Here is a 51679-nt window from a genome sequence, read left to right as displayed (position 1 = left end):
TTGGTTACAAGCTAAAAACTTTTTAAGAAAGTATTGGTATTTATGTAGGTCTTTTAAGGTTATCAAATTTTTGTTTGAGTTCTTCACTAAGGAACATAAATTTGATTTCCCCAAAATTCATCAGTACACTTATACATAGAAAATCATTTAGGATTGCTATAAGTGAGTTGTTCGCTTGGGCTTGGGAGTTTAAACTAAAAGTTAAGTCCTCTCTTGATAAGTGGATTGCACTGGCAGGGGGAGAAGCCAGTAAGCTTTTGCGTTCGCCGAAGAGGCAAAACCGATCAATGGTGGTATTTTTTAGACCATCCAGAGATACCTCCAGACAATAACTTAGCAGAGCGAACACTCCGGCTAGGAGTAACAAAAAGAAAGGTTAGTGGCGGTTCCCGTTCAATGGAGCGGTTTAAACATACTGCTAATTTATTAACGGTTGTACAAACTTGTCGTCGTCAAGGACGTTCCGTAATTGATTTTTTTGACCAAGCTATCAAAGCGATGGTTAATCCAAATATGCAAGAACCATCTTTGATTCCTCAAATTTAGACCTGAATCCTTACGTTTTTTTTCAGCTTTTCGTTTCACATATCCATGCTTTTTTAAAATTTTTGCAACTAAGGGAAACTAATGGTAAAACCTGCCGCTCGTAGTCCAGAAGCTATTTCTTTATGCGTCAAATTAGTTTATTTGATTAACTCATTCATTCATTGGGTCTCCGGCTGTGTGATTTTTTAAAACTTCTAAAAATGCTGCATCAATGCCGATTTTAGTAGACAGAATACTTTTTATTCCGCCTCCTTTCTTTCTGCTCCTGGAACTATTTAGTGTCTGTTCGTCCATTTTTTCTAAGTCTTCCAATCCCTTAATAAGGGTATTTCGACTGCATCCCAAAAGTTGCATTCCATAGCTAATTCCACCCCATCCTAATTTTTGAGATTCTCTAGCTCCATACCTTCTTTTATCCTTTTCTGATAAGGATTTATAAAGTTTTTTCATTGCTGATTCAATTGAATTATGATAAAACATGGGTTTAAACGCCAATTAGAGTAGTTTAGTAGAAAAATCCGTGGTAACTTAATCTCTGTAGGAGTTAAAATTGCAATCTAGCAATTTTTTCGGTATAACCGATAATTCATCAACTTATAGCCTTTCTCAGAAAGATGAGGTACAATAACAACAGTGTGTAAACCAGTTAAAAATATTTGATGATGTAACCTGACTGAACGCCAACTCTCTGGCTTTGGCTAATTCTTGATAATTAGTAGTCTTGATAGAACGGAGAATATTTTTAAGCTTTGACCAGAGATTCTCAATTGGGGAAAAATCTGGTGAATAAGGAGATAAGTATATTAATTTTGCCCCTTTTTTTCGATAGCTTTTTCCACTTCTTCTCCCAAGTGAATGGGACAATTATCCATGACTACACAAGCCCCTTTCCAGAGTTTTGGCACAAGTTTTCTGATAATAAAAGCTTCAAATGTAATTGCATCAGTTCCGCCTATTAGATTAACCGATGTCAAAATTTCCTTGACTGACATGGCTCCAATTATTGAGACATTTTTGCCACGTTTAGTTGGTTTTGGACCCTGGGCTCTTTGACCTTTCAAAGCTCTAGCATACAACCTAACCATTGCCAAATTTACTCCCGATTCGTCAATGAATATTAAGTCTTTCAAACTAATCTCTTTAATTTTTTGCCAGAACTCACATCGCAGGAGTTGAACTCGGTCGGTGCCTTTGCCCGAAGGGAAGAGAGTTTTTTTTGACAGTAATATTTAATAGTTTTATCATTCTTGCTATTGTCGATATACTAACGGAAAATCCAATTTTCCCATAAAGTAAATAACGAAGTTCTTCAAGAGTTGCATCATTGTTTAATTCAATCAATTCCCCCAATATGAGTAGTTGCTCTGCATTCAGTTTGCTTTTGACTCCACATCGGTCAGTTCGGGGAGTAATGTTTTTTGTTTCACGATATTGTTTAAGCAATTTTTGTACAAAGCTCCGAGGCTCCAGAAAAACGCTTAGCTATTGATTTTTGTGAAATCGGTTCAGTATGATAAGTATCAAGGATTTTTTGCCTAAAATCAATCGAATAAGTTTTCATTTTTAACAATGTATGAAGTTTGGTAGTTGACTTTTTGTGAGTCAACCAGATCGTGCTGTCAGAAAAATGCTATTATGTGTGCTATCGCTTTGGCGTGGCTTTACTGAACCATGTAATTATAGTTCATTCGATCGTGTCTTCTCTGTTTGACCCTCATGAGTGAGTGTCAGTAACATGATACCTCATCTTTTCGAGAAAGGCTATATTCATTTTTCATTCCTTATTATTAACGCGTACAGAAAAATTAAAAATACAGGTAATGCTGTTTGTATGGTTTAGCTGCGTGGCAGCTTAACAATTTTGACCCATCTTTTGAGAGCTGCGAGTTCGGTAAATCCGCCACGGGTGGGGCTTCTGACGGGGTTGTCACCCCGTCAGTGGATTTTTTATAGCAAGCCTAAAAAAATCATAGCTTAATACAGCATTTTTTTAACTCCCATTAAAGTTAATTTCGCCATTAACCATTTGATCGAAACAAAATTTCAAATGTTGGGATAATTTTTGTATATGAGGTTCAGTAAACATGGAGAAATGATTGCCCGGAACTTCAATAACTTCGATCGCTTGCTGGGAACATTTGCCCCAACCTAACAATAAGTCATCGCTATGAAACTCTGTACTCTCAAAATCATGAGCAATTTTATCGCTAGCTCGAAACAGTGTAATTTTGTGGGGATAAACCTGGGGAACGTAATCTCGCATGGCTTGAACGTGAGATTTAAAAACCTTGTAATCGCGAATATACTGCGCCATCTCCGTGTCGCTGACGATGAAGTTTGCCTTTCTATTCAATAGCTGAAATTGCTCATCCAACGATAGCGATCGCATTTCGTCGTAGGAGACTGAAAAATCGATGCCGAACCAGTTTTTAATTGACTCAGCTAACCGGATTAAAAATTTAGCGTCATCATCTTTTGTTGATTTAATAACTGTTTCTGGCAATATAGCGTCAATTACCACTAGCAAGTCTATTTTTTGACCTTGTTTTTGTAGTTGTTGTGCCATTTCAAAAGCAACCACACCACCAAAACACCAACCTCCTAAAAGATATGGCCCTTCCGGTTGCAGTGAACGAATTTCTTGGAGGTAATAAGCTGCTGTTTCTTCTACTGATTTAGCTTGAACTTCGAGCGAGGTGGGGGACTGTTCTAAAGCGTAAAATGGTTGCTCTCCACCGATTTGGTCTGCCAAGTTCAGGTAAGCAAGGATGTCTCCTCCGGCGGCGTGTACGCAAAAGAAAGGAGTCCTCGAACCGGAAGAATTAAGGGCTACCAGCGGGGAACCAGAACTCAAATTTGTTGGCTGGCTGACAATTTTAGCGAGTTTTTCAATTGTTGGGTTTTCAAACAAAATAGATAGGGGAAGGTTGTGTCCAAACCGCTCGTAAATTTGAGCCATTAAGCGTACAGCTAAAAAGGAGTGACCTCCCAACTCGAAGAAGTTATCTGTAACTCCAATTGAGTTAATAGCTAGAAGATTTTCCCAAATTTTTACCAAACCTAATTCGGAAATATTTCGGGGCGAAACGAAGGATTTTGTGGAGTTCGATCGGATCAGATTATCAGTTGGAAGCGATTGCTTATCTATTTTGCCATTTGGTGTTAGCGGTATCGCATCTAGCACCACAAAAGCAGATGGTATCATGTAATCCGGTAGTTTTTCTTGCAAGTAGCTGCTTATTTGTGGGACTAAGTCTGGTTCATCTGTTACTATGTAAGCAATCAAATGTTTATCGCCTTGTGTATCGTCGCGGATAATGACAACAGATTCTCGAATATCTGGATGTTGCAATATCGCACTTTCAATTTCTGCCAATTCAACTCGGAAACCTCGGATTTTTACTTGTTCGTCACGGCGACCTAAATATTCGAGATTGCCATCGTGCAAATAACGCGCTAGATCGCCAGTTTTATATAGTTTTGAGTTGGGAGTTAAAATAAACCGTTCCTCGGTTAGTTCGGGACGATTCAAATAACCTTTCGCCAATCCATCGCCACCGACGTACAATTCACCGCAGACTCCTACTGGAGTGGGTTGTAAATGACGATCGAATATGTAAACTTGAGTGTTATCAATTGGACACCCTATGGGAATGCTAGTTGCTTTTTCTGGTAATAAACTCGTATCGTAGTAAGTAGCGTTGGCAGAAACTTCAGATGAACCGTAAAGGTTAATCAATTTGGCAGATGGGAGCAATTTTTGGAACGATCGCGCTAAGTTGAGAGGTAGTACTTCTCCACTGGTTATCCAAAGTTTCAAGTTCGACAATTTCTTGGTTAAATTACCGTAAGTATCTAGAATTAAGCGCAGCAAGGAAGGAACAAGTATGATTCGCGTAACGTGATGGCGATCGAGGGTTTCTAGGAATACTTTAGTGTCTTTGACAACTGGATCGGGAATGATTACGGTCGGAATTCCTTGGAGTAAGGGAGCAAAAACTTCCCAGACTGAATCTACAAAACTAATAGCTGTTTTCTGACAACAAATCTCTTCACTTTCAAACGGATAAGTTTTCCACAACCAGTTTAACCCATTAACTGTACCTCGGTGAGTACCGATAACGCCTTTGGGAGTTCCAGTCGAACCAGAAGTGTAGATTACATAAGCAAGATTGTCACTTCTCAATGTGCTGGCAGGATTTTCTTGACTTTCTCGATCGATAATTTCCCACTCTTTATCTAGACAAATAACCTGTATTTGTTGAAAGCGATCGCGTAATGATGAATGACTGATGACTAATGAAACTTGGGAATCAGAAACCATGAAAGAAAGACGATCGGTTGGATAATTTGGGTCGAGAGGAATGTAAGCACCGCCAGCTTTCAGGATGGCCAGAATTCCAACTATCATTTCCACCGATCTGTCCAGACAAATGCCGACGCAAGTTTCGGTTGTTACTCCCAATTTTTGTAAATAATGGGCAAGTTGATTGACCTTTTGGTTGAGTTTTCGATAGGTTACTTTTTCCGAGCGATCGATTAATGCTAAACTATCGGGAAAATGCTCTACTTGCCGTTCAAATAATTGATGGATAGAGGCATCTTGCGGATAAGTCGTTCGAGTGTTATTCCACTCCAATAACAGTTGTTCTCGCTGTTTTGCCGTTAGGATTGGTAATTCAGAAATTTGGCGATCGGGATTAGCAACGATGCTTTCCAGTAAGGTTTGAAAATTGTCGATTAGTCCTGTAATTGTTGCCGCATCAAATAAGTCGGTACTGTACTCTAAAAATCCCGTTAATCCTTCTTTAGATTCGCCGAGCGACAGGAAAATGTCAAACTGAGACGTGCCACTATCGAACTCTAAACTACGCAAAGTTAACCCAGCAATCTCTTGCTCGGACTTCGGCGTATTTTGCAGCACAAACATGACCTGAAACAAAGGATTTCGGCTTAAATCTCGATCGGGTTGCAATTCCTCTACTAGCTTCTCAAAAGGCAAATCCTGATGTGCGTAAGCGTCGAGAGTCACCCCGCGTACCCGACTCAAAAGCGTGCGAAAACTTGGGTTGCCGCTGAGGTCATTTCGCATTACCAATGTATTGACAAATAAACCAAGTATTCCTTCTAGTTCGGCTTGATTGCGATTAGCAATTGAAGAACCTATTAGGATATCTTCTTGCTCTGTATAGCGGTAAAGTAAAGTATTAAAGCCCGCTAGCAAAGTCATAAATAAAGTGACTTCTTCTTGCTGACTTAATTTACTTAGTGCCTCTGTTAGAGTTTTGGAAAAAGTAAAGTATTGCTTTGTACCATTAAACGTGGTAATAGTAGGTCTGGAACGATCGACAGGCAATTGCAATACAGGTAAATCACCGCCTAGTTGTTGCTTCCAGTAATTGAGTTGGGTAGCGAGTATTTCACCTTGCAAGCGATCGCGCTGCCAAATTGCAAAATCTGCATACTGGATAGGGAGTTCAGGTAATGACGGAGATTGACCTGTTGAGAACGCCGCGTACAGTGCTGCCAATTCCCCCGCGAAAACTGATATCGACCATCCATCGGAGACGATGTGGTGCATCGTCAAAAGGAAAATATGTTCTGTTTCGCCTAGACGCAGCAAAGTTGCCCGTACCAGAGGCGCTTGGGATAAATTAAAGGGTTTTTTAGCTTCCTCGACAGCTATTTTTTGAACTTCTACATCCCAATTTTTGCCCGATAAATGTTCGAGGTTGAGGATAGGTAATTCCCAGGTTGATTCAGATGCGATCGTCTGAAATGGTTGCTTGTCTACTATTACAAAACTCGTCCTCCAAGCTTCGTGACGCTTCATAATTTCGTTAAGACTTTGCTTAAGCGCCGTCACATCAAGCATTCCCTTTAAATGAATAGCTGTCGGAATATTATAGAAGGAACTTCCTTGATAAAGTCGATCGATAAACCAGAGTCTTTGCTGGGAAAAAGATAAGGGAATACAATTAGAGTCCGATCGCTTAGGAATAGCAGAACTTCTAGATTTTCCTGTCTTCCACTTTTCCAGAAGGGCTTTTTTGGTTGCTGATAGATTAGAGGTTTGGTTTTCCATGATTTTTATTTAAGCGTAGATGAAGAATAGATGAACGCAGATGTTTAGAAAAGTACGTAGTTGGGCTTTAGCCCTCTTATCGTGCTCATGTAGTAAATGAGGTAAGCGCTTCACAACTCCAATTACCAATTTACCAGTCATACCTTATATACCTGAGAAGGGCTGTATAGACTTTTATCAATTAGCCAGAAGAGCTTCAACTTCTTCGTCAGATAATTCGGCAATTTTTTCTAGAAGAAGTTGGTCGATCGTTTCTGCTTGTTTGGCGACAGTGGATGCTTGAAGTAAAAGGTCGCGCAGTGGTAGTTCGACTGGGAAGTTCGATCGCAATCGCGAAACTAATTGGGTGGCGATGAGTGAATCTCCTCCTAACTCGAAGAAATTATCGTGAATACCGACTTGTTTAATACCGAGAACTTCTTGCCACATTTCGGCAATTTGTTGTTCTAAGTCGTTAGTAGGAGGAACATACGAATTACCAAGGCTGGGTCTTAAATAGCGTGGGGAGGAGTCTGTTTGTTGAGATGGTTTTGTATCGGGTATTAGTTCTGCAAGTAAAGCATCAATATCGTCTTGCTTTTGGGGATTAATGGTATAAATTCCTTCGCTGAGTTTAGCAAATTGTTCTCCTAACTTTAACGTAATTACATTTTGACCTTTTTCTTCCAATTTATTAAGTAATTGGGAACCTGCACCAGATTCATCAACAAACACTAACCATCGATTTTTTTTGTCGGATGTTGTTGAGTTGTTACTCCCAGATAAGGATGGCGATTTGGCATCTATCCAGTAACGTTGGCGCTCGAAAGGATAGGTCGGTAGGGGGAGACGATGACGCGATTCCTGGGTAGAAAAACCCGACCAATCTATCTTTACACCTGCCATCCAAAGCCGACCTAATGCGTTTAATAATAGGGCAATATCGGATTGTTGTTCTTGAGGATGGCGTAAGGAAGTTAGCACCAGATGTTTGGCATCAGGTTCTAAATGCCGCTTAGTTAACGAGTTTAATGTCCGTCCCGGGCCAACTTCCAAAAATATTGCTTCCGGCTGTTTCAACAACTCGGAAATTCCGGCAGAAAATCTTACTGTTTGGCGCAGATGTTTGCTCCAATAGCTGGGATTTGTGGCTTCATTTTCTTTAATCCAGGTCCCAGTCAAGTTGGAAATAAAGGGAATTTGGGGCTGATTCAGCTTCACTTTTTTAATAGCAAGTGCAAACTGTTCCACAATCGGTTGCATCATCTCAGAATGAAAGGCATGAGATGTATGTAGGCGGCGACAGTCTATAGCTTGGGAATTTAACTGTTTTTGCAATATTTCGATCGCTTCTGTCGAGCCTGAAACGACGCACGAGGATGGCGCGTTAATTGCTGCTAAAGAAAGTTCTTTGCCCAAAAATGGCTTAACTTCTTGTTCTGGAAGTGGCACGGCGAGCATACTTCCCGATGGCAATTGCTGCATCAATTGACCTCTAATTGCTACTAGAAATAAGGCATCTTCTAGGGAGAAAACACCTGCTAAAGTAGCAGCTACATATTCACCAATACTGTGTCCAATTAGCGCTACGGGATTCACTCCCCATTGTATCCACAACTTGGCGATCGCGTATTCAACAACAAACATAGCGGGTTGGGTAATTGCAGTTTGTTGTAATTGCTGAGAAGCTTCTGCGATTTGTGCTTCGCTGGGATATAGAATTGAACGCAGATCGATACCTAAATGAGGTTTGAGAATTTCCGAACAGATATCTATTTGTTCTTTAAATGTCGGCTCAACTTCGTAAAGTTCTCGCCCCATATTTACATATTGTGCGCCTTGTCCAGAAAACATGAATACGATCGGACGGTGAGAGGGCTTTTGGTAGTGCGTGAAAACTCGTTGCGTATCTACATTAGTTAGCGCATTCAGGGCATCTTCAATATCGTGACAAACTACCATTCGGCGATGTTCAAAAGTCCGACGACCGACTTGCAATGTGTAGGCAACATCAGCAATATTTAAGTCGGGATGGTGTTGTAAATGTTTGGCTAAATTCGCAGTTGCAGTCTCTAATGCTGTATTGGTTTTTGCTGATAGTAGCAATAACTGCCAAGGACGTGAGGAACTAGAAGCTTCAAGGGCAGGAGTTTCTTCTAAAATTATATGAGCATTTGTTCCACCAATTCCGAAAGAACTGACTCCAGCACGACGCGGATTGCCGTTAGTTTTCCATTCCGACAACGTAGTATTAACGTAAAAGGGACTGTTGGCAAAATCTATCTGAGGATTGGGTTCTTGGAAATGCAAACTGGCAGGTATTTGTTTGTGTTTAAGTGCTTGGATACTTTTGATTAAACCTGTTATACCAGCAGCGGTATTCAAATGCCCGACATTAGTTTTAACCGAACCGATCGCACAAAAACTATTCCGATCAGTGTTGGTATGAAAAGCTTGGGTGAGAGCTGCAATTTCGATCGGATCTCCCAAGGCTGTTCCCGTTCCATGCGCCTCAATATAACTAATAGTTTCGGGATCCACTCCAGCTAAAGCAAGTGCTTCTAAAATCACCTCCCTTTGACCTTCTACACTGGGGGCTGTGTAACCAACTTTTAAAGAACCGTCATTATTAATGGCGGAACCTTTAATGACCGCGTGAATACAATCCCCGTCGGCTACAGCAGCTTCTAATTGTTTCAATACTACAATACCCAAACCGCTACCAAAAATAGTTCCTCCAGCATTTGCATCGAAGGCTCGGCAATGTCCATCAGGAGAATTAATTCCTCCTTCTTGATAGCGATAACCTGTTTTTTGTGGGACTTGAATTGAAACACCACCAGCCAACGCGATATCGCTTTCGCCATTCAGCAAACTTTGGCAAGCTAAATGAACAGCAACTAATGAGGTGGAACAGGTGGTTTGAATATTAATGCTCGGCCCTTTAAGGTTTAATTTGTAAGAAGTTTGCGTGGCTATGTGATCTTTATCATTTCCTATCAATACTTGGAATAAATCCACCGAGCCTATTAAATCTCGATGGGGATATAGATTGGAAAATAAGTAACTACTCAGAGTTACACCCGCAAACAAACCGATTTGACCGGGGTAAGTGTCTGAATTGTAGCCAGAATTTTCTAGTGCTTCCCAAGCACATTCTAGGAACAGACGTTGTTGGGGATCTGCTATTTCAGCTTCTCTAGGTGTAAAGCCGAAAAATGCCGCGTCAAATAGTTCTATATCTTCCAGTACGGTTCCTGCTTTGACATATTTAGAATCATTAAATACGGCTGGGTTTGTACCTGTAGATATGAGTTCTTCATCTGTGAAAAAAGAAATTGATTCCACGCCGTCACGCAGGTTTTGCCAAAAAATCTCGACATCTTTTGCACCAGGAAAACGACCTGCCATGCCGACAATTGCGATTTCATCTTTGCCATCAAAACGATTGATTTCATTTAATTTATTCATTGATATTACTGCTCCTCATTATCCCAGGTAAATTGAAAAAGACGTTCTGAAACTAGGGCTTGCGAAAAACGTATATTATCCTTGAGTCTTCGACTACATTTATTGGAAAGTCTTTGGTTAGATCGTAGATTGTAACTTTCTCAAACCCTACCTTTTCTAGAGCAGATTGAACTTCAGATCGGGAATAGCCTTGTTGTGCAAAATTGACCTCTGAACGTTGCCAGCTTCCATTCAGTAATTGGAATGTTACGTGCTTGACTTGGCATGATTTACCATCTGGAGAATGACTGGAATGCTGAAGCCAAACATAATCATCTGCTATGTCACCAAAAAATTTATCTTCATTAGCTTCAATTAAATTGCTAGAATCTGAAGCTTGTTCTCCCTCACTCAAATCGAACCCGAACCAACCGTTTTTTCCAAGTGCCGAATAAACGTTTTGGAAAGCCTTTGTCAAATCCTCCAAACTCAATATATAGCTGAAGACATTATTTGATGAAAGAACTGCATCAAAGTTAGGAGGCAATTTACAGAAGCGGATGTCATCTCGGATAAATTTACCATTAGGTACATTCTCGCTAGCATAACGTAACATTTCCTCGGAGATATCTAATCCGGTTACTTGATAACCTTTTTCAATCAGACTTTTTACTATTTCTCCCTTTCCACAGCCAATGTCTAAAATGTGCGCTTCCTTTGGAAGATGCTTGAGGATATGTTCCTGCATAAAATCTAGCCAAAGTTCTATCCCCTCTTTGCTTACTGGGTAAGCAAAAGCCCAATTATTATAAAGAGAGCGAGAATTTTCTGCCAAAGGTGAATTTGCTGATTGCATAAGTTGATTGGTGTTCTATTTGGAATGAATTTTCAAACAATTTCTAGGCTACATTTTCTGTAGTTTCTAGAGAATTAGACATCGAAATCTCTAAAGCAATCTCGATCTGGTCGTTTAAAACAGCATCGATATCATCTTCAGTGGTAAGTGGATTAGCAATCACCGCCCTCAATGCGATCATCGGAATTTCTTTTCCCGAACAGATGGTAGTTTTAGTTGTCCGCGAAATAAAAGTACGACCTGCTTGGCGCTGGGCTTTTTGAAGTCGTTCGTTAAATCGATTGATTAGCTGATTTTCACTTTCAGTTAACTGATTTTTAGCCGCACTCTCTCGCAATGACTCCGGTATATAACGGTAAATTAACAGGTTAATATCCGGTGCTGCTAACAACTCAAATTCAGCTAGACTGCGGATGCGATCTGCCATATATTGAGTCTTGCGAATTCCTTCATCAATCAAAAATTCATATCCTTTTACCCCAATTAAGTTTAGCCCAGCATGAAGAAATAATGCCATTGCCGGTCGAGAACCTTCCAAAGCGCGTTTACCTAAATCGAATGAACCTTTACGCATGGTATAACTGGCATTTTTTTCGATCGCTTGTGCCACGATCGGATCGCGCAAAAAGACCATCCCAATACCCATTGGCAAGTACATTTGTTTATGTCCATCAATCGTCACCGAATCAGCCCGTTCGATCCCAACAAGTTTATGCCGATGCTGTTGGGAAAAAATCACTGGCCCACCCCAAGCGGCATCTACGTGGAAGTGAACTTTCGCTTCTCGCGCAATCTCCGCCATATCGGAAAGAGAATCGACTCCACCTGAGTCTGTAGTGCCGGCAATGCCCACGATCGCGATAATATGCTTGTTTTGGTTGCGACAATCTGCGACGGCTTGACGAAGCGCTTCGATGTCAATCCGATTGTTGCGATCGCTCTTAATTTTAATCAAACCTCGCGTACCGATACCTAACAAGTCGGTGGCTTTTTCAAACGAGTAGTGCATTAAATCCGAACCGATTACTACCGCACCTTTGTAGCCATAATAATCTAAGGCGGCTGTTAAACCTTCCTTTTCTATACCGGGAAAGTCATCTTTTGGCCCTAAAGAAGTATTTCTGGCGCACCAAAGTGCGGTGATATTCGCTGTAGTACCTCCAGAAAGCAAAATTCCTAATGTACTCTCGCTGTTTTGAATATGCTGGGCGTAAAAGCGATCGCCAAAGTTGTAAATCAGTTGATGAATCATCGCCAAAGCTTGACGTTCATAAGGACTAAAAGCTTTAGCAGTTTCTATTTTTACGGCGTTTTGATTCATCGCCGTCATCAGTTTAGCTAGAGGCTGCACGAAATAGGGAAGTGCGGCAGTCATGTGACCGATAAATCGCGGCGATGATGTGTGAATTGAATGGCTAATTACGTTGCTGGATAAATATTCCAGGTAGCTTTCAAAATTAGCTGGCTCAATGGGAATTTGAGGATCGCAAAAGTTTTGTGTTAACGCTTGCAAATCAATATCGCTGTTGGTTTTGATGTCGGCTAAGAAATCGCGAGTTACAGCGTTAATTTGCATCTCGCTCATTTCTTCTAGAGAGGCAGTAAGCGTGGATGGACCAAATAGTTCTAGCGTTTTTTGTTTGATACTGTATTGGCTCGTGTTTTCGGTGTCAAAGGAGGTTTGGATTTTCAGCCTTTTTTGTTGGTTTAACATCACTTTTTCCTACTTTATTTGGGTTGAAAGATATTGGAAATTCGACATCTAAAATTAGCTTCTAAGACTGCTCTCTGCTTTGTCTTGCTGCTCGATGTTCTTGTCTGACTTGTCGGCGGCGGTTGATGGAATCTGTTGGGGTTATAGATGGTTGAGAATTATTTGCATGCGATCGCTGTTTGTTTTCCTCCTGAATTAAATATTCAGCTAAGTAGCCGATGGTTGGATATTGAAACATCCCAACTAAAGAAAACTCTCGCTGAAATATTTTTTGCATTTGGCTGTGAACGCGAACTAAGAGCAATGAATCACCGCCCAAATCGAAGAAGTTATCGTGAATACCTACTTCCTCCAAATGAAGGAATTCTTGCCAAATAGCAGCAATGCTTTGTTCTATTTCCGTTCGGGGTGATTGATAGGCTGCTTCCAATTTAGGACGTGCTTGTTCTGGTGCTGGTAGCGCTCGACGGTCTACTTTACCATTGGGTAGTAATGGCAGATTTTCTAACATCACAAAAGCAGATGGTATCATATAGTTAGGCAGCTTTTCTTGCAGCAGACGATGAAGTTCGCTGACTGCGATCGGCTGTTCTGGATCGGATATGATATAAGCCACCAATTGCTGATTATCGGTTTCATTTTCCCTAGCCAAAACGATTACCTGTCGCACAGATGGATGTTGAGCTAGTACCGCTTCAATTTCTCCTAATTCTATCCGGAAACCGCGAATTTTGACTTGGTTATCGATGCGTCCGAGAAATTCCAAATTGCCATCTGGTAAATAGCGAACCAGATCGCCAGTTTTGTATAGTTTTGTCGAGCGATCGCGATCGACGATGGCTAATGGATTAGGAATGAATCTCTCCGATGTTAATTCGGGACGATTGAGATAACCTCGCGCCAATCCTGCGCCACCGACATACAGTTCACCAGGTACGCCAATGGGAACAGGTTGTAAGTTTCGGTCGAGGACGTAGATTTCGGTGTTCGCGATCGCACGGCCGATAGAAACGTGCGAATTAGGTCGATCTTGCGGACTGCTACTGTAGCAAGTGACATCAGCAGAAACTTCCGAGGAACCGTAAAGATTTAACAGCGTACTCTCAGGTAAAATCTGCCGAAACTTTTGCAATAATTCTACCGAAAGTGCCTCTCCACTTGTTACCCAAAAATTCAATTTTGGTAGCCGTTTTTGCAAGTCAGCAAACGTATCTAAAAGTAACCGCAGTAAAGAAGGAACCAAGACAAGTCGCGTCACTTTATTGTTAGCGAGAGTTTCTACGAACTGGTGAGGGTCTTTGAGAATGCGATCGCTTACAATAATCGTTGGTATTCCTTGCAGTAACGGCCCGAAAATCTCCCAAACAGAATCTACAAAGTTTAACGATGTTTTCTGACAGCAAACATCTTCTCCTTTAAAAGGATAAGTTTGCCACATCCAATGAAAACGATTGACAGCGCCTCTATGCAAACCTAAAACTCCTTTAGGTTTCCCCGTCGAACCAGAGGTATAAATGACATAAGCCACATTATCAATTGTAGAACGACTGACAGGATTTTCTCGGCTTTCTTGCTGGATAATTTCCCAGTCAGTATTCAAGCAGATGACAGTCATTTTGGCAAAGTTTTTAACTAATGACGAATGAGTAATCACCGCCGACAAGTGAGTATCCGACAACATGAAAGCCAGTCGTTCTTGGGGATAATTCGGCTCGAGAGGTAGGTAGGCGCCACCTGCTTTGAGAATACCCAGAATTCCGACAATTTGATCGAGGGATCTATCTAAACAAATCCCCACCATTACTTCTGAATTTACCCCCAATTTTTGCAGGTGATGTGCTAGTTGATTAGCCTTAGCATTCAATTCACCATAGGTCAAACTTTGGTTTCCAAACATTACCGCCACAGCATCAGGCGTGCGTTCCACTTGCGCTTCAAAAAGTTCGTGAATGCACTGGTGCTGAGGATAGTCAGTTTGCGTATTATTCCATTCCACCAACAACTGTTTTAGTTCGTCTGACTTCAGTAAAGGTAAATCCCAAACTCGCTGTTCTGGATTAGCAACAATGCTTTCTAACAAAGTTTGCCAATGTTTCATCCACCGTTCAATAGTTTGCGAGTCAAATAAGTCGGTGTTGTATTCACAATCGACTACAAGTTCGTCATTTTGTTGGTGAATATCCAGAAAAATATCCGAGATGGAAGAATTGGTAGGATTTCTGACAAACTCGAATTTTCGGCTAAAAGACTCTGAGGTAGCCAGAGGTCTGTCTAAATTAAACAGTATTGTCACTAAAGGTGGACGACTTGTATCTCTTGAGAGATTTAGTTTTTTAACCAACCTAATAAACGGATAAATTTGATGATCATAAGCATCGGATAACACCTCTTTTAATGAACTTAAATATTCCGTGAATGTCTGGTTTTCCACAACTTGACTGCGGATTGGCAATAAATTTACGTAGTGACCGACAAGATATTCACCTTCAACAGATAATTGTCCGGCTGAAGGGATACCAATAACGATATCGTCTTGACCTGTCAATCGGTGAAGTAACGCCAAAAATCCAGCCAAAACTGTTGTAAATAAGGTGCTTTTAAACTTGATACTTTCGTGTTTCAAAGCGCCATAAAAATTTTTATCCAGCGTGAAAGTTTGTCGAGTACCGACGTAGCGATTAACTGATGGTCGAGGGCGATCGGTTGGCAATTCTAATACGGGAACTGAACTGGAAAATTGCTGCAACCAATAAGCTTCAGCTTTTGCCATTTCTGGACTTTCCTGCTGGCTTGCTTCCCATTCAACGTATTCGCTTAACTGCATTGGTTGTGGGAGTTGATGCTCGATCGCTTGACATTCTGCTGTATAAATTGCAGTTAGTTCTTGTTGCAAAACTCCCAACGACCAACCATCAGCAATAATATGATGAACTGTAAAAACTAAAAGATGATGTTGTTCTTCTAATGTGACGATTTGGGTGCGGACTAAAGGCCCAGTTTCAAGATTGAAAGTTTGTCGTGCTTCTGTTGCTAAAAATTCCTCTAAATGTGTTCCGCGATCGCTGTTATCTAAAGTCGAGAAATCCACTACCGGAATGTTGACAGTCAGAGTCGAATTAATTTGTTGATAATCTCCTGACGGATTAAAGGTTGCTCGCAATGCTTCGTGGCGATCGACTACTTCTTGAATTGCTTTACGCGCTGCTGCCAAATTGAACGAACCGCGCAGATGAATTGTCGTTGATTGGTTATAAGCACGGGAGACAGTTTCTCCCATTTTTGCCATTACCCAAAGTTCTTTTTGCGCTTCTGTTAAGGGGATTGAATACTGGCGATTGGCGATCGGCGATCGGAAAGATTTTTTCCCAGTCCCCACTCCCGATTCCCCTGGTAAAAATCCACCCTCTTGCATTTCGCTTATACTTTCCTTGACTGCTTGAATCATCCGATCGATATCTGCATCAGTATGAGCGGTAGATAAGAAAAGTCTCCTGTTTTCTAAAGCAAAGATTCCCTTTTCTAGCAGGTGATAGAAAAATAAATCCATCCAATTGAGGGTGGGAGAATAAGCAAAACGGAATAGAGAGCCAAAATAAACTACCTGAATCGGTAACTGTTTTTGCTCGAAGTAAGTATTGAGCGTATTGGCTAATTTTGTAGTTTTAACCGTTAACTCTTCTTGCAGTTTCTGGCCGCTATTTTTAAGGTGGGTGAGTGCACCCAAAGTAGTAGCCATCACAAGAGGATGCTTGAAAAAAGTACCTGCAAAGTGAGTAACTTCGACTTCAGGATAAGACGCATCTCCATAACTCCAAAATCCACCATCTAATGCGTCCATAAAAGCAGCCTTACCAGCAATTACTCCGATCGGCATCCCACCACCAATTGCTTTACCATAGGTTGTGATATCGGCTCGAATATTCCACAACGCTTGCATCCCGCCTGGGTGCATCCGAAATCCGGTAATCACTTCATCAAAAATTAAAACAATTCCCGTTTCTTGAGTTAATTGTCTCAATTCATGCAAAAATTCTTTAGGTTGCAAATCCGGTTTGGCGCTTTGGATTGGCTCTACCAAAACAGCAGCTAATTCACTGGCGTGATCTCTGATAATATCTAGCGATTTGGGATTTCCGTAATCTAGAACTATTACTTGTTCGACTTTATGTTGCGGAATACCAGGAGCGATCGCGATAGAACGCGAATTTCCCTCTTCACTCGGTACTCCGGCGACCAAAACTTCATCCAAAGTTCCGTGATAGGAACCTCCAAAAAAAGCAATCTTTTCGCGCCCTGTAATGGCGCGAGCGATGCGAATTGCTCCCATTACCGCTTCGCTGCCGTCATTACAAAAACAAGCTCTTTCTTGACCTGTTAATTCGCAAACTAACTGAGCAGCTTTACCGGCCATTGCTGATTGTGGGCCATGTTGTATTCCTTGGTGAACATAATCTTGAATTGCATTAATAATAAAAGATGGAGAATGACCGAATAAAAGTGCGCCAAATCCCATTGACATATCTATATATTCATTCCCATCAATATCCCAAATTCTCGCACCCGAACTTCTTTGGGGATAGATGGGATATACCATTTCTTTGATAGAAGGACGAAACCCCAATATCGATCTGGAATTAGCATGATGAACGCGATCGTTTTGCGTCAAGTTTTTCGATGCTTGAGTGCGTTCGATTACCCGTGCGATTAATGCGTCTAAATGTTCTTGTTGGCGAGGAGTTAAATTGGCGGAACTGGGGGATTTTTGGTTTTTGGATTTTGGATTTTGGATTGGAATTTCTCTCTGGCGTTCCTGTGCGATAGTTTCGGTAGGTATGCGTGTAGGTTGTTTCTGCTTTGGTGAAATGTTTTCGCGCAGAAATTCCAGTTGTTTGGACATTACCTCAAGTTGCTGCGCCATCAAACGTTTGATAGCTGTATTATCGGTTTGTCGATCGAGATGCTTTTCTGGCAATAGCGATTCTTTTTTCTTTGGTTTTGAGTTATTTGTTTCGGGCCGATCGGGCGTTAATGTTGGCTCGATCGACGGGATTTGCTGAGATATGTAGACGGCTAATTCGTTAATCGTAGAGCTATTTTCAATTAATAATTTTAAAGAAATATTGACACCAAATGCTTTTTTAATTGCGCCATTTATTTGGAGTAATTGCACGGACTCAAAACCGAGTTCGAGAAAATTAGTCCGCTCGTCAATTTCAGAGGAGCTTACTCCCATTGCTTTACCGACAATTTCTTTTAATACTGACAGGATTTTGTCAGTTTGCGAGGGATGTATTGATAAATTTAGTTTTTGGTTGAGTTGGGAGTCAGACATTGGAATTTCCTTAATTATTAGTCATTAGTCAGATGAACCATGAAGCATGAATGCTAGCCATACATTCTCAGTATCTCCAGTTGTTGAGACATGATCTCAACTTGTTGAGCCATTATTTCTTCAATCTCGCGATCGCCTACATTTTCCTCCTCGATTGTACGATCTACTTCTGTGAATTTATGGTCATGAACTGCTGGATTAGAAGGTTCAATCCAATATCTTTTTCGCTCAAAAGGATAAGTGGGTAAAGGAATGCGATCGCGTCGCTCGTGGCGATAAAATTCCGACCAATTGACCGACACGCCAGCTAACCAAAGTCTTCCCAATGCGTTCAGCAAGAATGCTATATCTGACTGTCGATCTTTCGGATGACGCAGCGAAGAAAGTACAATTGTTTGAGTATTTTCTTCCAAACAATCTCTAGCAAAGGTACTCAAAGTGCGTCCAGGGCCAACTTCCAACAGGATTCGCTTTGGTTCTTTTAGCAACTCAGCAATCCCGTCAGCAAAACGCACCGTTTGGCGTAGATGTTTCCCCCAATAATTCGGATCAGTTGCTTCGATTTCAGTAATCCAAGTGCCAGTTACATTGGATATGAAAGGTATTTGAGGAGCCTTTAGTTTTACTTTTATAACTTCGGCGATGAAATGCTCAATAATGGGTTCCATCATATCAGAATGAAAAGCATGAGAAGTATGCAAACGACGACAATCTAAACCGAGCTCAATAAAACGATTTTGCAGCTCGTCAACAGCTTTTATAGAACCCGAAACTACACACAAAGATGGTGCATTAATTACAGCCAGAGAAAGTTCTTCACTTAGTTCAATTTCCTTTTCCGATAGAGGTACAGCCAGCATTGCACCAGCAGGAAGTTGCTGCATCAATCTCCCGCGAGTAGCAACTAATATCAACGCATCTTCCAGGGAAAACACACCAGCAAGAGTTGCTGCAACGTACTCTCCAATACTGTGACCGATCGCAGCTTCAGGAAGCACGCCCCACGACATCCACAACTGAGCTAAAGCGTACTCAATTATAAATAACACTGGCTGAGTAATATAAGTTTGTTTCAGTTGTTGTGCGGCTTCTTCTTCCCCTAATTCACTTGGATACAAAACGGTACGCAAGTCTATTCCCAAGTGCGGTATTAGGAGTTCGCAACAATCATCAATAGCACGAGTAAAAGTAGATTCAGTCTGGTAAAGTTCCCGCGCCATGTTCGCGTACTGCACCCCTTGACCGGAAAACATAAACACGACAGGACGATTACCAGACTCCTCGTGGTGGGAGTGGGAAATATCGGGAATTAATATTTTTTTATTTTCTTTTTGCTCACTTTCTAGAGTCAGCGCTTGTACAGCATCGTCAATATTTTGACATACCAACATTCGGCGATAATCGAACACTTTACGACCAACTTGCAGGGTGTAAGCCACATCAGCTAAATTGAGGTCGGGATGCTGTTTTAAATGCGCCGCTAAATTTGCCGTTGCTGTTTCCAAAGCCGAACTTGTTTTAGCAGAAAGTATCAACAATTGATACTTTCTCCCTTTCTCCCCTGCTACCTTTCTCCCACGCTCTTGATTTGGAGCTTCTTCCAAAACGACATGAGCATTAGTACCGCCAATTCCGAAAGAACTGACTCCCGCACGACGAGGCATTCCGTCTGTTTTCCATTCACGGAGGGTGGTATTGACATAAAACGGACTCTTGGCAAAATCAATTTCGGGATTTGGTTTTTCAAAGTGCAAACTGGCTGGTATTTTCTGATGTTTAAGCGCCAAAACTGTTTTGATTAATCCCGTTATTCCGGCGGCTGTATTCAAATGACTGACATTAGTTTTTACAGAGCCGATCGCGCAGAAACCTTTCTTCTTAGTTTGCGATTCAAACACTTCTTGCAGCGCTCTAATTTCGATCGGATCTCCCAAAGAAGTACCAGTTCCGTGAGTTTCTATATAAGTGATAGTTTCAGGAGCGAAACGAGCGATCGCTTGCGCCTGAGCAATTACCTTAGCTTGACCCGAAACACTGGGCGCTGTATAACTAACTTTCGCAGAACCATCATTATTAATAGCTGAACCTTTAATTAACGCATAAATGCGATCGCCATCCGCCAAAGCATCTTCTAATCTTTTAAGTACAACAATACCCACCCCATTGCCAAAAGTAGTTCCTCCTGCTTTTGCATCAAAAGCGCGAGTGCGAGCGTCGGTAGAAAATATCCCACTTTCTTGATAAAAATAACCTTGTTTTTGGGGAACTTGAATTGAAACACCGCCAGCTAGAGCTAAATCGCATTCGTAACTCAACAATCCCCGACAAGCCGAATGAACGGCAACTAATGATGTAGAACAAGCCGTATTAACATTAATACTCGGCCCTTTCAAATTCAACTTATAAGAAATTCTAGTAGCTAAAAAGTCTTGATTATTGCCAATTCCCAGCGGCAAATAACCCATTGATTGCAATAAATCGCGATTTGAAATAATATTATTCAGCAGGTATGTACTCTGGTTAGCACCTGCATAAACACCAGCCAAACCTTCGTATTGTTCCGGGTCATACCCCGCATTTTCCAAAGCTTCCCAAGCACACTCTAAAAAAAGACGATGTTGCGGATCTGTAATTTCAGCTTCTTTTGCCAGCATACCAAAAAACGAAGCATCAAACATTTCGATATCATCCAACACAAACCCAGCTTTCACATAATTCGAGTCATTCAGCCAACTCTTTTCTACCCCCCCATCCCTCAACTCTTCATCACTAAACAATGAAATCGATTCCACTCCATCACACAAATTTAGCCAAAATTCATCGACATTTTTAGCGCCAGGAAAACGACCCGCCATCCCAATAATAGCAATTGGTTCCAACATACCCTCTCCTTCCCACTTATCCATTTCGACCTCTCCTAAAAAATATCTTAATTTTATTACCGATTCCTAGCTTGTTTAAACAGTTCTTTTTGTCTGGCTGCCGCTTGTTCTTGCTTCCTGACATAGCTATTAACTTCTTCAAACATTGGTTGCTCCCCATCCTGTTTTAGACTCAAATATTCCGCAAACATCTTTATAGTAGGATACTTAAATAAGTCGATCGCAGAAATATTTCTATCTAAAACCTTATGCAATTTTGCTTGAACTTTGACCAAAAGTAAAGAATGCCCGCCAATTTCAAAAAAATTATCATTAATCCCCACTTTTTCCAATTGCAATATCTCTTGCCAAACCTCAGCAATCAGTCGCTCTGCTTCAGTTTTAGGCATCGCATCATCCCGTTTCAAATCCCGGCGATTTTCCGGTACTGGTAGGGCGAGATAGTCTACTTTACCGTTAGGTGTTAAAGGTAATGCCTCCAACTGTACGACAACGGATGGCACCATATAATCCGGTAACTTTTCTGCTAAAAAGCTGCGCAGTTCTAGGCTAATATTATCTGAGACAATATAAGCAACTAAGCGCTTGTTATCTACTTTATCTTCTCTGAGAAGAACCACAGCTTGTTTTACTGCTGGATGTTGGGAAAGTACATTTTCAACCTCCCCTAATTCAATGCGAAAACCGCGAAGTTTGATTTGGCGATCGCTACGTCCCAAATACTCGATTTCCCCATTAAATCGATAACGACCGATGTCTCCACTTCGATAAAGATAAGCGCCATCTTCACTGCTAAAAGGATTAGGGATAAACTTTTCTGCTGTTAGTTCTGGGCGATTGAGATAACCTCGCGCTAAACCATCGCCGCCAATACACAGTTCACCCGGAACGCCGATCGGAACGGGTTGCAGGTTCGCGTCCAGCACGTATACTTGTATATTGGAAATGGGACGACCGATCGGAATTGAAGAAAGAGATTGGTTTTTGCTCGTGTCGTACCAAGTCACATCTGCGGATACTTCGGAGGAGCCATAAAGGTTAATTAAAATACTTTGAGCCATCCTTTCTTGGAAGCGCTGACATAGTTCCACGGATAAAGTTTCTCCACTGCTAACCCAATACTTGAGTTTGGGAAGTCGGCTTTGTAAATCTGGAAAAGTTTCTAATAAGACGCGCAACAATGATGGCACTAAAACAAGGCGGGTAACCTGTTGCTGAGATAAAGTTTGAACCAACCGATAAGGGTCTTTTACTATTTCATCGGAAATGATGACAGTTTTTAGTCCGTGCAGCAATGGGGCAAAAATTTCCCAAACAGAATCTATAAAATTTAATGATGTTTTCTGACAGCAAATCTCTCCTTGTTCAAAAGGATAAGGATTCCAATTCAAGCGATTGACCGCGCTGCGATGGCGACCGAGTACGCCTTTGGGTGTCCCGGTCGAACCTGAAGTGTAGAGGACGTAGGCGAGCTGGTCAGACAATTTGGGATTTGGGATTTGGGATTTGGGATTAGAGCTCGTGTCCCATTCGCGATCGAAATAAACAACTACTGGAGTTACGTTTACACTCAAAGCTGGTAGTTCTTTAATTAAAGTTTCGCGAGTTAATAATACTGACACTTGAGCATCGGATAATATGAAAGCCAGACGCTCTTGAGGATAGGCGGGATCTAACGGTACATAAGCTCCACCAGCCTTGAGAATGCCTAAAAGTCCGACTACCATTTCGATCGATCGCTCTACACAAATCCCTACCAAAACTTCCGATCGCACTCCTAATTTTCTCAGATAATCCGCCAAGCGATCGGCTTGTTGATTTAATTCTTGATACGTTAGCTGTCGATCTTCAAATACGATCGCAACTGCATCTGGCGTTTTTTGTACTTGCGCTTCAAATAGCTGGTGAATACAAGCATCTTTGGGGTAATCAGTTTGAGTACAATTCCAATCTAACAACTGCTGTTTTTCAGATGATGTTAATATTGGTAATTCATTCAAACGACTATCGGGATTGGCGACAATTCCTGCGAGTAACTGCTGAAAATGCTCGCTCGTTCGGGCGATCGTAGCTGCCTCGAATATGTCGGTATTGTATTCTATAGTTGCCATGAATTCCTCCCCTCTTTCTTCGATATACAAACTCAAATCGAATTTCGCAGTACCTCTATCGCTATCGAGACTACTTACCGTCAACCCCGATAACTCTAACGCTGGCATGGGAGTATTTTGAAGTGCGAACATCACCTGAAATAAAGGCGTATAACTCAAAGAGCGTTGCGGTTGCAGTGTCTCTACCAACTTTTCAAATGGCACATCGCAATGAGCGTATGCTCGTACGCACGCTTGACGTACTCGACTTAACAACTCCCGAAAAGTAGGATTGCCAGATAAGTCAGTTCGCAACACTAAAGTATTGACAAAACAGCCAATTAATTGCTCTATTTCGCTCATGTTCCGGTTAGCAATGGGGGAACCGATCGCGACATCTTCAATTCCCGTGTAGCGATACAGCAAGATTTTGAAAGCGGCTAACAAGGTCATGAAAAAAGTCGCATCTTCGTTCTGACTTAGCGCCTTGAGTGCTTTAGTTAATTCCGCCGTCAGAGAGAAGGTTTTTCTCGCACCTCGGAAGGTTTGTACGGCTGGTCGAGGATAATCTGTTGGTAATTGTAGCACGGGAGGAGTTTTACCCAACTGCTGCTTCCAATAAGCGATTTGTGTTTCCAGCGCCTCTCCTTTTAGGGACTGTTGCTGCCATAAAGCAAAGTCTGCATACTGGATGGGTAGTTCGCTAAGAGGGGATGATTTGCTATTAAAAAATGCTTCGTAAAGTGCTGCTAATTCGCGCATCAGTACGCCATAAGACCAGCCATCATAAATAATGTGGTGCATGGTAACTAGCAGCACGTAATCTTGTTCGCCGATTTGTAACAGCATCCAACGCAATAATGGCCCTCGATCTAAGTCAAAAGGGGATTGGCTTTGTTCGATTGCAAGTTGCTGAATTTGTTTTGTTTGTTCTGCTCTTGATAAATCTGATAAATTGATTATTGGCAACTTTATAGTTAGAGATGGGGAAATGATTTGGACTGGTTGTCCTTCCATCATTTTGAAAGTAGTTCGCAGGGATTCGTGGCGTTCTATAATTTCGTTGAGACTGCGCTCTAGTGCTGGTATATTGAGCGAACCTTTGAGTTGGATTGCTCCGTGTTCGTTGTAGGAAGAATTGGTGCGATCGATTTGTTGGAGTAACCACAGTCTTTGTTGAGCAAAGGATAGCGGCGCAGGGTCAGTACGATCGCGTTTGGGAATAAGGTTTATGGGGAAATCAGACTTAATTTCACCCCGCAAGCGTTTGGCGAGGAGTGCTTGTTTGCTGGGGGAAAGTTGATGGCGTCTTGCTAGTATTTGTTGTTTGTTTATGTCCATTTTTTTATAAAATCCTGGTAAGTTTTTTCGATCGCAGATGATTGTTGATTTTTCTAATTGATGATTTCGATGTTCATATATTTGGGGTAAGGTTGAATTGTTTTTAGATCGTTTTCGAGAATTACCAGAGCGCCGTTGTTGTCAATTTCTTTGAATCTAGAAAATTTATAAGCGATGTACATCATCCGATTTCGATTGTTTGAAAGGAATTCTGCACGCAATCGAACGTTATTGTCTTTAGCGAGTTCGAGCAGATAATTTAGCATAACTGTGCCGACACCTCTAGACATGACGCGACAGGACATCAGGAAGAGTTTTACAGTCCAGAAGCTCTCGGAATATTCGAGGAGAGCTAAGCCGATTTTCCCATAATTTCCATACTTATCATTTAAACTGGCGATCAGCAATTTGTGGTTATCCGATCGACTAAACATATTCAGTTCGTCATAGGAATATGTGTAACCTGTTGTGTTTAGTTGATTGGTGCGTACTGTTAGTTCTTCGGCTCGCTGTAAATCTTCTTCTTTAGCGGCAGAAATTATCAAGTGCATATTTAGGGTAGCTAAGAATTCTTCTTGCGAACCGATGAATTCTGATTCAGCTTGATTTCGCTGGATATCGCTGATATACATCTGCCTTCTTTTTTGGGAATCCTCTGTGATAAAACGAGGATTCATTTCTGGCATTTCTAGTAGATATTCTAGGCGATCGACATTAATACAAAGGACTTCAGGGAGGGAAAATTTTACTTCTTCGAGTTCAAAAATTTGGTCGTCAACGAAAGCGATCGCATCCGTACCGATATTAATTAATTTAGCAATTTCTTTAATCGAAGAAACCTTAGAATTCCAATGGATCTGAGGATAGATAAAATACTCGTGCAATCCTAGTTCTTCAAGTTTATCGATCGCACTACTATATTCATTCTTGCTAGCGATGGATTGTAAGATTCCTCGACTATCCAAAGTTTTGATGATGTCGAGTATATCGGGTCGCAAGCAAACTCGATCGCCTTCTAACAATATGCCGTTCCAGATGGTGTTATCCAAATCCCAAACGACGCATTTGATGGAGCGTGTTTTTTCTTGTTTGTTGTCTGTTGGCGCAGAATTTAAACTAATCATTTTTTCACGTCCTTGCTACTAATTCTTGAGCTATCGAACTGCGATTTTGTGAGAATTTATATTCTTGATAACCGTACTCAGCGATGGTAATCTCTTGAATTTGGGTACTACCTTCGATGATTTCCATGATTTTTGCATCCCGTAAATACCGTTGAACTGGGTATTCGCTGCTGCAACCATTTCCCCCGTGAATTTGAACGGCATCATTGGCTACTTTGGTTGCGATCGTAGAAGCAAAATATTTGGCGATCGAGGTTTCCATAATTGAGTTGGGGTCGCCAATATCTTTGAGATAACCTGCTTGATAACATAGTAATCGGGCGGCTTTGATATTCGCGAGCGCCTCAGTAATCATTTGTCGAATTAGTTGATGCTCTTTGAGATAAACATCAAATTGCTTGCGTTTACTTGTATATTCAATGCAGGCTTCTAAGCAAGCTTGAGCGATTCCTACACAACCGCACGCGACACTGTATCGTCCCAAATCAAGTGCAGAAGATGCTACGTGGGAGAAACCAAAACCTTGTCTGCACACGAGATTTTCTTGGGGAATTCGACAATTATTTAGGTGCAGTTCTGCTAACATCGAACCTCTGACACCTAACATTCCAAAAATTGGTTTAATGGAGAGTCCCGGACTGTTTTTTTCCACTAAAAAAGCAGAGGGTTTACCTTCCCACTTGGCAAAAACTAAGAAAACATCGGCAATTTGTCCGTAAGTAATCCATTTTTTTTGCCCGTTTAAGATATAAGAGTCGCCAGAAAGTGTTGCTGTCGTCTCTACGGCTTTGGCATCGCTACCTACGTTAGGTTCGCTCAATGCGAAAGCTGCGATCGCATCGCCGGATGCTAATTTAGTCAGCCAATGCTCTTTTTGAAATTTACTTCCCCATTTTAGAATAGCATGAGCGACCATAGAATGAACTGTTAGCAAACACCTGAGCGAAGAACATCCCCGTCCGATTTCCTCGTTTAGGAGACCGTAGGCGATCGCATCCATGCCAATGCCGCCCCAGTCTTCGGGTAATATGGCTCCTAAATATCCTTTTTGAGCTAACTTTTGGATGATTTCGGGCGGCGTTCTTTCTTCGCGATCGATGCGATCGGCATGAGGAACTATTTCTTCATCTACGAAAGCTCTAAAAGTGGAGTGCTTGTCTTTTTGCTGAAAACTTAATTCTATTTTCATTGTATCACTTAATTCCTCCAAAGGTCAACATTAAATCACATTTTTTACTCTCTCGCCAGTACGGTAGTTTTCCGTTCTAGTAACGCCGCCATCGAGTTGATACTCCTGAAGTTGGCAAATTCCAGGTCTTCGTTTTCGATCGTCACTTCAAACTCTTTTTCTATAAACAACACCAATTGCATGGCAAACATGGAATTGACGAATCCCAAAGCAAAGATGTCTTCATCATCCTGCAAGTCATGGTTGCCGAAAAACTGAGAAAGGAATTTTTTGATTTTGTCTTTAGCTGCTTTCATGTTCTGTAATTTCTAATGACTAATGATTGTAGGTATAGAAACCTTTTCCGCTTTTTCGCCCGTGCAATCCAGCATCTACCATTTTTTTGAGTAAAGGACAGGGGCGATATTTACTGTCATTGAAGCTTTCGTACAATACTTCGATCGAGAAAAGAATTGTATCTAACCCGATTAAATCTGCTGTTTCTAATGGTCCCATTTTGTGACCGAAACAAGATTTAAAAATTTTATCAACCTGTTCGGCTGAAGCTACTTCCTCTTGCAACAGAAAAATTGCTTCATTAACGGTTAACATTAGCACCCGATTGGAAACAAAACCAGGCGAATCATTAACTAAGATAGATTCTTTTCCCATCTTCGCTAATAATTTTGTGGCGGTTTCGATCGTCTGCTCAGAAGTATGATATCCGCGAATCATTTCCACCATCGGCTTCATCGGTACGGGGTTCATGAAATGAATTCCAATCACTCGATCTGCCCTCTTGGTAGCGGAAGCGATCCGAGTAATGGAAATGGCCGATGTGTTGGCGGCAAAAATAGTTCCTTCCGGGCAAATTGCGTCTATTTTACTGTATACCTCCTTTTTAATATCCCATTTTTCAGTAACATTTTCAACTACGAATTCCGCTTTTTCTAGAAACTGATAGTTACTGGAAAAAGTAATTTTATCCAAAATGTCATTTGGACTATCGGCTTTCTCATTTTTGTTGAAAAACCCTTGAAAACGGATATTATTTTTGATTTCCTGCTTCGCTCGTTCCAGAATATCATCCGAAATATCTAAAAGCACCGCATGATGTCCGGTTTGGGCTAGATTTTGCGCTACCCCAACTCCCATAACACCTGCTCCGATTACACCGACTGTTTGAATGTTCATACTTAATCCTTTGGTCATTGGTCATTGGTCATATCATGGAATTAACTGGTACAAGTTCGCGAACTTCATCTTCAGTTAATTTTTCTAATTCGTTGATGATGATTTCCTCAATAACAAAAGCTAATTCAGCTACAGATGGTGACTGAAAAAGCGAAGGAATAGATATTTCTATCTGGAAGTCTTGTCGAAGCCGAGAAATTAACTGAATCCCGATTAAAGAGTTACCGCCTAAGTCGAAAAAGCTGTCATTTATGCCGACGCGATCGATTCCCAGCAACTCTTGATAAATGCCAGCAATTCTGTACTCAGTATCATTGCTAGGTGAAACATAGGCAGTTTTTAAGTTAGGTCGTGAGTGAATTGATTCGGGGCGAGACTTCTGTGATTTTTCCAGTAAAGTGGTTAAATCAAAATCCTCGTGCTGCTCAATTACAGCCTGGAGATTTCGCGTTGATACCACTACTTGAGGGAGCTGACAAGACAGAATGTGACTTAACGCCTCTATACCTTCTTGAAACGTTATGCCGTATTTCTCTCGCATTTGCTTAAAGCTAGCTTGCATCTGTGGCTCAAATGACAGCAGTGCATCTTGCCAGCTATCCCATTGCCACCAATCCCAATTAATTGAGACAGTAAGCACTTGATGGCGAGAAAAATTGTAATGGGCAAAGGCATCAAGAAAAGCATTAGCGGCGCAGTAATCTACTTGACCAAATCCACCATAAATTGAAGTGAATGAAGAAAATAAAACCAAAAAATCTAGCTTTAGATCCTTCAATACAGCATCTAATACCAGTGTTCCCTTCATCTTAGGCTCAAGAACACTGTTTGCCAATTCGGTCGTTTTCAGTTGAACAAGACCTGCACCTGGGACTCCGGCTGCGTGAATTGCTCCATGAATGTCCCCGAAGCGATCGCATACTTGCTTGACCATCGCTTGCATTTGTTCGAGGTTGGCAACATCTGCTTTGATAACAAGAACTTCTGCGCCCAATTCCTCTAGAAGCTGAACTTTCTTGATTTTTGTACTCAGTAGATGTTGCTCATCATGGTTTGATAACCATTCCTCCCACTCAGCTTTCGGCGGTAATCCCGAACGTCCAATTAGCACTAACTTGGCTTGAGTTGTCTTTGCCAAATGTTCGGCGATCGCGAGTCCAATTCCACCCAATCCACCTGTGATAATATAAACTCCTCCTTGCCGTAACTTGGCTGTGCGTAAGGTTTTATCTTTCACTGGTAGCGGCTCAAAACACTGCACCCATCGACGATTCCCGCGATAAGCAATGACCGGATAAGATAGCTCAACAGCTAATTCTGCCAACAGTCGATCTATCAGTTGTTCCCATTGCTTAGTACCCGATCGGGGCACAGTAATATCAATGCTACGACAGGTGATATTTGAATATTCCTGGGGAATAACTTTACATGGGCCTAAAAGAGTTGCCTTTTCTGGGTACAACTCGTCTTCGTCAGTTAACTCCTGTAGATTATTGGATATGACAGCGATTTGGAGAGAGTCAGTAAGATTTTGTTCTCCCAGTGCCTGCGCCAGAAAAAGCAGACTGTAGAAGCCAAAAACTTGAGTCTCTTCTAACTCCTCAAGTGCTGAATGTATGCGATCGTTCGATGTTATGTTCCACAGATGAGCGATGGTTTTGGGAATTTTATTTAAAGCACCAAGGGCTTTTATTAGGGCGTTATAGTCATCTCTATTTTGAGGAGCGATCGTGTATTCCCGCTCTCTGAGTTGGCTAAATTTCTCTCCGACCCGCACAACTATTACATCTTGATTCTCTCTTTCTAGTCGTTCTACAATTTGCGCTCCTACACCGCAAGCATCAATAAATACAAGCCAGCATTGCTTTTGAGCTATTAATTTACTCGGTTCAAAAGATCCCGGTGGTGCAACTTGTTTCCATGAAGGAATGTAAAACCAGTCGGCAATCTTAAGCTTTTGTTCTAGCGCTCCTTGGTTCAGATTAACATTTTGGGTATTTTTTGGAGGTTCGATCCAATAACGTTGACGCTCGAACGGATAAGTCGGTAATGGAATTCGAGAACGGCGATCGCTAGTATAAAATCCCGACCAATCTATCTTGACTCCTGAAAGCCAAAGCTGACCCAAAGTATTGAACAAGAAAGCCAAATCTGACTGTTGATTGTAAGCATCTCGCAGCGAGGGTAACGCGACTTTATCCGCGATCGCAACATTTTCTAAACACTGTAACGCCAAGCTGCACAGCGTCTGTCCCGGCCCGACTTCTAATAGAATCGGTTTGTGTTTTTTCCACAACTCTTGCATCCCATCAGCAAATAACACGGGTTGACACAAATGCTGAGTCCAATAATTAGGATCTGTAACAAGTTCTGCGGTAATCCAAGTTCCCGTAACGTTAGATATATAAGGAATTTTTGGTGCTTGCAGATTAACGGTTTTCACTAATTCGGTGAATGGTTGAGCGATCGCTTCCATCATCTGAGAATGGAAAGCATGGGAACTTTGCAAGCGCCGACAAGCTAAACCTTTTTCAGTTAGTTGAGCAGCCAATTCATCTATAGCGTTTGTAGTTCCCGCTACTACGCAAAAAGCAGAACCATTAATTGCCGATAAAGAAAGGTTTTTATTCAGCAAAGGACGTACCTTTTCCTCACCCAAAGGAACCGCCAACATCGCTCCACTTGGTAACTCTTGAATCATCTGCGCTCTTTTGGCGACGAGAGTAAGAGCATCTTCTAGAGATAACACTTCTGCTAGCGTTGCGGCGACATATTCGCCGATGCTGTAACCGATCGTCGCCACAGGATGAATTCCCCAGGAAATCCACAACTGAGCTAAAGCATATTCGACAACAAAAATAGCGGGTTGAGTGAGACGAGTTTCATTTAGTTTTTGAGTAGTTTCATCTACCTTTTGTTCGCCGCGACCGAGCATTTTTCGCAGATCTAAACCTGATGGAGAGGTAGTTTTCGGCTCGTTGCGCTCGCGATACATTACATCTCGTAAATCCCAACCAAGCAGAGGTATGAGAAATTCGCAACAGCGATCGACTGTCTCTTGAAATGTCGGTTCAACTTGGTATAATTCCCAACCCATGTTGACATATTGAGTTCCCAGTCCTGTAAATATAAAAGCGACTGGACGTTCGATTCCATCCTGAATATTATTGAGAACTCGTTTGGGATTTTGAAGTGCTGCGATCGCATCTTGAATATCTTTGCAAACCACCGTTCGCCGATGCTCAAAAGATCTACGACCTACTTGCAAGGTGTAAGCGACATCAGCTAAGTTGATGTTGGGATGCTGTTTTAAGTGTTCGGCTAAATTTGCCGTCGCCGTTTCCAAAGCTGAGTTAGTTTTGGCAGATAACATTAGTAATTGCCAAGTCCGAGACGTTTCAGAAGTTTGAGCAGGCGGCGCTTCTTCGAGAATTACGTGAGCATTTGTACCTCCAATTCCTAAAGAACTAACCCCAGCACGGCAAGGATTTTGGTGCGTTTCCCACTGTGAAAGTTTGGTGTTGACGTAAAAAGGACTGTTAGCAAAATCAATCTTGGAATTGGGTTCTTCAAAATGCAAACTTGGTGGAATTAACTGATGTTCGATCGCTAAAACTGTTTTAATTAAACCTGCTACGCCAGCAGCAGCACCGAGATGTCCGAAATTAGTTTTAACGGAACCAACTGCACAGAAAGATTTTTGTGTAGTACGACTTTGAAAAACTTGGTTTAGCGCAGCAATTTCGATCGGATCTCCTAAAGGTGTTGCGCTTCCGTGAGCTTCAATATAATTTATTGTTTCCGGTTCAATTCCCGCGATCGCTTGAGCTTCGGAAATCACTGCTGATTGACCATCTGGACTGGGAGCAGTATAGCCAGCTTTCAACGCGCCGTCATTATTAATTGCCGAACCTTTGATAATTGCATGAATGGAATCTCCATCTGCGATCGCATCATCTAACCGCTTGAGCACCACAACCCCTACACCGCTACCGAAAATACTTCCCCGCGCTTTAGCATCAAAGGATCGGCAATGTCCGTCGGGAGAAGCAAATCCCTCTTGAGACAAATACCCAACCTTCTGTGGAACGCGAACTGCAACGCCACCCGCCAAAGATATATCGCATTCGCCATTCAATAAACTTTGGCAAGCGATATGAATAGCCACCAGTGAAGTAGAACAGGCGGTTTGAACGCTGACACTCGGCCCTTTGAGGTTCAATTTATAAGAAACTCTGGAAGATAGATAATCTTTATCATTTCCTAGCAGCGTTTGTAAATCTGATAGACCAAAATTAGGATAGATATTGTTGAGCAGGTAAGTGTTAGTTTCTGAACCTGCGTAAACACCGATCGAACCTGGGTAAGTTTCCGAATTGTAACCTGCATTTTCTAGTGCTTCCCAAGCAGATTCCATAAATAATCGATGTTGGGGATCTAAAATTTCAGCTTCTTTCGGACTGAAGCCGAAAAACTCAGCATCAAATCCTTCAACGCCTGCCAGGACAGCATTAGCTTTAACGTAATTAGGGTTGTTCAGCAAAGTTGAGTCTACACCTGAAGAGAGTAGTTCTTCATCTGAAAAAAATGCAATTGACTCTACACCATCTCGCAGATTCTGCCAGAAAACCTCGAGATCTTTTGCGCCAGGGAAACGACCTGCCATTCCGATAATGGCTATTTCCGACCCATTCATATCATTCTGTAAATGCACTTCACTCATCTTAACCTCCTTTCTTATTTATCATTGATAATGTAAAATCGCAACTCCAAAATCTAATTTTTCCTCCCCCGATGCTTCTGTCTCGATTGTTGTTGTTGACCTCGTAAAGTTTGGCGGTCGCTCCGTATTGATCCTCGCTCTTGACCTTGTTCTGTCGAGGTTTTTGTAGTTTCATTTTGATTTAAATATTTGAGCAAAGAAGAAATAGTTGGGGCTTTAAACATATCAACTATCGGTATTTTTTTACCCAATATTTCTTGCAATTTGAGTTGAGTCTTGACCATGAGTAACGAATTACCCCCCAACTCAAAGAAATTGTCATGAATTCCCACTTTTTCGAGTTGAAGTAGCTGTTGCCAAACCCCTGCAATTAGTTGTTCGGAATCAGTTACTGGCTCAACGTAAGCCGCACTCTGCTGGGGAAGCAGACTCTCTAGCGCAGACAAGGCGAGGCGATCGACTTTACCATTCCGTGTTAATGGTAAGTCGTCTAGTAGCACATAACCAGAAGGTACCATATATTCGGGAAGTTTCTGCTGCAAGAAATCGCGTAGTTCATCAGTTAATGATTCTGACCGATCGTTCTGAAATGTTGCAGGTTTTTCCTCCAACCACTGCTGAGTCCAACTTGGATCTATTCCTCCGCCTACCATGTTGTGAAGTAAAATTTGACTGGATTCGAGTGCCAATAAATCTTGCAATTGGTCAAATTCTATCGAACCAATAGGACACAAACCAATTTCATATTTTGGCGCGGTTTCCATCAGTAACTGACTGATATAACCCGCCTCCAACATACAAAAATCTCGCGTCACTTCTCCATACATCGGCGCGATCGCACTCAGTTGCCCGATCAAAAATATAGAAAAAGCCGATTCCTCAAAAATTAGCTGATTTTTTTGATAGATCCTGCTGTTAATATTACTAGCAGCACTCACAAATACCAAACGGTGGTAAGTAGGATTGTAATAGTAAAATCCACTTTCTAACCCTTCCACTCGGTTGGGTTTAACATACAAATATGCCTGCACGGGGTAGAGACCACCAGCGGAAGCATAGCGATATTTAGGTAAAGGGGAACTATCCAGCGTTATTGGTAGCAGGCAGCTTAAAAACTCACCTAACTGTTTCAAAGAAATGGCTTTATCTAAAAATTGCCGATAACTTTGACGCTGCAAATAAGCCTGGTTCATAATTTCATCCAACTCAGGTTTTGGCAACTCAATACTGGGTTGAGTGGGTTGAAGCTGTCGCAGTCCTAGTTGTTTGAACTTAAATTCAACGCGTTCTGCCGGATCGATTAATACTCCTTCAAGTTGACCCGGCTCATAAGCTTCAGCCAGCTTATTTTCGGTAGAAATTTTCTGTTTGGGGACGATGTAAGCGACCAAGCGCTGTTGGTTAGACTCGTTACCCACAACTGTAACTACAGAAGCTTTTACATTGGGATGTTGGGTTAAAGCCGCTTCGATTTCTCCGGTCTCAATGCGCTGTCCTCGAATCTTGATCTGGAAATCTACTCGTCCTAAAAACTCGATGTTGCTATCTGGTAAATAGCGACCTAAATCTCCCGTGCGATAAATCCGTTCTCCCGTGCGCGGATGAGTGATGAAATTAGTTTTAGTCTTTTCTTCATCCTGCCAGTAACCTTTTGCTAATTGTACGCCAGCGCAATACATTTGACCGGGAACCCACACCGGACAATCTTCTAAAGATTCGTTCAAAATGTAATATTTGGCGTTAGCCATCGGTTGACCGTAAGGGATACTCTTCCAGTTTGGATCGGCCTGTTCGATGAGATAACCGATGTTCCAAATTGTAGTTTCAGTCGGACCACCAATACTGAGGATTTGGATATTTGACAGTAAAGATTTTAGTCGTTCTGGCAAAGAAATCGGTAGCCAATCTCCACCCAAAATTGCCAAACGCAAACTTAAAGGAATAGTTGCCGATTGCTGTTCGACATAACTAACTAACATCTCCATCATCGCCGGGACTGAATTCCATAAAGTCACTTTTTCTCGCACCATTAAATCTACCCAGCGCGATGGATCTTTTACCGCTTCAGCATCTGGCATGACAATGCTAGCTCCAGCACTTAAAAGACCAAAAATGTCGTAAACAGATAAGTCGTGATTGAGCGCGGTTACAGCTAGGACAGAGTCTTGGTAACTGACATTAAAGCGTCTATTGGTGTGGATAACCACATTCACCACGTTGCGATGAGTAATCATCACGCCTTTGGGTTTGCCTGTGGAACCAGAGGTGTAAATTACATAAGCTAAATCGTCGGGTTTTTGAACAGGATTTAATGCTTGTTTGCTTTCTTTTGCTAAGTCTTCATTGTCTAAACAGAGTAGTTGAATTCCTTCACGCCAAGTAAGTTTTTCTTTTAACCTAGATTGAGTCAAAACAATTTCAACTTGGCTATTTTCTAAGAGATAAAACAAGCGTTCTTCCGGCAATCCTGGGTCAATGGGAACGTAAGCAGCACCGGAAGCTAAAATGCCCATAACTGCAACAATTTGTTCCCATCCTTTCTCCATGACTATGGCGACTAACCGACCGGGAAGAACTCCTAATTGGCGCAGTCGATGACCGACTTGATTCGAGCGCTCGAATAATTCCTGATAGGTTAAGCTGCTAGTGGAAGTTACCACAGCCGTTTTTTCTGGTCGCTGTTTAACTTGAGTTGCAAACAAACTGTGGAGTAACGTATCTGATAATTCAGCCGCAGTATTGTTGATGGCTGCGCGTTGTTCTAATTGTGCGGGTGGTATTAATTGCGGCGCTGTTTCTTGCCAAGTGTTTTCTTCATCAGCTAAGCGTTGCAGGAGACTACAAGCTGCGTCGAACATATCATCGATCATCCCTTCTGGGAATAGTTCGTCTACGACTTGCCAAGTGTAGGTTAGAGAGCCATCCGACTCCACGAAATAGATATTATCTATCCAAATTTGCGGTGTTTGGTAGACGTTATAAACCACTTTTCCCAGAGGAATATCTCCGATCGCATTATTACCATCCACATCTTGAGGAGTAGTCGTAAATACGATCGGCATTGCGACTCCTCCCGCCTTGCCTTGAACCTTAGCTAATTCCCGCAGGACTCGCACGCCAGTTACATAGTCGTGTTCTAAATCCTGCCAAAGTTGCGACTGAATGCGCTGCGATCGCACTTCAAATGATTCATTTCCTGAGTTGTCTATTTCTAGGAGAGTAAATGATACCAATTCTCCCATAATATCGTAGACTTGAGGATGCAATGGTAGGCGATTGAATCGCGGCACGTTGATAGTAAATCTCTGGTTTTTACTCCACCGTCCTATCACTTCCGCATAGACGGCAAGCAATGTGCCAGCTAAGGTTAAACTTCCTTTAGCAGCTCGATTTGTTAGTCTTTGTACCGCTTGAGATTCTATTTTGTATTTGAGACTAACAAATCGAGGGTTTTTGAGATTGCTGGGATTTTGTGCTAGGGGTAATTCCGGTGCTGGTGGTAACGTGGGGATACGAGATAGCCAATATTTTAAAGATTTTTGATAGAGGGGTGAATTTTCGAGATCTATCACAGCTAAAACGTAGTCTCGGAATGAAAGTTCTAGGGTTGAGGGGAAGCGATCGGGAGCTTCGTAGAGTTCTTTTAACTCTCGGAATAAAAGCTGTAAACTCCTACCATCAAGACACCAGCCATCGATGCTGATATGAAGCCTGCTGCTATTTTCCTCTGATTGAGATGCGACGATTTCAAATTGAGGCCACTGTTCGAGAGGTAATATTTGGTGGGAAAGGCGATCGCGAATCATTTCTATTTGAAAAGCTACAGCCTCAGCGTCTTTTCCCCGCAGATCTAATACCTGAATTTTATAAGGCGGTACTTGCGGCAAAATTTGCTGCTGTCCATCCGGCAAAACAATCGCTCGCAGCATATCGTGACGGTTAATTAACTGCTGCCAAGCTAAATTTAATCGATCTATATTTAGATCGACGATCTCGATTTCTGTATAGCTGTGGATCGACACATTCCCCATATCAAAAGAATCCGTTCTACCGATCCAGTAAGCCTGCTGCATATCGTTGAGCGGGAAAGGCTGATACCGATTTTTTAGGTCTGGTGAAATCAAAGGCAATGTTTGGTCTTGAATGCTGGAATGTTCGCTAAATTTATTTAGAAATGTCAGGATTTCAGTTTTGCGATCGGTCAATTGTTCGCGCAACGCAGGTGTCAAAATTTCCTTCGGAGCATTGCAGCGCAGGCGATCGTTATCTACCCAAAGTTTGATACCAAGTTCGCTGAGGTTGAATAAAAATTCGTCAATTGATTGTTTCATAATTCGATCTCCATTCTGTCATCTAATTCAGTATTAATAGGCGCTTGGAATTTTTCAGTAGTCAAACGAATCTTCTCGATGTACTGGGAAATATCGGCTACAGTGGGTGCATCAAACAGGATGCTTAACGGCAAATCCATCTTGATGGCTAGGCGCATCTGAGCAATAACTTGGGTGGCTAACAAGGAATGTCCGCCTAATTCAAAAAAGTTGTCATGGATACCCACTTGCTTAACACCTAGAAACTTTTGCCAAATGTTAGCGATCGTTTCTTCGAGCTCGTTGAGGGGAGCAATATAAGCATTGCTTAATTCGGGTCGAGGGTGTGTTGCTTGGGATAAATTAGTCGTTTCTCCGGTTTCTGAGAAACTTAGTATGCTATGCGAATTATGCCGCTCGATTAAGGTCATCAAATCGCGGGTCGATACTAAAATTTGGGGCAATTTACTCTCTAAAATTCGTCGGAAAACGTTAATACCTTCTGACGGTAATAATCCATCTTCGATAAATTTTGTTGGCAATCCTTTTGCAGGAAACTGGGGATTGGGAGAAGCTAATACATTATATTTTACCTCTTCCGCTTCCCTTTTATCATGCCAGGGGATCGCAATTTTGCTAATATCTTTGGCTGCTGTCATGTATTCAAAGGCGCCAACTATTTCCGAAATTGGAAATACTTGATTTCGCTCGAACTGTTTCACCTCTTCAGCAGCCATGCCCACTTCTTGCCAAGCATCCCAGTTAATACAAGTGGTGAACGTGCCATTTGTGGAGATTTTATAGTGAGAAAAAGCATCCAGAAAAGCATTAGCTCCCGCATAATCCACCTGTCCAACTCCGCCTATCACCGAAGCGAGAGAAGAGAACAAAACAAAGAAATCTAACTCGACATCTTTGAGTAGAAGATCGAGCACCAAAGTACCTTTTACTTTAGGAGCTAAAATACGTTCAGCTTCCTCCCGCGTTTTGCGTTGAATTATACCGCCTCCAGGGACTCCAGCAGCGTGAATAACGCCATCGATATGACCGAATTGTTTTTGAGCAATCTCGATCGCAACCTGCATTTGTTCTAAATTAGTAACATCAGCGGTAGCTACCAAAACCTCTGCACCAGACTCTTCAAATTCGAGTAATTTGCGAATCTTGCGACTAATGGTATCTTGGTCATCGTGTGTAGCTAACCATTGCGATCGCTCGTTGCGATCGGGAAACGCAGAACGTCCTACTAAAACCAGTTTTGCTCTGACTGTTTTCGCCAAATTTTCTGCTAAAACAAGACCAATTCCTCCCAGTCCACCTGTAATTAAATAAACTCCTCCTTCCCTCAAAACTGGTGTTTCTTCTAGTGCTTCATTTAGTTGAACTGGCTCAAAAGTTTGTAACCAGCGATTATTGCCCCGATAAGCAACGATCGCATCATTAGATTTGGGGTTGTCAGCTACGATCTCTGTCAATAGTTGGTCTAGGAGTTTTTCTTGCCAACTTCCCGAAGATGGAAGCACAACATCAATGCTGCGACAATTGATATTTGGATATTCTTGCGCGATCGCTTTCACTGTTCCCAGCAAAGTTGCTTTTTCTGGACAGAGCAATTCATCTCCAGTTACTTCCTGTAGGTTATTAGAAAAAACCACAATTGGCAACTCATTAGTTAAATTCTCATCCCCCAAAGCTTGCGCTAGAAATAGTAGACTATAAAATCCTGTTTCTTGCGCTCTGTCAATCCATTCCCAGCCCGATTTTTGAGTTTCGCCCGTAATAGTCCACAAATGCGCGATCGTTTTGGGAATATTCTCTCTGCCAAAAAGTGCTTTAACCAAAGCCTTGTAGTCATTGGGTTGTTGAGGATTGATAGTGTATACATCTTCCCCAAATTTGGCAAATTCTGACCCGATTTTGACTGTGATTACTTCTTGATTTTGCCGCTCCAATCGTTTCAATAATTCAACACCCAAACCGCATTCATCGATAAATACCAGATAGCATGACTGAACTTGCACGGTATTCGATTTATGCGTTGAGAGAAGAGAACGTTTCCACGAGGGAATATAAAACCAATCTGCAATATCTGGTTTTCGATCCAACTTTACTTGAGGATTAGTACCTGATTCTGCTGGTGGATCTATCCAATAACGTTGGCGCTCAAAAGGATAAGTTGGTAAGGGGATGCGATCGCGTTTTTCACTTGCATAAAATCCCGACCAATCTACCCGCACTCCTGCTAGCCAAAGTTTACCCAGAGTATTCAGTAAAAATCCTGAATCTGACTCTTGATCCTTGGGATGAGGAAGCGAAGAAAGTACGATTCGTCCAGATGCTTGCTGTTTAGCCAGCGTAGTTAATGTTCTTCCCGGCCCAACTTCGAGGAAAATGAGTTGAGAATCTTTAATTAATTCGGCAATTCCTTCAGAAAATCGCACGGTTTCCCGCAAATGTCGCGCCCAATAATTCGGATCGATAGCTTCAGCAGCGGTAATCCAAGTACCAGTAAGGTTGGAGATAAAGGGAATTTGAGGAGGAGTGAATTTTACTTTTTTAAGTGCTAGCACAAACGGTTCGATTATCGAATCCATCATTGCGGAATGAAACGCATGAGAGGTATGCAATTGGCGATATTCTATACCCTTTTCTGCTAGTTGACGTTCGAGGTTTTCTACCGCTTCTATCGTTCCTGAAACCACGCTCAAAGATGGACTATTACTGGCGGCTAGAAATAGGTTTTCATTCAAAAATAATTGAACTTTTTCCGCAGATAAGCTTACAGAAATCATCGTCCCATAAGGTAATTGCTGCATCATTTTTCCGCGAGTAGCTACCAGCGACAAAGCATCTTCGAGAGAGAACACGCCACCGATACAAGCTGCTACATATTCGCCAATACTGTGACCGATGATCGATTGGGGTTGTATTCCCCAGGATATCAATAATTTGGCGAGTGCGTATTCAATAACAAATAGCGCGGGTTGAGTAATAGCAGTTTGCTGTAATTGTTGCGTTGCTTTTTCGGTTTCTTCCTTACTTGGGTAAATCAACATACCCAAATCTAACCCTAAATGAGGTTGAAGTAATTGAAAACAGCGATCGCACTCTTCTCGAAATATTAATTCGCTCTGATAAAGTTCCCGCGCCATATTGACATATTGCGAGCCTTGTCCTGTAAACATGAAAACGACGGCGCGATCGCTTGATTCGATAAAATTAGTAAATACTCGCTGGGGATTGTTCGATGTGAGAGTTTTTACTGCATCCTCAACGTTCTCTGCTACGATCGTCCGGCGATAATTGAATGCTCGACGACCGACTTGCAGGGTGTAAGCTACATCGGCAAGATTGACATCGGAATCCTTCTCTAAATAGTTAACTAAATTAGCTGTAGCTGTTTCTAATCCCGAATTAGTTTTAGCTGACAGTATTAATAATTGTTGGGCGCGAGAAGGACTAGACGCTTCTGGTGTAGGAGCTTCTTCGAGAATTAGATGAGCATTAGTACCGCCAATCCCAAAAGAACTCACTCCAGCACGGCGAGGATTACCGCTAGCTTTCCATTCCGAAAGTTTACTGTTGACATAAAACGGACTATTCTCAAAGTCTATCTGCGGATTTGGTGTCTCAAAATTGATACTGGGAGGCAGTAATTTGTGATGCAGTGCCAAAATAGTTTTAATTAAACCTACAATTCCAGCCGCCGCATCTAAATGCCCGACATTTGTTTTGACCGAGCCGATCGCACAGTAACCTTTCTGATCAGAATTGGCTCGAAAAGCTTGTGTCAGCGCCGCGATTTCGATCGGATCGCCTAAAGGAGTTCCGGTTCCGTGAGCTTCTATATAACTGATTGTTTCTGGCTCAACTTCCGCCATAATTTGAGCCGATCGAATTACCTTCGATTGACCCTCTTCACTGGGAGCAGTATAGCCAACTTTTAATCCACCATCATTATTAATAGCCGATCCTTTAATAACAGCATAAATGCAATCTCTCTCTGCGATCGCATCATCCAACCGCTTGAGAACAACAACACCAATCCCATTACCGCCAATTGTACCGTTTGCTTTGGCATCAAAAGCTCTGCACTTGCCATCAGGAGAAATAATTCCTTCTGGCGATAGTGTTAGTTCGTTTTGAGGAACTTTGACAGCAACACCAGCCGCCAAAGCCATATCGCATTCGCCGCTTAATAAGCTTTGACAAGCTAAATGAACTGCCACTAATGAACTAGAACAAGCTGTTCCTACACTAACACTCGGCCCTTTCAGATTCAATTTGTAGGATACGCGAGTGGGAACGTAATCCTTATCGACTCCAACCAGAGTTTGTAAGAAACTCATTGAATCCATCAATTCTCGGTTGGGATGAAGGTTATAAAGCAAGTAAGTGCTAATTCCCGTTCCCGCATAAACTCCGATCGGTCTTTGTTCGATTTCAGAGTCATAGCCAGCATTTTCCAGCGCTTCCCAAGCACACTCTAAAAACATTTTGTGTTGGGGGTCCATCGTTTCTGCTTCTCTAGGATTAAAGCCAAAGAAAGAAGCATCGAATAGTTCTATATTATCGAGAATAGAGCCTACTTTTGTTGTGCCATCGGCTAATTTACTTGGTCTTGGATTTGGAAAGGTTGAAGTTAAATTCACCCCAGCTTTCAAATTCTCCCAAAAGTCATCAATGCTTTTACTTCCTGGAAATCTTCCAGACATACCTACGATCGCAATTTCTAATCCATTTTTTTCGTAACTCATCGGCTTCTATTTCCTCTCAACATCTATGTTCATCTGTCGTAAAAATTTAACCCGGCACTTATGTAATATCCATAACCACAAATAAAGTTAATGCTTATCTTTCTACTCCTAAAGTGGAGTAAATAACTTTCAAAGATTCATAAGCCTGGATTTTTGAAATCTTTGCTGGAGGCGATTTTTTCCTTGTTGGATTTTCTCTTCCGCTTCAGCTTTTGGCTCGTGCAATAAGGAGACCGATTTTTGGTTTAAGTGCTTTGCTAAAGCACTAATTGTTGAGTATTTAAACAAATCAGTCAATGCAATATATTGTACCATGTTTGGCAGCAAATCTCGCAGCCTCCTGTAAAATTTTGTGATTAGTAATGAATTGCCACCCAAGTCAAAGAAATTATCGTTAATGCCTACCTTCTCTAGTTCCAAAATCTCTCTTACAGCAGTAGCAATTGTTTGTTCAACTTCGCTTTTTGGGGGAACGTAAGCAACTTCTACTTTTTGGAAAAAACTATCTTGAATAAGCAGAGCACGACGGTCTACTTTCCCATTAGCAGAAAGGGGTAAAGCATCAAGAAATGTAAAAGCTGATGGCATCATGTAATCGGGTAACTTCTTTTTAAGAAATTCGCTAACTTCTTCAATAGTAGGGTTTGGTTTTCTGTCGGAAACCAGGTATGCTACCAACTGCTGTTTATGCTGTTCCCCAATTGCTGCCACTACCGAAGCTTTCACGTTAGGATGCTGTGTCAAAGCAGCCTCAATTTCTCCCACTTCAATGCGGTGTCCCCGAATCTTAATCTGGAAATCAACTCGTCCTAAAAATTCAATGTTGCCATCAGGATGATAACAACCTAAATCTCCTGTCCGATACAGACGTTCTCCCGTGCGCGGATGAGTAATAAAACTGTCGCCAGTCTTTTCTTCATTGCGCCAATAGCCTTTTGCCAACTGCACTCCAGCACAGTACATTTGTCCCGGAACCCACATCGGACAGTCTTCTAAAGCGTCGTTCAAAATATAATATTTCGAGTTCGCCATCGGTTGACCGTAGGGAATGCTCTTGCAATTTGGATGGACTTTTTCAATGAGATAGCCAATATTCCAAATAGTAGTTTCAGTCGGGCCGCCAATGCTGAGAATTTGGGTATTTGGTACTAGAGATTTTATGCGACTTGGCAAATAAATCGGCAGCCAATCTCCTCCTAAAATTGCCAATCGCAAACTTTTTAGTAGCGCTCCAGATTCACCCTCCATGTAATCTACCAACATCTCCATCATCGCCGGAACAGAGTTCCATAATGTCACCCCTTCTCTTACCATTAAATCTACCCAATGACGGGGATCTTTGACAGCAGCAGCATCCGGCACAACGATCGCGCCGCCAGCACTCAAAAGACCGAAGATATCGTAAACGGACAAATCGTGATTGAGAGCGGTCAAAGCTAAAATTCGGTCTTGCGAACTAACATTAAAACGCTGATTCGTATAAACAACAACATTCGACACATTGCGATGAGTAATCATCACCCCTTTCGGCAATCCTGTAGTCCCAGAAGTATAGATCACATAAGCTAAATCGTCGGGTGTTTGAACTGGATTTAATGCTTGCTTGCTTTCTCGGGCTAAGTCTTCATTATCTACGCATATTAGTTGAATTCCCGATCGCCAAGTAAGCTTTTCTTTCAACCGAGATTGAGTTAGAACTATCTGAACTTCACTATTCTCTAACAGATAAGATAAACGTTCTTCAGGTAATCCGGGAGCGATGGGAACGTAAGCAGCACCGGAAGCTAAAATCCCCATAACTGCAACAATTTGTTCCCATCCTTTTTCCATGACTATGGCGACTAACCGATTGGGAAGAACTCCTAATTGGCGCAGTCGATGACCGACTTGATTCGATCGCTCGAATAATTCCTGATAAGTTAGAGTTCGTGCGGATGAAATGACCGCCTTTTCACCTCCTCTCTCCCGGACTTGCGCGGCAAATAAACTATGCAGTAGATCGTCTGAAATCGCTGCATCTGTGGCATTAATCGCATTCCTTTGCGCTAATTGCGCCGGAGGTAAAAGTTGCCGCTTCGTTTCCACCCAGGCAGATTCAGACGTAGCAAGTTGCTTGAGCAAACTGCAATATGCCTCAAACATATCTGCGATCGCACCTTCCGGGAAAAGTTCTTCAACTACGTCCCAATTAAATGTCAATGCTTCTTTTTCTTCCCAAACTTGAATATCCATCCAAGCTTGGGATGCTTGACTAATTCCATATACCAATTCGCCAAAATGACTGAACGTTAAAGTTTCTTGTCCCAGAGAACGGAAACCGAGAGTGCTAGTAAAAACAATTGGCATTGCGCTAGGAGTTGTTCCTCTGCGGCGAGCCAATTCCCGCGTCACACTGACTCCACTAAAATAGCGATGTTCTAAATCTTGCCACAGTTGTTTCTGAAGGCGAATGGCTCGATCGATAAACGACTCACAAGCGGCATTATCTACTGCTAAAAGAGTGACGGAGGTAAAGTCTCCTAAGATGTCATGAACTTGAGGATGTAGCGGTAGACGATTAAATAAAGCCAGATTAATTGTAAATTTTTGGCTTTGACTCCAAAGGGCGATAATTTCAGCAAAAGCTGCCAGTAATAGCCCAGAAGGAGTCACACCCGCTTGCGCAGATAGCAACTTTAACTGTTGCCAATCAGTTCGTTCCAGTCCGCTTTCGTAGCGCCTGTTGCGATGCTCTTTGAGTTCTTTAGGATTTTTGGCGAGAGGTAAGTCCGGTGCTAGAGATAGAGTATCCAGACGACTCAACCAATATTCGTGCGATCGCTTATATAATTCCGTATCTTGCAACGCTTGTTCTGCTAAAACATAATCCCGAAAAGTTATTTCTAACGGTGGCAATATCGCATCAGGATTTTGATACAGTTGAAACCACTCATCAAATAACCGAAACAAGCTCCAAGCATCAAATACTTGCAAATCGTAGCTGATATGCAGCCGAACTACATCCCCATTTAACCGCGTTGCTCTAAACTCAAATAAAGGCCATTGATCGGCAGGTAAAACTTGATGGGATAGGCGATCGCGAATTGTTTCAATCTCAGATATTACAACTTCTTTCTCCTGTCCTCTCAGATCCAAAACCTCCATTTGATATGCAGGAACTTGTTTGAGAACTTGTTGCTGACCGTCAGGTAATACTATTGCCCTCAGCATATCGTGGCGATCGATTAATTTGGGCAACGCCGCGTTCAATCTTTCCACGTCTAAGGCATGACATTCAATCTCGTAGTAACCGTGATTTGCGACATTTCCTAAGTCTAACACCCCACTACGACCCACCCAAAATGCGTGCTGCATATCAGTCAAGGGGAAAGGTTCGTAGCGCAAGTCTGGTGCTGGCTTAATTATTGGTAAAGAAGTAGAACTCGCACTCATGCTGTTCTGGCGCAATAACAGGATAAGTTCTGCTTTATGTTCAATTAATGAGTTACGCAATTCGGGAGTAATTGCTCCTTTCGGCGCATCAATTTCTAGCGAACTTCCATTGGTAGAAAGTTTTATGCCTTGGTTAGATAAAGTGTTTAAAAGTAAATGTAAATTCATATTTTTAGCTGGAAGTTAGTATTGCACCACTTGACGAGCGTTTATTTCTTCGAGGTTCTCAAAGACTTAATATTTCCCTTTGTTCCTCTGCTTTAAATTCGGTAACAAAACCCGATTCTGATGCCGTTAAGTTCGCCAAAGCTAATTGATTAAGCACCAGTTCTGCTAATTGACTTATATTGTTGTCCCCAAAAAATCTTTCTATTGGCACTCGCACTTGTAGATCCGTCTCGATCCGACTCCTAAGTTCAAAAGCCATTAAGGAATCAAGCAGTAAAGCCAGAGAATGCTGCGGAGTTAGACTATCGAAAGGGAATTGTAAAGAATTGGTTAGCCATTCTATTAGATAAGTTTCCAATATTTGCTGCTGTTCTCTTGGTGCAGCGGCGAATAGTTTTTCCTTGGATAGAACAGCTTTTTGGACATCGAAAAGATTAACTGCGCTCTTCTCTTCTTCTCGATTAACATTAATTGGGGGAGCAGGAGCAGTTCCTAGCGCTACATCACCCCAGCGCATTACCGTTGCAGCCGCAGTTGCAGCCGCGCCGTTGGTGTAAACAAGAACTAAATCATTTTCGCGAATTTTACCTGCAAGAGCAGCATGATATAAATTAGCGATCGCAAATACAGAACCGATATTCGCATACCAAGGATAAAGATCGATCGTGCGTTCTGGAGCGATGCCCAATGCCCTAGCACAAAGCCTCGCATACCACGCTGTCGGAGTATTGAAGGCAAAAAAGTCAATTTGTTCGAGAGTCACGCCAGCCGCCGCCACAGCCCCCTCACAGCAAGTACGAACGAACTCGACGCTGGTTTCGGCGAAGCTGCTGGCGTTCTCACCCGTCCGAGTACGCATTCCAGGCTTACCTTGCGCGTCTGTTATCAGTTCGTGTAAATACGCACCACAAGTAGCAGCAGTGTTAATTATTTTAGTGCCCAAAACTCCTCGATCGGGTTTGAGCGAATCCACCACAAAAGCTCCAGCAGCGTCTCCCATAGACCAGGATAAAGTATCTTCCTCATCTACAGAGTTAGACTCAATGTGAGAAACAACCACCAAAACATTGCGATACTCTCCCGTTTGCACCAACGCACGCGCATTTTGCAGCGCAACTAACGCACTCGAACAAGTCGATTCCAGATTCCACGCCGGACATTGCAATTGCAATTCACCTGCGAGATAAGAGGCATTGCCAGGAACCAGTTGTTCGGGAAAAATAGAAGCAACGATCGCCAATTCCACTTCATCAGTAGAAAGTTTTGCTGCATCCAGCGCCTCCCTAGCAGCGCGACATTCCAGCATCAGCGACGACTCGCCTGCACCCAGCACCCGTCGCTCGACGTTACCCCGAAAAGGGTCTGATAAATATGGTGCTACTTCTTGCGACCAAATAGCGAATCCATCATCGTCGGAGGTGAATTCATTAGACTGAGATAACCTCGTTCTTCTTTGCGAAGTTACAGCAAACAAATGAGGGAACTTTTCCAGCCAATAATCATTAGTCCGAATGAGGCTGGGAAAACTGAGTGCAAGCGATCGAATACCAACTGAAGGATTCATCATAACCATTAAAACTAGGAGTAATTCTTAGGTACGTAGTTGGGCTTTAGACCTCCCGAAGCGCTGAAGCGCAACTACGTACCTTTACTTGCAGATTTCAAAACCAGATTTGTTAACATCGTATTCATCTTGTTAACAGACTCCACATACTCGTTTTCGGGAATAGATTCGGCCACAATTCCTGCACCAGCATTTAAGTAAACCCAATCCCCATATTGATAAGCCGAGCGAATAGCGATCGCGATATCTGCCATGCCATTGCTATTAACCCAACCGATACCCCCAGCATAAATTCCTCTCGGTTCTTTTTCCAGTCGCTCAATCCATTGGAGAGCTTTGTGTTTGTCAATCCCGGATACGGTGACACCCGGAAATAACACTTTCAAAGCATCCCATAAAGTTTTTTCTACTTTTAGCTGACCGCCAATTCGCGATGATAGATGCTGCACGCACCTGTATTGCTTCACCTGCATGAAGTCAAAAATCCGAAGAGTTTCTGGTAGACAAACGTCAGCCATCTCGCTTTGCGCCAGCCATATCGAAAGCGCGTGTTCCTTTACCTCTTTAGCATCGGTAAATAACTCACTTTCCAATTGTAAATCTTCTTCCAAATTTTCCGATCTCGGTCTAGTTCCCGCCAATGGATTAGTAACTACAAAGCCATCAGCATTAACTTCCATTAAAATTTCAGGACTGAAGCCTACCGCACTTACTTCGCCAGCGTGCAAACAATACGATCGCGCTGAGTTGTTGTTTTTCGCTCCTAAAGCATAAGTTCCCAGCAAATCCATCTCCGCTTTCACTTTCACGGATCGGGAAATAATCGCTTTATGTAAATCGCCGCTTTGGATGGCTTGAATCAGCTCGCCTACATGGTTTTGATACTGTTCTCTATCGGCGAAATCTACAACTGGTGGTGTCGCTACATAGTCTCTCAATTCGCTATTTATTGATAACGCTTCTAGAACTTTTGTTGGCGACTTGATGCTTCTGATATGAACTCCTCTAGGAGCGATAAAAAGTTCTATTTCTGGAACTAAAAAATATAGCAGAGGTTGTTCAATTGCCTTGGAGTAGGAGTAGTAGAAGCGAGCCACATCAAAGCCGATGTAACCATAAGCAGTCCAATTCTCGATCGGCAAAGATGCTAAGGCTGATTCTACTTGCTTGAGCGGATCGACAATCGGTTCTGACTTAATCTCACCCATAAAAGCGAGCGAAACATCGTGAGAACTTACCGATATTTCCGCTAAAACATTCCCAGCAATACGTACTTCGTTTTCACTTTTGTACATTACGTACTTGGAAAAAATCCCAGCATCTAATAGATTCTGCAACAGAATCAGAGCATCTCTCTGACCTGGTATGAATAGTTCGTGGTAAGTTAATAAGTTGCTCGCTACCTGATACATGGGGTAAATTTTTGGGTGAAGGGAGTTAAACATTAAGGCATTTTCAGCAATGATTTGCGATGAATTTTTCCGGTGGGCGTGCGCGGTAATGTTTCCAAAAAGTGGATTTTTTTAGGAGCCTTAAAATGGGGTAATCTAGTCCTAGCTAATTGTCGAATTTTCTCTTCTAAATCGGGAGATTTCTCAAAGTCGGGTTTAAGGCTGACGTAAGCGATAATCTCAGTTAATTGTTCGCCGCGATCGCATTCTGGCACTACCGCCGCATCAAGAACTCCTTCGTGCTGGAGTAAGACATCTTCCACTTCAAACGGCGATACCCACATCCCATTTACTTTGAAGAAATCATCCTTACGTCCCATAAACCAGAAATAACCATCTGCATCCCGCAGATATTTATCCCCCGTTCGCATTGCGTTCCCGTAAAGAGCTTGTCGCGTTTCCCGCAGGCGATTCCAATACCCCAGCATGAGACTTTCTCCACTCACCTCTAGGTCGCCAATTTCCCCCGCCGGAACTGGGAAACCCTTTTCATCAACCACTCGCACATCATAACCGGAAAGTGGACGACCAGAACTGCCGGGACGACATTCTCCCTCTGCATTAGACAGAAAGATATGCAGCAATTCCGTCGTACCAATACCCTCATAAACCTCAATTCCGTAAGTGTCTCGCCACTTATACCAAATGGTTTTGGGTAGTTGTTCGGCGGCTGATAAGCACAACCTTAAAGATGAAGTATTTAGAGGTGCAATTTCATGCACTGAGAGAATGCTCGCATATATGCTGGGTATGCCAAACAAAATTGTCGGTCGGTAGCGATCGATGTCCGCAATAATATCAAAAGCATTATTGGCATCTGATAATATTGTCGCTGCACCAACTGCCATCGGCATATATAAACTATTCCCTAAACCGTAGGCAAAAGGCATCTTCGCTACTGAATAGGTGATGTCATCTTGATGCAAACCGAGTTTAGCTTTACCGTACAGTTCTGCACAAACTACCATGCTTTGGTGGTTGTGAATTACACCTTTGGGTTTGCCCGTACTACCGGAAGTGTAAAGCCAAAAAGCAGGTTCATCTCCAGATGTCTCGGCGTAAGGTAACTGTTCGTCTGTCTGCTGAGTCAGCAAAGACAAAAATGGTTTTTCTCCGTCTGCAAGGAGAATATTTTGCAAGAACTTAGACTGGATGGGAGTCAGTTTTTCTTGCCACTGTTGGTTAGTCACTAAGACTTTGGCGCGTGAATCTTGCAGGATATAGTGGATGTCATCGATCGTACAAGCCGTATTGATCGGAACTGGTACTGCACCGAGGAAAATTGCTCCCCAGAAAGCAAATACTGATTCTGGAGAGTCTGACAAAAGAATGGCTATCCGGTTTTCTCGCGCCAATCCTAATTCGGAGAATAATCTAGCTGTACGGCGGACAAAGCTGTTTAATTGGGCATAAGTATAAGTCCGATCCTGATGGTAAAACGCTACTTTCTCGCTACGTCCTTCTTGTGCCAGATTGCTTTCCAAGAAGTAAGCTGCAACGTTGAAGATGCTAGGTAATTTTTCAGAAATACTCATTTATGTTCGGCTGGCATCGCCGTTTCGATCTCATTACAGATTTGAGCTAATGTCATATCTTGGCGGGTTCCAAGTTTCAAGTTAACCCCCAATCTTCGTTTCAATTCCAGCGCAACTTGTACTGTTTCAACAGAGTCAAGTTGTAAATTCTCGCGCAGTAAAGTGTCTTGATGAAGGGACTCTTCGGGAATACCTAAATTAGCCAGTATTTCCTTCAGTGTATCCATCGCCTTTTGACTTCTCATGAAATAAACGATCCTTTGGACTTGTCATGGAATAAATAGTAGTGATGTTTTGACTTAATTTTCCTGGCTTTCACTTGAAAATGTCGATCTTTTCAGCGAACCGATCGTTAACGGCAAGAACAGCCTACATCAGCCACACTGACTTCGTTTGCTTGATTGTTGAGAACTCATTTCAATAAGCTAGATGAATTGTATTACCTATTCTCGATTCTTGGCAAGCCCTAATCAGGAAAGTTTTGTAAAGTTTTATTAAGAGCAACAAACGGTTACGTATTAGACCTCGGCCAGATTTAGATTTTATTCATACAGGGCAAGGGTTTGAGATTCTTTTTCGGAAATATCTATTTAGGCTGACGGAGTGACAACGCCTCTGTCACCTTGATGAGGCAAGCGTTGAGGCTCCTTAACATTGAGAAGGATCGCAGCTTCTTGACAGAATTATTGATAATAATTATAGGTAGCAATCGCCAGAGTTGCTTATTGTCCGTTATCCAAACCGGAAAAAGTCGCGTAGGCGCAGTCAGCCGCAGGCATCGCCCGCACATATCTTTTTTGAGATAGATTAACTCAAACCCTTGCTGCGTCAAGTCTTTCAACAGTATTAATTTATGAACGCTACCATAACTGCAAACTCCTGGATTACCTATCCCAAACCCAATCCTGAAGCCAAGTTACGACTATTCTGCTTCCACTATGCCGGGGGTGGGGCTTTGAGCTATCGTGCTTTTCCAGGGAACCTACCGTCAGATGTAGAGGTTTGTCCGGTCGAACTTCCCGGACGTGGATTTCGACTGCTGGAAAATCCCTTCACCGAGATCGAGCCTCTAATTGATACTCTTGCTCTTACCATCCTGAGCAGCCTTAACAAACCTTTTGCTTTCTTCGGTCACAGTATGGGCGCATTGGTGAGCTTTGAACTGGCGCGACTACTCCGCAAAGAGTATAACCAAAGTCCACTGCACCTATTTGTATCAGGACATCGCGCTCCTCAAATTCCAGATCGCGACCCGCCCATTCATGCTCTACCAGAACCAGAATTTTTACGAGAATTGTGCCGTTATAACGGAACTCCCAAAGCCGTGCTAGAAAACGCCGAACTGATGGAACTGCTACTTCCTACTCTGCGAGCCGATTTTGCTGTGGTTGAAACTTACGCTTACTCGCAGTCACCGCCGTTAGATTGTCCGATCGCTGCTTTTGGTGGCTTAGAAGATTGGAAAGTCGGTATCGAAGACCTAGAAGCATGGCGAAAGCAGACAAACTCTGCTTTTTCGCTGGAGATGTTTCCCGGAGATCATTTCTACCTGCACTCAGCCCAAACACTTTTGCTACAGCGCCTTTCACAATTACTTTCAGCAGTTGAACTCCCATGAACTGGTAGGCTCAGTCATATCAGCCCTGTCAAGGTTTATGCTGAGTCTGCTTAGCAGCCATCAAACTGTTGAAATCTCGAAGGCTTGGATCGTTAAATCTTCTTCGTTTAACTGAGGATATTGCCCCATTCTCAATTAGTACGATCGCCCGCATCCTGTGTCCTTAAGTCCGCATCGATCGGACGATCGTCTCAATCGCTATAGAACCCATTTGACATCTTTTCTTAAAAAAAAGGCGGCTAAACAAGCCGTCTCGCATAACTCAATAGCCAGAAGTGTTGAATGCTTATTTGATAGGATTCTGAAAATAGACATACGAATCCTATAAACTGGTGATTTCAGCAATTAAAAACAAGTTCC

General features: G+C 42.2%; 21 protein-coding genes and 2 pseudogenes. 2 read left to right on the top strand and 21 right to left on the bottom strand.

Features of this window, described 5'->3' with window-relative positions:
- Positions 1 to 176 precede the first annotated feature (176 nt).
- Positions 177 to 546, top strand: a pseudogene (locus E5S67_RS13495) (IS66 family transposase); the annotation flags it as partial.
- Between the two features lie 150 nt (positions 547 to 696).
- On the opposite strand, the gene E5S67_RS13490 reads toward E5S67_RS13495, so the two are convergent.
- The 21 genes and pseudogenes from E5S67_RS13490 to E5S67_RS13390 form a co-directional block, all read right to left on the bottom strand.
- Positions 697 to 1026, bottom strand: a complete 330-nt coding sequence (locus tag E5S67_RS13490) for a hypothetical protein (protein WP_172187977.1) — start codon at positions 1024 to 1026, stop codon at positions 697 to 699.
- 126 nt (positions 1027 to 1152) lie between these two features.
- Positions 1153 to 2107 (bottom strand): annotated as a pseudogene (locus E5S67_RS13485) (IS630 family transposase).
- 429 nt (positions 2108 to 2536) lie between these two features.
- A complete protein-coding gene (locus E5S67_RS13480) occupies positions 2537 to 6631 on the bottom strand; it encodes a non-ribosomal peptide synthetase (RefSeq protein WP_172187976.1) in 4095 nt (1364 codons plus the stop codon).
- 177 nt (positions 6632 to 6808) lie between these two features.
- On the bottom strand, positions 6809 to 10081 hold the full coding sequence (locus E5S67_RS13475) for a type I polyketide synthase (protein WP_172187974.1): 3273 nt from the start codon (positions 10079 to 10081) through the stop codon (positions 6809 to 6811).
- Between the two features lie 52 nt (positions 10082 to 10133).
- Positions 10134 to 10916: a class I SAM-dependent DNA methyltransferase gene (locus E5S67_RS13470; RefSeq protein WP_172187972.1), complete on the bottom strand. Its 783-nt coding sequence runs from the start codon at positions 10914 to 10916 to the stop codon at positions 10134 to 10136.
- Positions 10917 to 10959: 43 nt separating this feature from the next.
- Positions 10960 to 12630: a pyridoxal-dependent aspartate 1-decarboxylase PanP gene (panP, locus tag E5S67_RS13465; RefSeq protein ID WP_172187970.1), complete on the bottom strand. Its 1671-nt coding sequence runs from the start codon at positions 12628 to 12630 to the stop codon at positions 10960 to 10962.
- 61 nt (positions 12631 to 12691) lie between these two features.
- Positions 12692 to 17962, bottom strand: coding sequence for a non-ribosomal peptide synthetase (locus tag E5S67_RS13460; protein WP_172187968.1), 5271 nt, complete (start codon positions 17960 to 17962; stop codon positions 12692 to 12694).
- 53 nt (positions 17963 to 18015) lie between these two features.
- Positions 18016 to 20868, bottom strand: coding sequence for a type I polyketide synthase (locus E5S67_RS13455; protein WP_172187966.1), 2853 nt, complete (start codon positions 20866 to 20868; stop codon positions 18016 to 18018).
- A gap of 32 nt (positions 20869 to 20900) precedes the next feature.
- Positions 20901 to 24275, bottom strand: coding sequence for a non-ribosomal peptide synthetase (locus tag E5S67_RS13450; RefSeq protein ID WP_172187964.1), 3375 nt, complete (start codon positions 24273 to 24275; stop codon positions 20901 to 20903).
- 53 nt (positions 24276 to 24328) lie between these two features.
- Positions 24329 to 25399 carry an HAD-IIIC family phosphatase gene (locus E5S67_RS13445; RefSeq protein ID WP_172187962.1) on the bottom strand — a complete coding sequence of 357 codons (1071 nt, stop codon included), beginning with the start codon at positions 25397 to 25399 and terminating at the stop codon, positions 24329 to 24331.
- Between the two features lie 4 nt (positions 25400 to 25403).
- Positions 25404 to 26588: an acyl-CoA dehydrogenase family protein gene (locus tag E5S67_RS13440; RefSeq protein ID WP_172187960.1), complete on the bottom strand. Its 1185-nt coding sequence runs from the start codon at positions 26586 to 26588 to the stop codon at positions 25404 to 25406.
- A gap of 44 nt (positions 26589 to 26632) precedes the next feature.
- Positions 26633 to 26884 carry an acyl carrier protein gene (locus E5S67_RS13435; RefSeq protein WP_172187958.1) on the bottom strand — a complete coding sequence of 84 codons (252 nt, stop codon included), beginning with the start codon at positions 26882 to 26884 and terminating at the stop codon, positions 26633 to 26635.
- 19 nt (positions 26885 to 26903) lie between these two features.
- Positions 26904 to 27779, bottom strand: a complete 876-nt coding sequence (locus E5S67_RS13430) for a 3-hydroxyacyl-CoA dehydrogenase family protein (RefSeq protein WP_281363538.1) — start codon at positions 27777 to 27779, stop codon at positions 26904 to 26906.
- Between the two features lie 10 nt (positions 27780 to 27789).
- Positions 27790 to 32484 carry a type I polyketide synthase gene (locus E5S67_RS13425; RefSeq protein WP_172187953.1) on the bottom strand — a complete coding sequence of 1565 codons (4695 nt, stop codon included), beginning with the start codon at positions 32482 to 32484 and terminating at the stop codon, positions 27790 to 27792.
- A gap of 53 nt (positions 32485 to 32537) precedes the next feature.
- Positions 32538 to 36815, bottom strand: a complete 4278-nt coding sequence (locus E5S67_RS13420; protein WP_172187950.1) for a non-ribosomal peptide synthetase — start codon at positions 36813 to 36815, stop codon at positions 32538 to 32540.
- Complete coding sequence (locus tag E5S67_RS13415; protein WP_246276775.1) at positions 36812 to 41551, bottom strand: type I polyketide synthase; 4740 nt, start codon at positions 41549 to 41551, stop codon at positions 36812 to 36814. Before E5S67_RS13415 ends, E5S67_RS13420 begins: the two co-directional genes overlap by 4 nt.
- Positions 41552 to 41680: 129 nt before the next feature.
- Complete coding sequence (locus tag E5S67_RS13410) at positions 41681 to 45151, bottom strand: non-ribosomal peptide synthetase (protein ID WP_172187947.1); 3471 nt, start codon at positions 45149 to 45151, stop codon at positions 41681 to 41683.
- Between the two features lie 58 nt (positions 45152 to 45209).
- Positions 45210 to 46718, bottom strand: a complete 1509-nt coding sequence (locus tag E5S67_RS13405) for a 3-oxoacyl-[acyl-carrier-protein] synthase III C-terminal domain-containing protein (protein ID WP_246276774.1) — start codon at positions 46716 to 46718, stop codon at positions 45210 to 45212.
- 71 nt (positions 46719 to 46789) lie between these two features.
- A complete protein-coding gene (locus E5S67_RS13400) occupies positions 46790 to 48160 on the bottom strand; it encodes a salicylate synthase (protein ID WP_246276773.1) in 1371 nt (456 codons plus the stop codon).
- Positions 48160 to 49701, bottom strand: coding sequence for a benzoate-CoA ligase family protein (locus tag E5S67_RS13395; RefSeq protein ID WP_172187943.1), 1542 nt, complete (start codon positions 49699 to 49701; stop codon positions 48160 to 48162). Before E5S67_RS13395 ends, E5S67_RS13400 begins: the two co-directional genes overlap by 1 nt.
- A complete protein-coding gene (locus E5S67_RS13390; RefSeq protein WP_172187941.1) occupies positions 49698 to 49928 on the bottom strand; it encodes an acyl carrier protein in 231 nt (76 codons plus the stop codon). The genes E5S67_RS13395 and E5S67_RS13390 overlap by 4 nt, the downstream gene beginning before the upstream one ends.
- Before the next feature lie 626 nt (positions 49929 to 50554).
- Here E5S67_RS13390 and E5S67_RS13385 point away from each other — a divergent pair.
- On the top strand, positions 50555 to 51319 hold the full coding sequence (locus tag E5S67_RS13385; protein WP_172187939.1) for a thioesterase II family protein: 765 nt from the start codon (positions 50555 to 50557) through the stop codon (positions 51317 to 51319).
- The last annotated feature ends 360 nt before the right edge of the window (positions 51320 to 51679 follow it).

Source organism: Microcoleus asticus IPMA8, from assembly GCF_013179805.1.
In the GTDB taxonomy this organism is placed as follows: domain Bacteria; phylum Cyanobacteriota; class Cyanobacteriia; order Cyanobacteriales; family Microcoleaceae; genus Microcoleus; species Microcoleus asticus.
Note: the sequence above shows the minus strand (reverse complement) of the source record. Positions and strands in the feature narration are given on the sequence as shown.

Excerpts from the sequence above, each read along its gene's own strand:
- E5S67_RS13490 (WP_172187977.1), bottom strand. The coding sequence starts at position 1,026 with ATGTTTTATCATAATTCAATTGAATCAGCAATGAAAAAACTTTATAAA.
- E5S67_RS13480 (WP_172187976.1), bottom strand. The coding sequence starts at position 6,631 with ATGGAAAACCAAACCTCTAATCTATCAGCAACCAAAAAAGCCCTTCTG.
- E5S67_RS13475 (WP_172187974.1), bottom strand. The coding sequence starts at position 10,081 with ATGAATAAATTAAATGAAATCAATCGTTTTGATGGCAAAGATGAAATC.
- E5S67_RS13470 (WP_172187972.1), bottom strand. The coding sequence starts at position 10,916 with ATGCAATCAGCAAATTCACCTTTGGCAGAAAATTCTCGCTCTCTTTAT.
- panP (WP_172187970.1), bottom strand. The coding sequence starts at position 12,630 with ATGTTAAACCAACAAAAAAGGCTGAAAATCCAAACCTCCTTTGACACC.
- E5S67_RS13460 (WP_172187968.1), bottom strand. The coding sequence starts at position 17,962 with ATGTCTGACTCCCAACTCAACCAAAAACTAAATTTATCAATACATCCC.
- E5S67_RS13455 (WP_172187966.1), bottom strand. The coding sequence starts at position 20,868 with ATGGATAAGTGGGAAGGAGAGGGTATGTTGGAACCAATTGCTATTATT.
- E5S67_RS13450 (WP_172187964.1), bottom strand. The coding sequence starts at position 24,275 with ATGGACATAAACAAACAACAAATACTAGCAAGACGCCATCAACTTTCC.
- E5S67_RS13445 (WP_172187962.1), bottom strand. The coding sequence starts at position 25,399 with ATGATTAGTTTAAATTCTGCGCCAACAGACAACAAACAAGAAAAAACA.
- E5S67_RS13440 (WP_172187960.1), bottom strand. The coding sequence starts at position 26,588 with ATGAAAATAGAATTAAGTTTTCAGCAAAAAGACAAGCACTCCACTTTT.
- E5S67_RS13435 (WP_172187958.1), bottom strand. The coding sequence starts at position 26,884 with ATGAAAGCAGCTAAAGACAAAATCAAAAAATTCCTTTCTCAGTTTTTC.
- E5S67_RS13430 (WP_281363538.1), bottom strand. The coding sequence starts at position 27,779 with ATGACCAAAGGATTAAGTATGAACATTCAAACAGTCGGTGTAATCGGA.
- E5S67_RS13425 (WP_172187953.1), bottom strand. The coding sequence starts at position 32,484 with ATGAGTGAAGTGCATTTACAGAATGATATGAATGGGTCGGAAATAGCC.
- E5S67_RS13420 (WP_172187950.1), bottom strand. The coding sequence starts at position 36,815 with ATGAAACAATCAATTGACGAATTTTTATTCAACCTCAGCGAACTTGGT.
- E5S67_RS13415 (WP_246276775.1), bottom strand. The coding sequence starts at position 41,551 with ATGAGTTACGAAAAAAATGGATTAGAAATTGCGATCGTAGGTATGTCT.
- E5S67_RS13410 (WP_172187947.1), bottom strand. The coding sequence starts at position 45,151 with ATGAATTTACATTTACTTTTAAACACTTTATCTAACCAAGGCATAAAA.
- E5S67_RS13405 (WP_246276774.1), bottom strand. The coding sequence starts at position 46,718 with ATGATGAATCCTTCAGTTGGTATTCGATCGCTTGCACTCAGTTTTCCC.
- E5S67_RS13400 (WP_246276773.1), bottom strand. The coding sequence starts at position 48,160 with ATGTTTAACTCCCTTCACCCAAAAATTTACCCCATGTATCAGGTAGCG.
- E5S67_RS13395 (WP_172187943.1), bottom strand. The coding sequence starts at position 49,701 with ATGAGTATTTCTGAAAAATTACCTAGCATCTTCAACGTTGCAGCTTAC.
- E5S67_RS13390 (WP_172187941.1), bottom strand. The coding sequence starts at position 49,928 with ATGGATACACTGAAGGAAATACTGGCTAATTTAGGTATTCCCGAAGAG.
- E5S67_RS13385 (WP_172187939.1), top strand. The coding sequence starts at position 50,555 with ATGAACGCTACCATAACTGCAAACTCCTGGATTACCTATCCCAAACCC.